Raw genomic sequence first — 56,025 nt, 5'->3', positions numbered from 1 at the left:
ATCAGGTCGGCGAACGCGTCGTCGCCGTGGAATCGCTTGATGGCCTCGTTACGGTTCATCGCCGTCGCCTCCTCATCGGCGCGTTCTCCGCACGGCCTCGTCGTAGCGCTTGGCCTCGACGTCGCTCAGGTCGCGGGCGGAGAGGACGTCCCAGTCGTGGTCGGTGCCGTCGGCCTCGGCGAGCAGGATGGCCAGCCGTCGGCCACGAGCGCCCGCCGCGTAGACGACCGTCAGGTCCTCACCGAGATGCCGGATCACCCGGCGGGTGCTGTGCAGCGCCTCCCAGACTTCCCCGGGGGTGACGTCGTAGACCCGCAGGTTGGCCAACGCCTCGTCGGTGAAGCTGAACCGGCTGCCCACCGCCGGAGCGTACCACGCGCGTAACACGATCCCGGTATGCGCCGATTTTCGCTGATCAAGGTGGTGCGGTGACAGGATGGGGGCAATCCCCTCAGGAGGTCCATGGTGAAGCGTCAGGCGTACCAGCCGATTCTGATCACCGACGCCTCGCGCAGCCAGGACGACCAACTCACCAGCCGACAGAAGCGGTACGTGCTGATGATGGGCATCCGGGTGGCCTGCGTGATCGCCGGAGCGGTCCTGGTCGGTACCAAGGCCCCGCTGCTCTGGCTCTGGCTGCCCCTGGTGGCGCTGGGCATGATCCTCATCCCCTGGCTGGCGGTGCTGCTCGCCAACGACCGGCCGCCCAAGGAGCAACACCGCCTCGCCACCAGGTTCCAGCCCCGCCACCGCGACGAGACCCCGCCGATGAGCCTCACCGCCGAGGAACGCCCGCACCGGATCATCGACGCCGAACCCTGACGGGCCCGGCCGGTGCGGGCGTAGCCGGCCCTGTCACCCGCCGGTCGCCGCCGGCCCGGTGTCACCCGCCGGTCGCCTCCGGCCCGGTGTCACCCGCCGGTCGCCTCCGGTCGGGCCCCCACCATCGAGACCGCCAGGGCACCCAGGTCGGCGGCCCGGGTCAACGCGGCCCTCGGGGTCGCACCGGTGATCCACGCGGTGAGCAGGCCGGCCGCGAAGGCGTCCCCGGCCCCGGTGACGTCCACCACGGCGACCCGCAGCGACGGGGTCACCCCGACGGTGGCCCGCCGGTCCACCCAGATCGCCCCCGCGCCGCCGCGTTTGACCACCACCCGACGGGCCGCCGCCGACAACGCGCGCGCCTGGGCCGCCGGGTCCAGCCCGCCGGCCAGCACCCCCGCCTCGTCCGCGTTGACCAACAGCAGGTCGACGTCGCGTACCCAGGACAGGAAAGCCGCCGCGCCGATCCGCCGCAGCGGCGCGGCGGAGGCGGCGTCGACGCTGGTGGTCAGCCCACGCTCGCGGGCGGCGGCCAACGCGCGCAGCCCGGCCGGTCGCGACCCGGCATCCAGCAGGCAGTACGCGGACAGGTGCAGGTGGGTCGCGTCGGGCACCGCCGCCAGGGCCCGGTCGACGTGCTCGGGGCTCAACCGCAGGTTCGCCCCCCGCTCGGTGACCATGGTCCGCTCGTCGGCGGTGGCCAGCACGATCACCGTCCCGGTGGTGGCCTGCGGATGCACCTCGACCGCGCAGTCCACCCCGGCCCGTTCCAGCTCGGCCACCCGGTCCCGACCGGCGCCGTCGTCGCCGACCGCGCCGACCAGCGTCACCGGTGCGTGCTGGGCGGCGATCCAGGCGGCGGTGTTGGCCGCCTGACCACCCCCGGTGACCTTGATGGTGGCCGGGGTGTCCGAACCGGTGGCCAGGGCTCCGGCCAGCACGGCGACCACGTCGGTGATCAGGTCGCCGACCACCACGATCCGACCGGGAGCGGTCATGCGGCGGGGTGTCCGGCCGCCGCGACCGCGATCCGCGCCGCCAGGTCGGCGTTGCGCAGGATGATCCGGACGTTGACCGCCAGGCTCGCGCCCTCGGTGGCCGAGTGGAAGTGGGCCAGCAGGAACGGGGTGACCGCCTTGCCGGTGACGCCGTCGCGGCCCAGCCGGGCCAGCCCCTCGGTGAGGGTGCGGTCGTGCAGCGCCGGGTCGAGCTGCTCGTCGACCGGGAGCGGGTTGGCGACGATCAGGCCGCCACCGTGCACCCCGTGCTGCTCGCGGGCGACGAGCACCGCGGCGACCTGCTCGGGGGAGTCCACCGACCAGTCCAGGTCGAACCCGGAGTCGGTCAGGTAGAAGCCGGGGAAACGCCGGGTGCGGTAGCCGACCACCCCGACGCCGAGGGTCTCCAACCGCTCCAGGGTGGCCCCGACGTCGAGGATCGACTTGACCCCGGCGCAGACCACCGCGATCGGGGTACGGGCCAGGGTGACCAGGTCGGCCGACTCGTCGAAGGTCTGCGCGGCCTCCCGGTGCACCCCGCCCAGGCCGCCGGTGGCGAAGACCCCGATCCCCGCGGCGGCGGCCACCGCGCTGGTGGCGGCCACGGTGGTGGCGCCGTCCGCGCCGGTGGCCGCGGCCACGGCGAGGTCGCGGACGGAGAGCTTGGCCACACCGTCGACGGTGGCGAGGCGGGTCAGTTGGGCGTCGTCGAGGCCGACGACGAGTTCGCCGCCGACCATACCGATGGTGGCGGGCACGGCACCGGCGGCGCGGACGGTCTGCTCGATCTCCCGGGCGACCCGCAGGTTGTCCGGTCGGGGCAGACCGTGCGAGACGATGGTGCTCTCCAGGGCGACGACGGGACGGCCGTCACGCAGGGCTTCGGCGACCTCGGTTCCGGGTCGGAGGTGAAAAGTGGTCACGTCAGCTACCGTAACTGGCCGCCGACGGGGTGGGCTGCGGTGGACCGGACCCGGTCGACCTGCCAAACTTGTGCAGTTGGAGGTGTGACTGTGAGTACAGAGGTTCTTGAGCGTCCCGAGTTGAAGGACGCCGACACCGGTCCCGAGATGTTCCATTACGTACGCAAGGAGAAGATCGCCGAGAGTGCCGTGATGGGCACCTACGTGGTGGCGCTCTGCGGCGAGACGTTCCCGGTGACCAAGGCCGCCAAGCCCGGCTCGCCGGTCTGCCCCAAGTGCAAGGAGATCTACGACTCGTACCGTGAGTGATCCGGGGCGGTCCGGCGGGCCGCACCCGTACCCTTCGGCGGTGTGACCACCTCCACCGCGCTGCTCCTGGCCGACCTGACCGGGGTGGCCGTCTTCGCCGCCTCCGGCGCCTCCGCGGCGGTGGCCAAGCGGCTCGACCTGTTCGGCGTCGTCTTCGTCGGGTTCGTCGCCGCGCTCGGCGGTGGGATCTTCCGTGACCTGGTCATCGACGAGGTCCCGCCGCTGGCCTTCGCCGACTGGCGCTACGCCGCCACCGCCGCGGTCAGCGCCACCGCCGTGTTCTGGCTGCACCCGCAGTTCGCCCGGCTGCGCACCAGCGTGCTGGTGCTCGACGCCGCCGGTCTGGGCCTGTTCACCGTCACCGGCACACTCAAGGCGCTCGACGCCCGGGTCCCGGCGGTCGGCGCGGTGGTGATCGGCATGCTCACCGCGATCGGCGGAGGGCTGGGCCGGGACCTGCTCACCGCCGAGATCCCGGTGGTGCTGCGTCGGGAGATCTACGCCGTCGCCGCGCTCGCCGGATCGATCATGGTGGTGCTGCTGGCGGCGCTCGGGTACGCCGGGGTGGGCGGGCTGACCGCGGCGGCACTGCTGGTCTTCGTCCTGCGCCTGGTGGCGCTGCGCCGGCGGTGGTCGGCCCCGGTTGCCACCATGCGCCCCCCGCAGACCGGGCCCGGCCACCCCGGCTTCTGATCCACCTCGCCCACCCCGCCCCGTGCCCCACTTCTCGCGACGGCGCTGGTCGGGGCGGCGGGCGTGGTGTCGGCTGGGGTTGCCGGGCCCGGCTGGTTATGCTGGGCCGGCCTTCGCGGCAGGCCCTGCGCGGAGGCGTTTTCATGGGCGGCGGAACCGTGGCCCTCGGCCCGGATCCGCCTCGTGCGGTCGGAGAGGAGCCTCGGGTGGCACCCCGGTTGCCGGCGTTGGAGACGTTCCCACCCCTGCGTGCCTGGCAGCGCAAGGCGATGGTGGAATACCTGCGCCGTCGTACCGACGACTTCACCGCGGTCGCCACCCCCGGCGCCGGCAAGACCACCTTCGCCCTGCGGATCGCCGCCGAGCTGCTGGTCGACGGCACCGTCGAGGCGGTCACCGTGGTCGCCCCGACCGAGCACCTCAAGACCCAGTGGGCGCAGGCCGCCGCCCGGGTCGGCATCCAGCTCGACTCCGCGTTCCGCAACGCCGACCTGCACTCCGCCGCCGACTTCCACGGCGCGGTCGTCACCTACGCCCAGGTCGGGATGGCCCCGCAGGTGCACCGGCGGCGCACCATGACCCGCCGCACCCTGGTCATCCTCGACGAGATCCACCACGCCGGGGACTCCCGCTCCTGGGGCGACGGGGTCAAGAACGCCTTCGAACCCGCCGTACGCCGGCTGATGCTCACCGGTACGCCGTTCCGCTCCGACGACAACCCGATCCCGTTCGTCAGCTACGAGCGCGGCGGTGACGGGCTGCTGCGGTCCCGCGCCGACTCGGTCTACGGCTACGCCGACGCGCTGCGCGACGGCGTCGTACGCCCGGTGCTGTTCCTGGCGTACTCGGGGGAGACCCGGTGGCGCACCAACGCCGGCGACGAGTTGGCGGCGCGGCTCGGTGAGCCGATGACCCAGGACCTGATCGCCCAGGCCTGGCGGACCGCCCTCGACCCGGCCGGGGACTGGATGCCGCAGGTGCTGCGGGCGGCCGACGCCCGGCTGACCGTGCTGCGTAACGCCGGGATGGCCGACGCCGGTGGCCTGATCATCGCCAGCGACCAGCAGACCGCCCGTTCATACGCCAAGCTGATCGAGCAGGTGACCGGGGAGAAGGCCACCGTGGTCCTCTCCGACGACCAGGGGGCGTCCGCGCGGATCGCGTCGTTCGCGGCGTCCACCCAACGGTGGCTGGTGGCGGTCCGGATGGTCTCCGAGGGCGTCGACATCCCCCGGCTGGCCGTCGGGGTGTACGCCACCAGCGCCAGCACCCCGCTCTACTTCGCCCAGGCCATCGGCCGGTTCGTCCGGGCCCGTCGCTCCGGCGAGACGGCCTCGGTGTTCGTGCCGAGCGTGCCGCACCTGCTGGGCCTGGCCAGCGAGATGGAGGTCGAGCGGGACCACGTGCTCGGCAAGCCCAAGGACCGGGAGGGCTTCGACGACGAGCTGCTGGAGCGCGCCCAGCGCGACGACCAGGCCAGCGGCGAACTGGAGAAGCGGTTCACCGCGCTGTCCGCGACCGCCGAACTGGACCAGGTGATCTTCGACGGGGCGTCCTTCGGTACCGCCGCCCAGGCCGGCACCCCCGAGGAGGAGGAATACCTGGGGCTGCCCGGCCTGCTCACCGCCGACCAGGTGTCGCAGCTGCTGACCAAACGCCAGGCCGACCAGCTCGCCGCGCAGCGCCGCCGGGCAGCCACCCGGGCCGCTGAGCCGGCCGCTGCGCCCCCCGCCGCCCCCGTGGTACCCCTGAGTGCCGCCCAGCGCCGCGTGGCGTTACGGCGTCAACTGAACGCCCTGGTGGCCGCCCGGCACCACCGCACCGGCCTGCCCCACGGCAAGATCCACGCGGAACTCCGCCGACTCTGCGGCGGCCCCCCCAGCGCCCAGGCCACCATCGAACAACTCGAAGAACGCATAGCCACCCTCCAAACCCTCTAACCCACCCTCACTGCCCCGCTCCCCCCGTCCCCGGGTCTTCCCGGTGGTCCCGTTCCCCCCGTCCCGTGGTCTCCCCGGTGGTCCCGTCCCGTGGTCTCCCCGGTGATCAAGAGGTTTGGGTCAGGAACGGGCGCTTCGGTGACCGAAACCTCTTGATCACCGGGGGCGGCGGCCGGGTTACGGGGGAGCGGGACTGGTGGCGGGAGGGGGCGGGGTGGGTAGTGGGGTGGGCGGGTAGGGGGGTAGCGAAAAGCTGGGCGGGAGCACCCTGAGGGTGCTCCCGCCCAGCTATGTCGTCGTAGGGGTTACCGGGTCAGTTCGCCATCAGATCGGCGCCTCGCCAGCTGAACTCCGGGTCCGTCGCGAACTTCACCGTGATCTTCACGAGATCCTCGGCGTACTTGTTCGCGTGGTGCCCACAGAACACCAACTCGCTCCCACCCGCCAGAGTGATACGGAGCTTGCCGGCAGCATTGCAGCGGTCGCACCGTTCATCGGCGGCTGGGGGAGCCACCGTTTCGGGCGGCGGCGTGAGGGTCGGGGTCATCGCCTTCCTCCTCTGGTCGTCACCGATGAACACTCTCTTCGGTCGTTGCTCACTCATCGTGCAACACCCTTACCGGGCCCCGCCTTCCCAGTGTGCCCGCGGGGGACCGAGGTCACACCTGACGGGAAGGACAGTGTGCCGTGCTACCAGGGTGCCACGTCAACGATCACAAACGCGTGTTGGACCGGTCACCTTCGCATGTTCTACGCCTGGTGATCAATCCGACACGACGGGTTGACGTGAACGGCTCAGTCCAGGTAGTCCCGGAGCACCTGGGAGCGCGACGGGTGCCGGAGCTTGGACATCGTCTTGGACTCGATCTGCCGGATCCGTTCCCGGGTCACCCCGTAGACCTGGCCGATCTCGTCGAGGGTACGCGGCTGGCCGTCGGTCAGGCCGAAGCGCAGCCGTACCACCCCCGCCTCGCGCTCGGAGAGCGTCTGCAGGACCTGCTGGAGCTGGTCCTGCAACAGCGAGAACGAGACGGCGTCGACGGCGACCACGGCCTCCGAGTCCTCGATGAAGTCACCGAGCTGGCTGTCGCCCTCGTCACCGATGGTCTGGTCGAGCGAGATCGGCTCCCGAGCGTACTGCTGGATCTCCAGCACCTTCTCGGGTGTGATGTCCATCTCCTTGGCCAGCTCCTCCGGGGTGGGCTCGCGACCCAGGTCCTGGAGCAGCTCGCGTTGGATCCGGCCGAGCTTGTTGATCACCTCGACCATGTGCACCGGGATGCGGATGGTGCGGGCCTGGTCGGCCATCGCCCGGGTGATCGCCTGCCGGATCCACCAGGTGGCATACGTGGAGAACTTGTAGCCCTTGGTGTAGTCGAACTTCTCGACCGCGCGGATCAGGCCGAGGTTGCCCTCCTGGATCAGGTCGAGGAAGGCCATCCCCCGCCCGGTGTAGCGCTTGGCCAGCGAGACGACCAGCCGGAGGTTCGCCTCCAGCAGGTGGTTCTTGGCGCGCTCGCCGTCCCGGGAGATCCACAGCAGGTCGCGCTGCATGTCGCGGGTGAGCTTCTCCTCGCCGTCGTCGGCGGCGCGCAGCCGCTCGGCGGCGTAGAGCCCGGCCTCGATCCGCTTGGCCAGCTCGACCTCCTGCTCGGCGTTGAGCAGCGGAACCTTGCCGATCTGCTTGAGGTACGCCCGGACGGAGTCGGCGGAGGCGGTGAGTTCCGCGTCCCGCCGCGCCTGCTTGAGCGCCTCGGACTCCTCGTCGTCCCACTCGAAGTCGTTGTCGGTGGCGGAGGCGGCGGCATCGGTCTCGGCGGCCCGGGTCAGCTCGGCCGGCTCCTCGACCACCACGTCCTCGATCTCGGCGGCCAACTGCTCGGGATCGATCTCACCCTCGGCGCCCTCGCCCTTGGTGGCGACCTTGCCGGCACCGGCGGCGGCCACCGTGGCCTTGGTGGCCCGGGTGGACTTGGTCGCCTTGGCGGCCGGCGCGGCGGCCTTGGCGGCCACCCCCGCCGTGGTGGCCGCCTTGCGGGGGGCCACCTTGCGCGGGGTGGGCGCGGTGGCCTCGTCGGCGGCGGGCGCCTGCTTCGGAGCCGGCGCGACGGCCTTCTTGGTGGTCTTGGCGGTGGTGGCGCGCGAGGCCGGGGTGGCCGACCGGGCGGCGGCCACCCGACGGGGGCGGGTGCTGGCGGAGCCGTCGACCACCACGGTCACGCCCGCCTCGGAGAGCGCCCGCAGGATCTTCTTGGCCTGGGCCGGGGTCACCTCGGCGGACTCGACGGTGCGCGCGAGCTGGGCCGACGTCAGCTGACCACCGGCGCTCTGGGCGTGGGCGATCAGGGTGTCGGTGAGCGAGCGAACGTCGGCGCCGGGCTGGCGGGGTTCTGTCACGAATGACCTTCCGGAGGCGAAGAGCGAGCACGGCCGGGGTCGTCCGGCGCAGCGTGGCGTGCCGTGCCGTGCGATGTCGTTGAGTGACCCCCGTGTCCCGGGCCGGCTGTGCGGCTGCGGTCCGTGGCGCGTGGGCAGGGTGAATTGTAACCCCGGTTGCCGCGATCATCCTGCGGCGCACGGCAACCGGCCGTCTGTACCGCCGGTTCGGCCCGGATGTCGACTTTGTGGCCACCCGCTCGGCCCGGGTCGGACGGGCCGTCGATCGGGGCCCGGACCTGCTGCCACACCGGCGGGGTCCGGGCGTGACGCGGGCTGCCTATGCTGTCCGGAGGAGATCGACGATGCGGGGTGGGGCGCGCGTGTCGCACCGGACGGCAGGCGCGGCGGCCGGTGGGTCCCCGGCCGTGGGGGCCCGGTTGGTACGTCCGGTGCCGCAGGGCGGCGCGAGAGGGGCAGTTTCGATGACCGGTTCGACACCCACACCGCAGGATCTCCTCGAGATCGCGATCCCGGTGGCCCGGGACGCCGCCACGACCGCCGCCCGGATGCGGGTCGAGGGGGTCTCGGTCGCGGCCACCAAGAGCACCGTCACCGACGTGGTCACCGCCGCCGACCGGGCGGTGGAGCAGCAGGTCCGCGACGCCCTGCGCGCGGCCCGGCCGGACGACGCGGTGCTCGGCGAGGAGTACGGCGGGGTGCCGGCCGGTGCGGTCGGGGCGGGTGGGGTGCGCTGGATCGTCGACCCGATCGACGGCACGGTGAACTACCTCTACGGGCTGCCGTACTGCGCGGTGTCGCTCGCCGCCGAGGTGGACGGCGAGGTCGTCGCCGGGGTGGTCCGCAACGTGTCGACCGGCGAGGAGTGGACCGCCACCGCGGGGGGCGGCGCCTGGCGGGACGGCACCCGGCTGCGGTGCTCCACCGAGACCGACCTGGGGCAGGCGCTGGTCGCCACCGGGTTCGGCTACGACGCCGGTCGCCGCCGGCACCAGGCCCGGGTGGTCGCCGCGCTGATCGGGGAGGTCCGGGACATCCGGCGGATGGGGGCGGCGGCACTGGATCTCTGCCTGGCCGCCGAGGGGCGGGTGGACGCCTACTTCGAGAAGGGGCTGGCCGCCTGGGACCTGGCCGCCGGGGGACTGGTCGCCGCAGAGGCCGGGCTGCGGGTGACCGGGCTGAACGGCCGGCCCGCCGGCCCCGACCTCGTCATCGCGGCCCCACCGGCGCTGTTCGCGCCCCTGCACACCCGGTTGGCCGCCCTGGACGCCTCCGGCGGCCCCTGACCCCCGCCGGCCCGGCGGCCGGTCGTCCCCGACCGGGATCGGTTACCTGTTCTCGACCAGTGGTCGGTTACTCGTTCTCGACCGGTGGTCGGTTACTTGTCCCCGACCACCGGTCGGCCCCGACCGCCGGGTGGTCACCTGTCGCTGACCGGTGGTCGGTTACTTGTTCTCGACCGGCATCGGGCAGGAGCCCTCCGGCGCGGTCGGCGCGCCCAGGTCGCCGAGGGACTGGTTGACCTCGGTGGTGGTGGCCAGCTGCTGGAAGCCGTCGCCCAGCACCACGTCGACCGTGTCGTCCTGGCGCTTCGCGTCGTAGTCGCGTTCGGCGTTGTCGAGGAAGAAGGCGCGCAGCAGGTGCGCGGAGCCGACACCCTTGGGGCCGAAGCGCAGCAGCGCGACGCCGTCGAAGTGCGCGGCGTTGCCCTCCTTCTTGACCTGGAACTTCCGGTTCCGGAAGTCGTCGCCCACGCTGCTGGCCAGGCCCGGCTCGCCGGTGCCGTTCAAGATGTTGATCTTGACATCCTGGTAGGTGCGCAGGGACAGGTCGGCCAGCGGCCAGCCCTCGGGGCATCCCCTGGCGTTGGCCCCGCTGCCCTGGGTGTCGCGGACCACGGCGACGACGACGAAGACCAGGGCGACGGCCGCCAGCAGTCCGACGACAACGAGTGCTCGCACTCGCGCAAAACTCATCTGGGCGCTCCCCGGACAGTGAGGTGGTGGTGGCGGCGGACGCCGTCGGCGGGCGGTGTCGTCGGCCGTCGAGTACGCCGCTGAGGTTAACGGTTGTCCGGCAGTCGCGTGGAAACAGTCCGACATGCCGGCGCGCCAACCGGGAACGGGGTACTACTACCCCTATCTTCGTGTCGCCTGAGTCACATTGGGAACATCTTGGGTCCCTGGGGCGTACATCTCTGCCGCGAGGGCGGTATACATGCCTCGCCTGGGAGGGGGTAAGGTACCGCGCTCGTCGGTGCTTGCCCCGGAGACCTCGATCCAGAGGCCGTCGGGTGGGGCGACCGACACACATTGGTGGCCGGCCAGTGGGAACCGAAACAGCGTCGCCCGGCGTTACAACCGGAAGCGACAACATCGATATGGGAGAGTGAAACCGATGGCCACCGACTACGACGCCCCGCGTCGCGACGAGGTCGACCTCGGCGAGGACAGCCTGGAAGAGCTCAAGGCCCGGCGGGTCGACTCACAGTCGGGTGCCGTGGACGTCGACGAGGCCGAGGTGGCCGAGAGCTTTGAGCTGCCCGGCGCCGACCTGGCCGACGAGGAGCTGACCGTGAAGGTCCTCCCGATGCAGCAGGACGAGTTCCGATGTGGGCGCTGCTTCCTGGTGCATCACCGCAGCCAGTTGGCAGTCGAGCGCAACGGCGACCTGATCTGCCGTGAGTGCGTCTGAGTACCCACCCCACCGGCGGCGGCCTCCTCGCGGGGCCGCCGCTGCCCGAGCCGCCGTGCGCACACGGCGGGTTGCTGCTTGACTCGTACCGGCGTCCACCGGAACCGGTGGGACCTCGGGAGGGCAGGCAGATGAACGAGCACGGCGAGCGGCATGGCGAGTCCGACCCGGACGGGTCGCTGTCCGACGCCGGGCCGCCCGTCGCCGTACCCGAGGACCGGACCGCCGGGGCCGACCCGGCTGCCCGGCCCGGCGACGAGTTGGGCGCGACGGTGGCGGCGCTGACCGCCGACGACATCGCGCCCGCCCGCCGCCGGCAACTGCTCACCCGACTGGTCGGGCAGACCCGTGGTCGAGGGCTGGGCGACCTGTTCAAGCCGCGGTCGGCACTGCGTTGGATGGCCGACACGGTCGCCGACGTCGCGCCGCACGTCCCGGTCCGGGACCTGGCCACCCTGCGACGGCACTTCCCCGGTCTGGACGACGAGGCGCTCGCCGACCGGCTCGTCCGCAACGCCGCCCGGGCCACCGCCGGGGTGGGTGCGGCCGGCGGCGGCGTCGCCGCGGTCGAGTGGGCCGTCGCGCCGACCCTGCTCTCCGCGCCGGTGCTGCTCGCCGCCGAGACGGTGGCCGTGGTGTCGATCGAGCTGAAGCTGATCGGCGAGCTGCACGAGATCTACGGGGCGCCGCTGCCCACCGGCACGACCCCCAGGACCGTCGCCCTGCTCCAGTCGTGGGCCAGCCAGCGGGGAATCAACCCGATGGTGCCGGGCGCCGGGGTGGGTGCCGTGCTCGGTACCGCCGCCCGCAAGGAACTACGGGACACCCTGCTCAAGCGTTTCGGCCGCAACCTGACCACGCTGGGCCCGTTCCTCACCGGGGCCGCCGTCGCCAGCTACCTCAACCGTCGGGCCACCCGCTCCCTGGCCGACCAGCTCCGGCGGGACCTGAGCAAGCAGCGCCGGGAGCTGCCCCCCGGCGGGCGCCCCGCCCTGCCTTGACCCGCCCGCTGCGCCCGCTCCGAACTGCCCTGCCCCGGTCGGCCCTGCCCGCGAAGGAGCGGTCGACCCTGACCACGGGCGGGAAGGTCTGCCGGGAGCGGCGCAGTGGCGGGGCCGGCGGGGGCGTTCAGGCCGCGTCGCGGGCGGCCAGCAGGGCGGCGGCCAGCTCGGTCGGCCGGCGGGAACTCACCACCCAGAACGGGGTCGGGTCGGCCGGATCGTCGAGCACCACCTGCACCGCGCCGCCGATCCACGGTCGCTGCACCACGAAGGCCAGCGGGTCCGCACCCACCCCGAGTACCTCGCGCCGGCCCTCGGCGTCGAGCGCGACGGCGTCGGCGACGTACCGCACGGGCAGGTGGGCGTCGTCGACCCACAGCTCACCGCCGTCGACCGCGACCCGGACCCGGCCCAGCCACCACAGCCCGGCCAGGACTGCCGGCAGCAGCAGCACGAACGGCAGCCAGGACCGCACCCCACCGGCACCCATCCACAGCTCGGCGGCGGCGAACCCGGCCAGGGCGAGCCCGGCCAGCCAGCACCACCACGGCAGGCCGAGCCGCTCGGAGTACGTCGGGGCGGCCGCGGCGCGCGGCGTCGACGACGACGGGGAAGGCGACAGGCTCACACTCGAAGGGTACGGAACACGACGGCCGGTCGACCCGGCAGGATGGCAGGGGCACCCCGTGAACGCCGACGGAAGAGGCAGAACGTGACCCACGTCGTACCCGTGCCCGTACGGCAGCTCGACCCGGAGCTGCCGCTGCCCGCGTACGCCCATCCCGGTGACGCCGGCGCCGACCTGGTGGCCGCCGCGGACGTCGAGCTGCCCCCGGGTGGCCGGGCCCTGGTCCCCACCGGCGTGGCGCTGGCCCTGCCGGAGGGCTACGTCGGCCTGGTCCACCCGCGCTCCGGGCTGGCCGCCAGGCTCGGCGTGACGGTGCTCAACGCGCCCGGTACGGTCGACGCCGGCTACCGGGGTGAGATCCTGGTCAACCTGATCAACCACGATCGGGACGCACCGGCGAAGATCTCCCGTGGCGATCGCATCGCGCAACTCGTTGTCCAGCGGGTGGAGCGGGCCGATTTCCAGCCGGTGGCGGTGCTGCCCGGGTCCCGACGGGGGACCGGCGGGCACGGGTCGACCGGCGGCCATGCCGGGCTCGTGCCCCCGCCCGGTGGCCCGGCCGGGCCCGAGGGTGCCGACCGGGCGGGCGAACGGACGGAAGAGGTGGCAGGGTGAGTGCGAACAGCGGAGGGTGGGCGCAGTGATCTTCTCCCGAAAGCGGGCCGACGGTGGGCGGCACGCCCGTGACCAGCGGGCCGACGTCCTCGACTCGTACGAGGCGGCGGGCCCGGCCCGTGGCCCGTACGACCTCGCCGAGGCACCGGACGACGTGCAGCGGCTCGACCTGGGCAGCCTGCACATCCCGGCGGTGCCCGGGGTCGAGGTGCGGGTGCAGGCCGACCCGCAGGGCGTCGTCCAGCAGGTCGTGCTGGTGAACGGCGACAACGCCCTCCAGCTCGGTGTCTTCGCCGCGCCCCGCTCCGAGGGCATCTGGGACGAGGTGCGCGAGGAGATCCGGCAGTCGCTGGCCGGTGACGGCGCCACCGTCCAGGAGACCCGGGGCGAGTACGGCGTCGAGTTGCACGCCCGGGTGCGTACCCCGGACGGGCCGACCGACCTGCGTTTCGTCGGCATCGACGGGCCGCGCTGGATGGTCCGGGGTGTCTACCAGGGCGCGGTCGCCACCGACCCGACCGCGGCCGGCCCGCTCGCCACCTGCCTGGACGGCCTGGTGGTCGACCGGGGGCAGGAGGCGAAGCCGGTCCGTGAGCCGCTGCCGCTGCGGTTGCCCCGGGAGATGGCCGACCAGGCCGCCGAGGCCCCGAGCGAGAGCTGAGCGACCCCGTCCGGGCCGGAGGCCGTCACCCGAGGGTGGCCGCACCCGGCCCGGACCGCTGTCCGTCGTCGGACCGGGCCGTCGTCGACCGGGTGGTCCTCGGTCGGGTGGGGGGCCCGGGGTTCGGGCCGGGACCGGCACACCGCACCGACGCCGTCGGGGCCCGATCGGCGTACGCTGGCGGCACGGTCCCGCCCGGGGTCGGGGCAGCGCCGGTGCCGACCGGTCCACCTGGAGAGGGTGACGCGGAGGTCATGTCGACCGACGAGAGCAGGAAGTCACTGCGGGACATCCTGCGCCGGTTCACCGCCAGCGAGGCCGAGATCGAGGCGCAGGAGCTGCGCCGGGAGAGCGCCGAATCCGGTGGCGTGCTGGCCCGGCAGTGCATGCGGGGGCAGGTGGTCTCGGTCGCCGGGCGGCTCCGCACGGTGGTCTACACGCCGCGTACCAACCTGCCCACCCTGGAGGCGGACCTCTACGACGGCAGTGACGTGGTCACCCTGGTCTGGCTGGGTCGACGGCACATCGCCGGCATCGAGCCGGGCCGGCACCTCACCGCCCGGGGCCGGGTGGCCGTCCGGGACGACCGCAAGGTCATCTACAACCCGTACTACGAGCTGGAGTCGCCGAAGTGACGACAGGACAGCCCCCGGCCACCGAGCCGCAGACCACCCCGGCGGACGACGAACGGCTGCCCAGCCTCGCCGAGCAGATGGCCGACCAGTTGGGCGGCTGGCGCGGGCTGGTCGAGTCCAGCATCCCGGTGGTGGTCTTCGTGCTGGCCAACGTGGTCGGGGAGCTGCGGCCGGCGGTGATCGCCTCGGTCGGGGTGGCGCTGCTGATCGCGGTGGTCCGGCTGGTCCAACGCCGTCCGGTCCGGCACGCCGTCAACGGGCTCTTCGGCGTGGGCATCGGGGCGGCCATCGCCTGGCGTACCGGGGACGAACGGGACTTCTACCTCCCGGGCATCCTCTACGGCATCGGCTACGGCATCGCCCTGCTGCTCTCCGCGGTGATCCGGCAACCCCTGGTGGGGTGGATCTGGTCGGTGCTGGTCGCCAAGGGGCGCTCCGAGTGGCGCGACGACCCCCGGCTGGTGCGTACCTTCACCCAGCTCACCGTGCTCTGGGGAGTGGTGTGGCTGGCCAAGGTCGGGGTGCAGGCCGGGCTCTACCTGGCCCACCAGGACACCGCGCTGGGGGTGGCCCGGCTCGCCCTGGGCTACCCGCCGTACGCGCTGCTGCTGCTGATCACGGTCTGGACGGTGCGCCGGGTGACCCGGGAGAACGCCCCGACGCCGCTGCCGGGCAGCTGACCGGCAGCGCTCAGGTCGCTCCCCGGGTCCGTTCCACGCTGTCCGGGCCGAGGATCACCCCGCGCACGTCGTCCTCCACCTGGGCGGTGCACACGAAGATCAGCTCGTCGCCGGCCTCGATCGGGTCGTCGGGGCTGGGCACCAGCACCCGCTTGCCGCGCAGGATCGCCACCAGCGCGGCGTCCCGGGGGAGCGGCACGGCGTGGATCGGCTGGCCGACGTAGGGCGCGGTCGGCGGCAGGGTGATCTCCACCAGGTTCGCCTCGCCCTGCCGGAACGTCATCAACCGGACCAGGTCGCCGACGGTGACCGCCTCCTCGACCAGCGCTGCCATCACCCGGGGCTTGCTGACCGCCACGTCGACGCCCCACTGCTCGGTGAACAACCACTCGTTCTCGGCCCGGTTGACCCGGGCCACCACCCGGGGCACCGCGAACTCGGTCTTGGCCAGCAGGGACACCACCAGGTTGACCTTGTCGTCACCGGTGGCGGCGACCACCACGTCGCAGCCCGCGACGTTCGCCTCCTCCAGGCTGGCCAGCTCGCAGGCGTCAGCCAGCACCCAGTCGGCGGTGGGCACCCGGTCCGGGCGCAGCATCCGCGGCTGCCGTTCGATCAGCATCACCTGGTGGCCGTTGTCGATCAGCTCCTGGGCGATCGACCGGCCCACGTTGCCGGCGCCCGCGATGGCGATCCGCATGGCTCAGTGCCCTCCTTCGGGCGGCGTCGCGGCCACCGCGGTGACCGAGGCGGCGATGTCGTCGGTGACCAGCACGTAGAGCTGGTCACCCTCCTGTACGACGCTGGAGGCGGTGGGCAGCATGCCGATGCCGAACCGGGTCAGGTACGCCACCCTGGTCCCCGCCGTCTGCTCCAGTTGGCTCAGCGGTCGACCGATCCAGTCCTTGTGCACCGGCACCTCGATGATCGACACGGTGCTGGTCGGGTCCCGGAAGATCTCCACGTTGCCCTCGGGGACCAGGTGGCGCAGCATCCGGTCGGCCGTCCAGCGGACGGTGGCGACGGTGGGGATGCCGAGCCGCTCGTAGACCTGGGCCCGGCGCTGGTCGTAGATCCGGGCCGCGACCCGGGAGACGCCGAACGTCTCGCGGGCCAGCCGGGCCGAGATGATGTTGGAGTTGTCGCCGCTGGAGACGGCGGCGAAGGCGTCCGCCCGCTCGATGCCGGCCTGGCGCAGCACCTCGCCGTCGAAGCCGGCACCGGTGACGGTGATCCCGGCGAAGTCGGGGCCGAGGCGGCGGAACGCGTCGGCGTCGTGGTCGATCACCGCCACCGAGTGCCCCCGGGACTCCAGGCTCTGGGCCAGCGTCGAGCCGACCCGCCCACAGCCCATGATCACGACGTGCACGGTGTCCCTCCCAAGGTGCGCCTGCGTCCGGCGACTGTCGTCTGCGAGCCTGCCACGTCCACCCCGCCGACGGGGGACCGAACCGTACCGCGCCGGGGCGTGGGAGCGGGATCAGGCACCCCCCGGCGACCACCATCCGGTGGTCGTACCCTTAGCGCTTGTGGCCAGTCCCACCTCGCTGCTGAAGCGACTCCTCGTCGGTCGACCGTTCCGGTCCGACCGGCTCCAGCACACCCTGCTGCCCAAGCGCATCGCCCTGCCGGTCTTCGCCTCCGACGCGCTGTCCAGCGTCGCGTACGCCCCCGACGAGATCCTGCTGACCCTCTCCATCGCAGGGGCGTCGGCGTTCCTGTTCTCCCCGTGGATCGCCCTCGCGGTGGTCGTGGTCATGCTGACCGTGGTGGCCAGCTACCGGCAGAACGTGCACGCGTACCCCTCCGGCGGCGGCGACTACGAGGTGGCCACGGTCAACCTGGGTCCCCGGGCCGGGCTGGCGGTGGGCAGCGCGCTGCTTGTCGACTATGTGCTGACCGTCGCCGTGTCGGTCTCCTCCGGGGTGGCCAACCTCGGTTCGGTGGTGCCCTTCGTGGCCACCCACAAGGTGCTGATCGCGGTGACCGCGGTGGTGCTGTTGACCGCGATGAACCTTCGCGGGCTGCGTGAGTCCGGCACCGCGTTCGCCATCCCCACGTACGGCTTCGTGATCGTCATCGGCGGCATGATCCTCACCGGTCTGGTCCGGTACTTCATCCTCGGCGACGACCTGCGCGCCCCCAGCGCCGGGCTGGAGATCCAGGCCGAGCACAGCGTGACCGGCTTCGCGCTGATCTTCCTGCTGCTGCGGACCTTCTCCTCCGGCTGCGCCGCGCTGACCGGGGTCGAGGCGATCTCCAACGGGGTGCCGGCGTTCAAGGCCCCGAAGAGCCGCAACGCGGCCACCACCCTGCTGCTGCTCGGCACGATCTCGGTGTCCATGCTGGTCGGCATCATCTGGCTGGCCCGGCTGACCGGCCTGCAGTTCGTCGAGGACCCGAACACGCAGATCCTCTCCGGCCCCGACGGGTACGTGCAGAAGACCGTCACCACCCAGCTCGGCGAGACCGTCTTCGGCGGCGGGTCGGTGCTGCTCTACGTGGTCGCCGGGATGACCGCGCTGATCCTCTTCCTGGCCGCGAACACCGCGTTCAACGGCTTCCCGGTGCTCGGTTCGATCCTCGCCCAGGACCGCTACCTGCCCCGGCAACTGCACACCCGGGGCGACCGGCTGGCGTTCTCCAACGGCATCGTCTTCCTCGCCGTCTTCGCGATCGTGCTGATCGTCGGTTTCCAGGCCGAGGTGACCCGGCTGATCCAGCTCTACATCGTCGGCGTCTTCGTCTCGTTCACGCTCTCCCAGGCCGGCATGATCCGGCACTGGAACCGGCACCTGCGCACCGAGCGTGACCCGCAGGCCCGCCGCCGGATGTTCCGCTCCCGGGCGATCAACGCGTTCGGCATGGCGATGACCGGCACCGTCCTGGTCATCGTGCTGATCACCAAGTTCCTGCTCGGCGCGTGGATCGCCATCGCGGCGATGGCGGTGATCTACGTGCTGATGCTGGCCATCCGCCGGCACTACGACCGGATCGCCGCCGAGCTGGAACCGACCGAGGTGCGCGGGGTGCTGCCCGCCCGCAACCACGCCATCGTGCTGGTCAGCAAGCTGCACCAGCCGACCCTGCGGGCCATCGCGTACGCCCGTGCCACCCGGCCGGACACGCTGACCGCGGTCACCGTCAACGTGGACGAGAAGGACACCCGGCAGCTCCAGCAGGAGTGGGAGCGGCGGGAAGTGCCGGTGCCGCTGACCGTGGTCGACTCGCCGTACCGGGAGATCACCAGGCCGATCCTGAACTTCGTGGCGAACACCCGCCGGGAGTCGCCCCGCGACGTGGTCACCGTCTTCATCCCCGAGTACGTCGTGGGCCACTGGTGGGAGAACCTGCTGCACAACCAGAGCGCGCTGCGGCTCAAGGGCCGGCTGCTCTTCGAGCCGGGCGTGATGGTGACCAGTGTGCCCTGGCAGTTGGCGTCCACCGCGACCAAGAACCTCGACCGGCTGGACGAGACGTTGAGCCGTACCCCCGCCCGGGGTCCCCGGGTCGCGCCGCGCAGCACCCTGCCGCCGCCCGCCCCGCCGGTGAGCGCCGTCCCGTCGGGCGAGCCCGACCCGTCGACCGGAGACCGCCCGTGACCGCCCGATCCCGCCCCACCCGTTCCACGACCACCGCCCGTTCCGGCCCGGCCCTGCCCGAGGCAGCCGGGTCCGAGGCGGGACGGTCCGACGTGGCCGGGTCCGAGGTGGGTCGGTCGGCGGTCGGGGCCGGTGGGTCCGGGGCGGAGCGGCGGCCCGGGCTGGAGGAGGCCGAGCGGGTCGAGTTGACAGTCGACGCGGTCGCCCCCGGTGGGCACTGCGTGGCCCGGGTCGACGGCCAGGTGGTCTTCGTCCGGCACGCGTTGCCCGGTGAGCGGGTGATCGCCGAGGTGACCGAGCTGCACCGGGGTTTCGCCCGCGCCGACGCCGTCGAGATCGTCGAGGCGTCACCGGACCGGGTCGCCCCGCCCTGCCCGTACGCCCGGCCGGGCGGTTGTGGTGGTTGCGACCTGCAACACGTGGCCCCGGCCGCCCAGCTCGGCTGGAAGACGGCAGTGGTCCGCGAGCAGCTCACCCGGCTGGGTGGGCTCACCGACGCCGAGATCGACGGGCTGCGGGTCACCGTCGAGCCGTTGCCCGGCGGCCCGCTGGGCTGGCGCTCCCGGGTCCGCTACGCGGTCGACGCCGCCGGCCGGGCCGGGCTGCTCAAGCACCGCTCGCACGAGGTGGTGCCGATCGACCGCTGCCTGATCGCCCACCCGGCGATCCAGGAACTGCCGTTGCTCGGTCGGCCCTGGCCGACGGCCGAGTCGGTGGAGGTCGTCGCCTCGACCGGCGGCGACGTCGTGGTCACCGCCCTGACCGACGGGGTGCCCACCCTGGTCGACCTGCCCGGCCCGCCGGCCACGACCGTCGACGTCCCGGATGGGCCGGCGGCCGAGGTCGACGGACCGGCGACGGTACGGGAGGTCGACGGACCGGCGACGGTACTGGAGGTCGCCGCCGGTCGGAACTGGACGCTGCCGGCCGGCGGGTTCTGGCAGGTGCACCCGGCCGCCGCCGACACCCTGGTCGGCGCGGTCCTCGACCTGCTCGCCCCGCAGCCCGGCGAGTCCGCCTGGGACCTGTACGGCGGGGCGGGCCTGTTCGCCGGCGCGCTCGCCGCCCGGGTCGGCCCGGACGCCCGGGTCACCGTGGTCGAGTCCGCCGCCGAGGGGGTCGCCGCCGCCCGGCGCAACCTGGCCGACCTGTCCCGGGTCGAGGTGGTCGCCGCCCGGGTGGAGACCGCGTTGGCCCGCCGCCGGATCACCGGCCCGGTCGACCTGGTGGTGCTCGATCCGCCGCGTACCGGTGCGGGCGCGGCGGTGGTCCGGGACATGATCGCCGCCGATCCCCGGGCGATCGCCTACGTGGCCTGCGACCCGGCCGCCTTCGCCCGGGACGTGCGCACCTTCACCCGGGCCGGCTGGCGGCTCGCCGCCCTGCGTGGCTACGACCTGTTCCCGATGACCCAGCACGTCGAACTGGTCGGCCTGTTCCTGCCGCCGCCCGCTGACTAACCTGGCCCGATGAGGATCGTCGGGCTCATGTCGGGCACCTCGTACGACGGGGTGGACGTGGTCGCCGCCGAGTTCACCGCCGTCGGGCAGACGCTGCGGATGCGGGCGTTGGGGCACCGGGAGCTGGGCTACGACGCGCAACTGCGGGAGCGGATCGGGGCGGTGCTGCCGCCGAACCCGACCACGGTCGAGGCGGTCTGCCGGCTCGACAACGCCCTCGGTGCGGTGTTCGCCGACGCCGCCGCACTCGGCGTCGCGCTGGCCGGCGGGCGGGCCGACGTCGTCGTCTCCCCCGGGCAGACGGTCTTCCACTGGGTCGACGGCGGCACCGTGCACGGCACCCTCCAGCTCGGTGCGCCGGCCCGGGTCGCCGCCCGGGTGGGCGTACCCGTGCTGTCGGACCTGCGGTCGGCGGACGTCGCCGCCGGTGGCCAGGGCGCCCCGCTGGTCCCCGCCTTCGACGCCCTGCTGCTCGCCCCCGACGACCCGGCCGGGGCGCGCGGTGACCTGGGCGGGCGACCCGGCGGCGGGGTGCGGGCGGCGCTCAACCTGGGCGGCATCGCCAACCTCACCGTGGTCGCCCCGGACGCACCCGTGCTCGGGTACGACGTGGGCCCGGCCAACGCCCTGCTCGACGCGGCGGCCCGCCGGTTCCTCGACCGGCCCTGCGACGTCGACGGGGTACGGGCGGCGGCCGGCCGGGTACACCCCGGGCTGCTGGCGCTGCTGCTCGCCGAGCCCTACTACGCGGCACCACCGCCCAAGTCCACCGGCAAGGAGCTGTTCCACCCCGGCTACCTCGACGAACGGCTGGCGGCGCTGGGGGAGCCGGTCGCCCCGGACGACGTGTTCGCCACGCTGACCGAGTTGACCGCCCGGACGGTGGCCGCCGCCTGCGCGCGGCACCGGGTGACCGAGGTGGTGGCGGCCGGTGGCGGGGTGCGCAATCCGACCCTGTGGGGTCGGCTGGCCGCCCTCGGTATCGGCCGCTGGACGCTGCGGACCACCGACGAGCTGGGGGTGCCCGCCCAGGCCCGGGAGGCGTACGCGTTCGCCCTGCTGGGCTGGCTGTCCTGGCACGGCCTGCCGGGGGCGCTGCCCTCGGTGACCGGGGCCCGCCGGGCGGCCGTGCTGGGGTCCTGGACCCCGTCCGGGCCGCCGGCCGGGGTGACCGGGACGCTCCCGCCGCGTCGACTGGTCGTGCTGCGCTGATCCTGGCCCCCACCAGCGATGATCCACGGCCGCACTGCGGAGTGTGCGGCGGCCGATAGACTCTCTCGTCATGAGTGTTGACGAGGACACGGCCCACCACGGCCGGCTGCTGGGCACCGTGCGTGGTCCGCAGGACGTGAAGCGGATGACCGGCGAACAGCTGGACATCCTCGCCGCCGAGATCCGTGACTTCCTGATCGCCAAGGTCTCCCGCACCGGTGGGCACGTCGGCCCCAACCTGGGGGTGGTGGAGCTGACCCTGGCCATGCACCGGGTCTTCGACTCCCCGCGCGACCGGCTCCTGTTCGACACCGGCCACCAGTCGTACGTGCACAAGATCCTCACCGGCCGGCAGGACGGCTTCGACAAGCTCCGCCAGCGCGGTGGCCTGTCCGGCTACCCCAGCCAGGCCGAGAGCGAGCACGACCTGATCGAGAACTCGCACGCCTCCACCGCCCTGTCCTACGCCGACGGGCTGGCCAAGGCGTACGCCCTGCGTGGCGAGCAGCGCAGCGTGGTCGCCGTGGTCGGCGACGGCGCGCTCACCGGCGGCATGTGCTGGGAGGCGCTGAACAACATCGCCACCGCCGGCAACCGGCTGGTCATCGTGGTCAACGACAACGGCCGCTCCTACTCGCCGACCATCGGCGGCCTGGCCGACCACCTGTCGTCGCTGCGGCTCAACCCCGGCTACGAGAAGGTCCTCGACACGGTCAAGGACGCACTCGGCAACACCCCGTTCGTCGGCAAGCCGATGTACGAGGTGCTGCACGCGGTCAAGAAGGGCATCAAGGACGCGGTCGCCCCGCAGGCGATGTTCGAGGACCTCGGCATCAAGTACGTCGGCCCGGTCGACGGGCACGACATCGCCGCCGTCGAGTCGGCGCTGCGCGCGGCCAAGAACTTCGGCGGCCCGGTGATCGTGCACGCGGTGACCCGCAAGGGCTACGGCTACCGCCCGGCCGAGGAGGACGAGGCGGACTGCCTGCACGGTCCGGGCGCGTTCGACGCCGAGACCGGCAAGCTGCTCGCCGCCCCGTCGGTGAAGTGGACCCAGGTCTTCGCCGACGAGCTGGTCGCCATCGCCGACGAACGGCCCGACGTGGTGGGCATCACCGCCGCGATGGCCGAGCCCACCGGCATCGCCACCCTGGCCCGCAAGCACCCCCACCGGGTGTACGACGTGGGCATCGCCGAGCAGCACGCGGCCACCTCCGCCGCCGGCCTGGCGATGGGCGGCCTGCACCCGGTGGTGGCGGTCTACGCGACCTTCCTCAACCGCGCCTTCGACCAGGTCCTGCTGGACGTGGCGATGCACAAGCTGCCGGTGACGTTCGTGCTGGACCGCGCCGGCATCACCGGGCCCGACGGACCGAGCCACTACGGCATCTGGGACATGTCGGTCTTCGGGGTGGTGCCGGGGCTGCGGATCGCCGCCCCCCGCGACTCCGCCAGCCTCCGCGAGGAGCTGCGCGAGGCGATCGCCGTCGACGACGGGCCCACCATCGTCCGGTTCCCCACCGGCACCGTCGCCGCCGACCTGCCGGCCGTCCGCCGGGTCGGCCCGGTCGACGTGCTGGCCGAGTCGGCCCGTACCGACGTGCTGCTGGTGGCGGTCGGCTCGTTCGGGCTGCTCGGGATGGAGGTGGCGTCCCGGCTGGCCGAGCAGGGCTACGGCGTCACCGTGGTCGACCCGCGCTGGGTGCGTCCGGTGCCGGCCGAGCTGGTCGAGCTGGCCGCCGGACACCGCCTCGTGGTCAGCGTCGAGGACGGCGTCCGCATCGGTGGTGTCGGTGACGCGCTGGGCCAGGCGCTGCGCGACGCCGACGTCCGGGTGCCGCTGCGCGACTTGGGCGTACCGGCCGACTGGCACCCGCACGGCACCCGGGCGCAGATCCTGGCCGACCTGCGGTTGACCGCGCAGGACGTGGCCCGCGACGTCACCGGCTGGATCTCCGGCCTGGACGGCGACGCCCCCACGGTGGAAACCGTCCGCCTCCCCGCCCGCGACACCACCCCCAACTAACCCACCCCGACCCCGCAGGGGCGGTCACGGCACCGCCGTGACCGCCCCTGCGTCGTCTCTCTCCCGCGCCCCGCCCCCGCCTGCCTGCCTGCCCGCCCGCTCGCCGCCGACCCCGGTGATCAAGAGGTTTGTGTCACCTGCGGCGGCCACCGTGACGCAAACCTCTTGATCTCCGGGGCGAGCGGGGGAGTCGGGGCGAGCGGGGGAGTCGGGGCGAGCGGGGGGAGGGGGAGGGCGGGCCGGGGTGGGGCGGGGTCAGCGGCCGCCGGCGGAGCGGTAGTAGGTTTTTTCGGCGGTGGCCAGGCTGAAGGTCTGGCGGGCGGCGGGCAGCGGGACGACCACCAGGCCGGGGCGGTCCACCAGGCGGGGGGTGCCGGGCGGCACCGACAGGGACGCGTCCCGGTTACCCCGCCAGGTCAGCACCACCAGCGGCTGCCCCGGCACCGGCAGGACGTACGTCTGGAGCGGGTTGGACCGGTCGGCGGGGGAGACCACCGGTGTGCCGTCGCCGGCCGGGCGGTAGACCACCGCGGTCATCGTCCCCGCGTCGGTCTCCCAGGTCAGCTGCTCCAGGTCACCGGGGTCGGCTCCGCCGCCCAGCATCATCTCGCCGATCGCCCGGACGGCCACCTTCTCCATCGGCCACGACTCGGGCACCGAGCGGGGGGCGTCCCGGTCGCCGATGCGGCGCGGGATGCTCCCGAACGGGCCCTGCTCGTCGGCGAGCATGCAGGTGTCCAACCCGTCGAGGGCCCGCCGGCCGGAGCCGGTGTCGTCGCGGACCAGGGGATACCTCGGGTCGGCGGTGGCGACGCCCAGGTCGAGCAGGCGGTCGGCGGCCCGCCCCCGGGGCAGCGACTCGGTGGCCCGCAGGGTGGCCGTCACCGGCACCGCCCGGCACTCGGGCACCTTGACCGCGCCGGTCAGCCCGTCGGTCAGCAGCAGCGCCCGACCGTCCGGGCCGAGCAGGCGTTCCACCCGGCCGGAGGTCAGGTAACGCCGGCCGTCGGGCAGGTGCAGCGGGAGCACGTCGGCGTAGACCAGGTAACCCGGGTCGGTGTACTCGCTGGCCCGGGTCACCTCGTACCGGCCGTCGCGACCGGTGAGCTGAAGCAGCCAGGAGGCGCTCTCCCCGGGCACGTCGGCCGCGACCAGGGCCAGCGGGACGCCGTCGACCGCACCCGACCACAGGATGCCCGACGACGGCAGGTGGGCGCGGTCGTCGATCGGGGAGCGCCAGGCACGGACCGCCTCGGTCACCGCCGACGTCGCCGTGGCGTCCCCGGCGAGCGACCCGCGGGGCGGCCACACCGCGCGGGTGCCGTCCAGGCTGTCGTAGCCGACCCGCAGCTCGCGGGCCTGACGCTCGGCGACCGGGCCGCACGCCGGGACGGCCAGCAGCAGGCCGAGCAGCACGGCGACAGTCGTGCCACGACGGCGAACCGAAGCCATCCCTACGCCCCCGATCGCGTCGCCGTCGTTGTCGGAAGCCCACATGGTACGCAACGCCCGGTGACGCCCCGCAGCCGTGTCCCCGATGACCACAAGGGACACCAGAGTGAATTTCGGGCTTTTTCCCGGCTCCGGTAGACTCCGCCGACTGTGACGTCTGCCGAGCCCCGTGGCGCCTCCGCACCGGCCCCCGACGACTCCGAGGGCCCTGCCCGCGGCACGACGGCCACCGCGACAGCGCCCCCACCCGTGACCCGTACCACCCCTGCCGACCTGCGTATCACCGGAGTGTCGGCACCCGTGGACCGGACCGTCGAGGCGACGCCGGTCGACGCGCCACCGGTGGAGGCCGCGCCCGTCGGGGCAGCCGACGGGTCGGAAGTCGACGGCGACGGCACGGCGACGGTGGGCGTACCGGAGCGGGGGGCGGCGGACACGGACGGTGACGGCGCGACGCCGGCCGCGTGGTGGCGGCGCTGGCGCTGGACCGCCCGCCGCAAGGACCTGGTGGTGTACGGCATCTTCCTGCTCGTCGCGCTCTGGGTGACCAGCCGGATCTGGGCCGACCCGGCCGGCCGGGTGGCCTCGCTCTACAGCAGCGACCCGGCGCAGGTGCAGTTCTTCCTGGCCCACTCGGTGCGGGTGGTGCTGCACGGGGAGTTCCCGTTCTACACCGACCAGTTCAACTTCCCCGACGGCGTCAACCTGATGGCCAACACGGCGGTGCTGGCGCTGGGCATCCCGATGGTGCCGGTCACCCTGCTGTTCGGGCCGGCGGTGTCCTTCGTGGTGCTGGTCACCCTCGGCCTCGCCGGCACCGCCGCCGCCTGGTACCACGTGCTGTCCCGGCACCTGGTGCGGCGGCGGCTCGCCGCGGCGGTCGGCGGCTGGTTCTGCGGGTTCTCCCCGGCGATGCTCTCGCACGCCAACTGGCACCCCAACATCATCAGCCAGTTCCTGCTGCCGTTCATCGTGTGGCGGGTGATGGTGCTGACCCGTTCCACCCGGCCGCTGCGCGACGGCCTGCTGCTCGCCGTGCTGGTCACCGGGCAGGCGTTCATCAACGAGGAGATCCTGCTCTTCACCGCCCTGGCCTGCGGCATCTTCCTGATCGCCATGGTGGCCCAACGCCCGGCGCTGTGGTCGGCGGCGTGGCGGCCCCTGGCCAAGGGGGTGGCCGCCTGCGCGGTGCTGGCCGGGGCGCTGCTGGCGTACCCGCTCTACATCCAGTTCGCCGGGCCGATGGCCTACCACGGGCTCAGCGACGCGGTGCAGGACTACGGCAACGACATCGCCGCATTCTTCGCCCCCGGCTCACCGACCTTCGGCGGCAACGAACGGGCCAACGTCAACCTGGCCCCGAACTACTCCGAGGAGAACGCCTTCTTCGGCTGGAGCCTGTCGCTGATCGCCGTCGGCATCGTGCTCTGGCTGCGCCGCGAACGCCTCGTCCGGGCGCTCGCCGTCACCGGCGCGTTCTTCGCGCTGCTCTCCCTCGGCGAGCGGATCTCCTGGTGGGGGCGGGACCTGGTCACCGGGCCGTGGGAGCTGCTGGTGCGGTTGCCGCTGCTGGACGCGGTGGTGCCCACCCGGTTCGCGCTGATCACCTCCGTGGTGATCGGCATGCTGCTGGCGCTGGCCGTGCAGCGGGCCTGGACGCTGCGCGGCGCACAGTGGCAGCACGCCAAGACCGTCACGGTGGCCGCCCTGGTGCTGGCGCTGCTGCCGATCGTGCCGATGCCGCTGAAGGTGACCTCCCGCCCGCCGGTGCCGGACTTCATCACCGCCGACCGCTGGCGGGAGTACGTCGGCCCCGGGCAGACCCTGGTGCCGGTGCCCGTGCCCAGCATGGGCAACACCCACGGGATGCGCTGGGCGGCGGCCACCAACCTGGACTTCAAGATCCCGGGGGGTTACTTCCTCGCCCCGCGTAACGGCAACACCGGCGACCCGGGGCGGTTCGGCGGGCGGCCCAGCGGCATCGGGCAGCTCCTCGACGAGGTCGCCACCACCGGGCGTACCACCAAACTGGACGACCGGCAGCGCCGGCGCAGCCTGGACGAGCTGCGGCACTGGAACGCCGCCGTGCTGGTGCTGCCGTTGCGCCAGCACAACGCGGAGCCGTTGCGCCGGACCGTCGAGCAGTTGGTCGGCCCCGCCCGCCGGGAACTCGACGTGTGGGTGTGGGACGTCCGGCCGCTGTCCGCCCGCACCGCCTGACCGTTCCGGTCCGGCCCGGCCGGACCACGGTCCGACCGGGCCGGGCTGCGCGACGGGCCGGGCGGGTCAGCCGACCAGCGGGCGGACGTCCCAGAGCCAGACGTCGTCGACCCGCTGCGCCGGGCCGAGCAGGCCGGTCATCAGGTCCCGCAGCACCGCCTCGCGCGGATGGGCGCCCAGCACCACCACCGAGGCCCGCCAGAACCGCAGGTCCGCCACCGCCTGCCGACGGTTCTCCTCGGTCAGGGCGGGCACCGTGCCGGCGTCCATGGTGGCGTAGACCAGGGTGCTGGTCGGCCGGTTCGGGGCACCGAAGACACCCTGACCCAGCTCGTTGGGGCCGATGAAGTAACCGCCGGGCACCGGGAACTCGTGCCCGGTCAGCGCGCTCCACCGCAGCGTGGGCAGGCCGTGCACGTTGCTCGGGATCGGCACCGGCACCAGGGTGCGCCCGTCCGGCACGTACGGCCGCCAGCCGCCCGCGGTGATGAAGTGCGGGGGCAGGTCGATGTGCTGCGCGGGCAGCGGACGGGGGAACAGCGGCAGCACCGCCAGCGCGATCGCCGCGTACCCGACCGGGCGGACCCAGCGGCGGCGGGCCGGCGGCCCCGACGGGTCGGGCACGGCGGTGGGGGTGGCGTCGTCGGCGGCGGCGCGGGGTGCGGGCACCCGGGGCCGGCGGTGGCCGCCCAGCGCGTCCCAGGCCAGCGCGAGCAGGACACCGACCGCACCGGTCACCACCAGGGTCAGCCGGGTCGGCATCATCATCTCGACCAACGGCAGATCGTCGGAGATGTACGCCCACGGGCCGTCGACGGTGGTCTCCACCCCGTTGAATCGGACCTTGGGGCCGATCGCCGCGACGGTGAAGACGACCACCAGCACCCCGGCGATCCGGGCGGCCAGCGACCGCCGCCAGAGCAGCACCAGGGCGGCCACCGCGACCAGCACCAGCGGCCAGCCGAACCAGGTGTTCTGCTCGGTCAGTCCGATGGTCTTCTCGACCGCCTCGTCCCCGGCCACCGTGTCCCGGGCGAAGGTGACGAAGGCCATCAGGTCCTCGCCCCAGTTGTGGAACACCCCGCCCTGCAACCCCCGGTAGGACTGCGGCCCGTTGAACTGGTACCAGATCGGGTACGCGGTGAGCAGCAGCGCCAGCCCGCCGCCGACCCCGAGCGCGGCCAGGAAGCCACCGGCCCGGGCGCGGGCCTCGCGGGGCCGCTGCACCACGTACGCCACCACCGCCACCAGGCAGGCCAGCGCGGTCAGCAGCAGCATCTCCTCGTTGATGAAGACCTGGTACGCCACCAGCAGCCCCAGCACCAGCCCGTCGCGGCGCCACCGGCCGGGCCGGCCCAGCAGCAGCACCCGGGTCACGATCACCGGCAGCAGGAAGTTGGAGACGAAGTTGGGCTGCCCGTTGGCGTGGTGCACGATGCCCGGGGCGAAACCGAGGAACGCGCCGCCGACGAACGCGCCGGCCCGCGAGCGCACCAGGTGCCGGGAGAGCATCCAGTACGAGGTGGCCGCCGTCGCGGCGAGCGCCCCGCCCAGATAGAGCGCGTACGTCACCTGTGGGCCGAACAGCAGCGTGACCGGGGCCAGCGGGATGGTCATCCCCAGCAGCGAGGTGTTCGCCATCATGTTCACCCCGTCCGGGGCGTTCTGCCGGGCGCTGAACAGCGGGTTCTCCAGGTGCCGCACCGAGTACGCGCCGTGGGTGAACAGCCACTCGAACCAGCTGTGGTCGGTCGGCAGGTGGGACGACACCCGGTGCTGCACGTCCACCCAGTAGTTCAGGCACACCAGAACGCCGATCAGCACATAGGCTCCGATGGCGAGCACGTCGACCCGGCCCGGCCGACGGCGGGGCCGCCGGTGCGGGTCTGTCGCGTCCGGCTCGACGGTGTCGGGCACGGACGTCGGGTTCAACGAGGGATCTACCACCGGCACGGCCACGACGGGCCATCGTACAGGCGACGGTCGGCCGGTCCGGTGACCCGGTGCACGGCGGTCCCCGTCCACCGGCGGGCGGTGCGGTCGACGGGGTGCGACTGTCGAAAGAGGGTGCGCGTGACGGTCATCGATCTGGGTGAACTCCGCGACGCCGGGTCACCGCCGCCCGGTCCCGTGCCCCGGCCCGTCGGCCGACCGCTGCGGCTGGCCGTGGTGCTGGTGTTCGCCCTGCTGGCGTTGGCCGCCGCCGCACCGGTGGCGAAGCGGGCGACGTTCGTGGTGCCCGCCCCGCTCGGCGCGGTGGCGCTGCTGCACGACGGGGAGGTCTTCCTCCTCGAACCGGGGGACGCCTCGACCGCTTCCGGCCGGTTGAGCGCGTGGCGCATCCCCGACTCCCCGAGGGCGCGGCCGGTGCGGCGCTGGCAGGTGCCGGTGTCGGTGGTCAGCGGTTCCGCCGAGCTGCGCTGGCACGCCGACCTGGTGCTGGTCACCGGCTCCTCCGGCCGACCGGACGGGGCGTACCGGACGTTCGCCCACGCGCGGGACACCGGTCGGGTGCGGTGGCAGCGGTCCGGGGAGGGCCTGGCCGCCGGCCCCGACCTGCTCTTCGAAGACGGTGGGGACGGCCCACCGACGGTTCACTCGGTCGACCCGGTGACGGGAAGGGACCGCTGGTCGGCGTCGATGCCGTCGGCGGTCACCCTGTACCGCAACCGGGCCGACGGCGTGGACCGGATCGTGACGGTACGCCCCGACGGCCCGGCCGAGGTCTGGGACGCCCGCCGTGGGGTACGCCTGCATACCGCACCGTTGGTGGCCTCGCCGTCGGGCACCTACGGGGTCGCCGGCGATCTGCTGCTCGCCGTCGAGCCGAACGCCGACCGGCTGACCGGGTACGACGTCGACGGGCTGACGCGCCGGTGGGACGTACCGTGGCGGGTCCCGTCGTTCTTCGTGCCGTGCGGGTCGTTGATTTGCGCGCAGGGTGAGGCCGGTGGGGTGCGGGCGTTGGATCCGGCGACCGGCCGGACGGTGTGGCGCGACAACCGGTGGGAGCTGGCCGGCGCCGAACGCGGCGGCCGGATGCTGGCGAGCAGCCTGGGGCGGGGCGTCTGGCACCCCCTGGTGGTGCTGGACGTCGCCTCCGGGCAGGTCGCCGCCGAGCTGGACGTCTGGAACCTCGCCCCTTCGGACACGCCGGACGGGCCGGTGTTCGGGGTGCGTCCGGCCGGCGGGGACCGGATGCTGGTCGCCGAGTTGGATGTCGCCGCCGCGCGGGTCCACGCGCGCGACGTGCTGCCCGCCGTGTCCGGTGACTGCCGGGCCGACGCGCAGCTCCTGCTGTGCCGCCTGATGGACGGCAGGTACGGGGTGTGGCGGGTGTCCCGGTGGCGGTGATCGATCTGGGTGAGGTGGGTCACCACGACGAGCCGACGCCGCCGCCGGCACGCCGGCCCCGGGCGCGACGGTCGGCCGGCCACCCTGCGTTCGTCGCCCTGACCGTCCTGCTCCTGCTGCTCACCATGGCCGGCGCGGATCCCGGGCCGCCCCGGTTGATCCCGGTGCCCCTGCCGGATATGCCGGAGCCCAGTCACCTGATCGTCGGGGACCTGCTGGTGCTCGCCTACCCGTCGGCGCTGTCACCGGCCGGCAGCCGGCAGCTCACCGCGATCGACCTGACCGACGGGCGGGTGCGCTGGGAGACGTCGCTGTCGCCCCGGCACCAGCTGGTGGTGCTGGAGGGGGTCGACGACGACGTGGTGGTCACCACCGATCCCGGCGGCGAACCCGTCTCCATGGTGCTCGACCACGTCGACGGGCGGACCCGGTGGCGGCGGCCCGGGACGGCGGTGGTGACCGGCGACGGCGGGTTGCTGCTGGAGGATCTCCACGTCGACCGGGTGGCGGTGCGCGGCGTCGACCCGGCGACCGGCGCGGTCCGCTGGACGGCCACGGCCGGACCGGCCACCGTCGGGTACCGGACGGCCCCCCGGGGCGTCGAGGACCTCGTCCTGGTCACCAGCGCCGGTCAGGCCGAGGTGTACGACGTCGCCACCGGCGCGCGTCGGTCCACCTTTCCGGTGCCGCCCGCCCGGGGCGACCACCACCACCTGGCCCAGCCGGTCGGTGGCCTGCTGCTGGTCAGCGAGGACCCGGGCCGGGTCGCCGCGTACGACCTGGGGTCCGGTCGGCGTCGCTGGGACACGACGGATCCGGTCCCCGGCGGCGGGAGCGCCTACGCCTGCGGCGATGCCGTCTGTCTCGGTGGCTCCTCCACCGCCCGGGTGCTCGATCCGGTGACCGGCCGGGAGCGCTGGTCCAGCGACCGGTGGGCCCCGGTCGAGGCGGTCGGCAACCGGATGCTCGGCGTCAGTTTCGGCGACGGGCCGCAGCGGCTGGCCCTGCTCGACTCGGCGACCGGCCGACTGGAGGCCGAGCTGGGCGAATGGAGGACGGTCTACCAGCGGCCGTTCACCGCGCCGATCCTCGCCTTCCGACCGGCGGCGGGCGGCCGGCAGTTGCTCGCCGAACTGGACCCCACCGACGGCACCGCCCGGGTACGCGACGTGCTGTCCGGGCGGTGGGACGTCTGCTGGCACAGTCAGGGTGTGTTGGTCTGCTGGCGGCAGAGCAACAGTCTCGGGGTGTGGCGGATGCCGGCTGACCGTGCCGGGTGACCTGCCTGCGGCCGGTCGTTTGGCCGGCGGCGCTAGGTTGTCGGACAGGTCGGCGAGGAGGTCGGGATGCGGGTGCTGGTGGTCGAGGACGAACGGAACCTCGCCGACGCGATCGTGCGTGGGCTACGCAAGCGGGGGATGGCGGTCGACGTGGCGTACGACGGGGACGCCGGCCACGAGGCCGCCTTCGTCACCCGGTACGACGTGGTGGTCCTCGACCGGGACCTGCCCGGCATGCACGGCGACCAGATCTGCGCCGAGCTGGCCGCCTCCGGCACCCTCACCCGGGTGCTGATGCTGACCGCCAGCGACAGCGTGGCCGACCGGGTGGCGGGGTTGGGCCTCGGCGCGGACGACTACCTGCCCAAGCCGTTCGCCTTCGACGAGTTGGTGGCCCGGGTGCAGGCGTTGGCCCGCCGGGCCACCCCGGCCGCCCCGCCGGTGCTCCAGGTGGGCGACGTGGTGCTCGACCCGGCCCGCCGGGTGGTGACCCGGGCGGGTGCCCCGGTCGACCTGACGAACAAGGAGTTCGGTGTGCTCAGCGAGCTGGTCAAGGCGCGCGGCGCGGTGGTCTCCAGCGAGGAGCTGCTGGAACGGGTCTGGGACGCGAACACCGACCCGTTCACCACCATCGTCCGGGTCACCGTGCGGACCCTGCGCAAGAAGCTCGGCGACCCCCCGTTGATCGAGACGGTGGTCGGCGCCGGCTACCGGACGGTCAGCCCGTGAGCGCGAGGAGTGGGTGGGTCGTGCGGGTCGGGGTGGGTTCGTGACCCGGCGGTTGCGGCCCACCCTGCGGCTGCGGCTGACACTGCTCAACGGGGTACTGCTGGTCGGGGCCGGGGCGATCCTGGTGACGCTGGCCTGGCTGCTGGTGCGCGACGCGCTGCGGCCCACCGACGAGCTGCGGCCGGACACCACCGTGCTGCTGGCCGACGGGCGGTCGCTGGACGCGGCGGTGTGGCAGCGGCAACTGGTCGACGCCGCCTCCGACGAGTTGCTGGTCAAGGGCCTGCTGGCGCTGCTGGCGATCAGCGTGGTCGGGGTGGCCGGGGCGTACTGGGTGGCGGGCCGGACACTGCGCCCGCTGCACCAGGTCACCGCGACCGCGCGTCGGCTCGGCGAGACCACGCTGGACCAGCGGATCGGCTGGTCGGGGCCGGACGACGAGGTGGCGGAGCTGGCCCGGACGTTCGACGCGATGCTGGACCGGATCACCGCCGCCTTCGAGGCGCAGAAACGGTTCGTCGCCAACGCCTCGCACGAGCTACGGACCCCGCTGGCGGTGATGCGTACCGAAATCGACGTGACCCTCAGCGACGACGAGGCGGACGCCGCCGAGTACCGCCGGATGGCCACCGTGGTCCGGGACGCCTCGGAACGCGCCAACGGTCTGGTGGACGCGTTGCTGGTGCTGGCCCGCAGCGAGGCTCAGACCGGCCGCCGGTTGGCCCGGCGGACGGAGTGTGACCTGGCGACGGGGACCGCCAACGCGTTGTCGGCGATGTCCCGGGAGGTGGAGCGGATCGGGCTGCGGGTGCAGTCCTCGCTGCGGCCGGCCCCGGTGACCGGCGACCCGGGCCTGCTGGACCGGCTGGCCGGGAACCTGATCGAGAACGCGGTGCGCTACAACCACCTGCACGGTCGGCTCTGGGTGCGTACCGGCACCGACGGGCGCTCCTCGTGGCTGGTGGTGCGCAACACCGGCTTCGAGGTGGACCAGGCCGACGTGCCGGGGCTGTTCGAACCCTTCCGCCGGGGTGGACGGGAACGGACCGGGGCCCGGGGGTCCGGGCTGGGCCTGTCCATCGTCCGGGCGGTCTGCGACGCCCACGGGGGGACCGTCCAGGTCACCGCGCAGAAGGGCGGCGGGCTGGAGGTGACCGTCACGTTGCCGTCGGTCGACCAGGTGCCGACCGGCTCCGGTCGGGTCGAGCCGCACCGGTAGCACCCGGTCCACCCGGGCGGATCAAACGGATTGCCGGCCGGCCGGGCCGCCTGCGAGGATCATGTGGTCGGCCCGAGCCGGAGAGAGGGGGTGCGGTTGATGTCCACCATGACCTGTCCCGCGCCCCACCCCGCCCACCGCTGACATCGCACGTCGCGGGGCGCGTACCACTGCTTCGGAGGCAGACCCGTGAGCGCACGAATCCACAACCTGAGCATCGACTGTCATGACACCTATGCCCTGTCCGGCTTCTGGGCGCAGGTCTTCGAGTGCCCCCGCCAGCCCGACGACCTCCCCGGCGACCCGGAGGCGATGCTCCTGCCCGAGGGTGGGCCGGAGGTGCTCTTCCTGGCCGTGCCGGAGGGCAAGTCGGTGAAGAACCGCCTGCACCTCGACCTGGAGCCGGTCGACCGGACCCGGGACGAGGAGGTCGAGCGGCTGCTGGCCGTCGGCGCCGTCCACGTCGACGACCAGCGTCGGCCGGACGGCACGGGCTGGGTGGTGCTGGCCGATCCGGAGGGCAACGAGTTCTGCGTCCTGCGCAGCGCCGCCGAGCGGGCCGCCACCGCCGGCTGACGTTCGCGTCCCGTCGTCGACGGCGACAGGCCCCGCCCACCCTGAGGTGGACGGGGCCTGTCGGGCCGACCGGTGGGTCAGCCCTTCTTCTCGATCTGCCCGCGCATCGTGACGAACTCGGACTTCAGGTCGGCGGCCGACTTGTAGTACTGCACGATCAGGCCGACGCTGCCCCGGTCGGCCCAGATGCAGACGCCCAGCGGGACACCCTCGCTCTTGCCGTCGCCGCACTTGGCGTCGCCGCCGAGCGGGCCGGCGTCGACAGCTGCCATGTTGGTGACGTTCAGCTGGGTGGCGATGCCGGTGACGGCGTCGTTCAGCTCCTTCTTCGGGTCGGCCATCACGCCGGACGCGGCGGCGATCATCAGCAGGTCCCGCTTGGCCGGGTCGCCGTAGAAGGCACCTGCGGTGCTCGTCTCGTTCTGCACGGACTTCTTCATCTCGGTGACCAGCCCGTCGGCGACCGCCTTCAGCGCCGGCTCGGTGACCTGCGGGCGGCCGGCCAGGGTGGCCGGGGCGGTGACCGTCGTGTTGACGGCGTCCACGGCCTCCTTGACGTCGTCCTTGAGGGCGAAGGCGGCGATGGCGGCACCACCGAGGCAGAGCACCAGCAGTACGGCCAGCACGATCAGGACGATCTTGACAGGGGACCGCTTCTTGGCCGGTGGCGCGGGCGGCCCGGCGTACGGCGGCGTGCCGACGGTGTCCGGCTGCGGCGGTGGCGGGTAGCCGCCCTGGGGCGTACCGCCGTCCGGCTGGGAGGCGTGCGGACCGGTCGGGGGCTGGGACATGAGGTCGACTCCAGAACGTCGTGGGTAAGGCCGGATGATCTTAGCCAGAGGGTCGGACAACCCTGGCCCCGCTCCACCGGCCCGTTCCGACCCGGCCCGTCGGGCGGTCGGCGCGTTTCGGGACAGGTCGATGCGGGCGGCGGGGTACGGCGCGCGGGGCGGACCCGGGCGCGCGGAGTCACCGGTCCCACGTGGGACCGGTGACCGTGACCGTCGTCGCGCGGATCAGTCCCGCTTCTCGATCTGCCCCCGGATGGAGACGAACTCGGACTTCGCCTTGCTGGCCGAGGAGAAGTACATGACGATCATGCCGACGCTGCCGTGGTCGGCCCAGACACAGACGCCGAGCGCGATGCCGGACGCCTTGCCGTCCCCGCACTTCGCGACCCCACCCAGCGGACCCGGGTCGATGGTCGACATCTTGGTGACCGCAAGCGAGCTGCCCAGTCCCTTGACCGCGTCGTCCAGCTCCTGCTCGGGGAGGATGACCGGGCCCGACGCGCCGGCCATCATCACCATGTTCCTGCTGGCCGCGCTGCCGTAGAACGCGCTCACCGCCCCGGTCTCGTTGCGGACCTCGGACTTCATGTCGCGGACCATCTGGTCGGCGATCCGGCGCAGCTCCGGGTCGGTGCTCTTGGACCGGCCACCGAGGGCCGTCGGGGTCACCAGCCGGATCGGGCCCGGGTCGTCGGCGCTCTCGGTGGGGGTCGGCTCGGGAGTCTCGCTGTCGGTCTCGACGGGGGTGGGGCTCGGGGTGGGCGACGTGACCGCGGTGGGCGTCGGCGACGGGGTCGGCGTCTTCGGGTCGTCGTCGCTGAGGGCGACCCAGGTGAGACCGCCGCCGCCGAGGCAGAGCACCAGTAGGCCGGCGAGCCCGAGCGTGAGCAGCAGCGGCAGCTTCGACCGCTGCGGCGCGGGTCCGTGCGGCAATCCCGGCGGAGCGCTGTACGGCGCACCGCCGAAGCCGGCGTACTGCGGCGCGGCGGGCTCCGGGTAGCCGCCGGGCCGGGGCGCACCCGGGTACCCCGGCTGCGGGCCGGGATAGCCGGGCTGCGGGGTGCCCTGGTAGCCGGGCTGCGGGGCGGCCGGGTAGCCGGACTGCGGCGCACCGGGATAGCCGGCGGGCGGGCCGGACTGCGGCGCACCTGGGTAGCCGGCGGGCGGGCCGGACTGCGGCATGCCGGGGTAGCCGGCGGGCGGGCCGGACTGCGGGGTGGCGGGGTAGCCGGACGAGGGGGCGCCGGGCGGGCCGGAGTGTGGGGGCGTGGGGTAGCCGCCCTGCGCCGGGTCGGGCTGCGACCAGCCGCCGTACTGCGGACCGGGATAGGAGTCGGCCGGGGGAGCTGACTGCGGGTCGGGCCAGCCGCCGGACTGCGGGGTCGCTGCTCCCGGGTACGGCGTGGTGGGCCAGCCGCCACCCGGTGGCGGGGTGTGCGGACCCTCGGGCGGGGCGGGCGGGCCGTCGGACGGAGGCGGGTAGTGACCGGTGGGCGAGCCGTGCTCCGGCTGCCCGGACCAGGGATCGACCGGCGGTGTGGTCATCAGATCAGCTCCAGGCGAGGGTGAGAACGCGTGATCGTAGCCAGACGGAGCCCGGCCCCGCAGCCCCCCGAGTCTGACGAGGGTACGCAAATGACGATCGCGGTGGCCACGATAGCCCGGGGGGAGGACATCGTCGGCCACCGCGATCGCGGGGGAGCGGGGATGGTTCAGGCGCGCAGGCTGGCGACCCCGCGCGGCAGGAAACGCTGCCCGGTGACCCGCTCGGAGGTGCCGGTCCGGTCCAGGTACGGGGTGACCCCGCCCAGGTGGAACGGCCAGCCCGCACCGAGGATCATGCACAGGTCGATGTCCTGCGCCTCGGCGACGACACCCTCGTCGAGCATCAGCCGGATCTCCTGCGCCAGCGCGTCGAGCGCGTTCTGCCGGACCTGCTCGCCGCTGAGCGGCTGGTCGCCGACGACGAGCAGCTTGGCCACCTCGTCGTTGATCCGGTCCTCGACGACGATCGGCTGACCCGACTCGGCGATCCGGCGGAGGTTCTCGCTGACGTCGAACCGGTCCGGGTACGCCGCGTGCAGGGTGCCGCCCACGTGGTACGCCACGGCCGGCCCGACCAGCTGGAGCAGGGCGAGCGGACGCATGGGCAGCCCCAGCGGGTCCAGCGCGCTGTCCGCCACGTCGAGCGGGGTGCCCGCGTCGACGGCGGCGAACACGGTGCCCAGGAAGCGGGTGAGCAGCCGGTTGACCACGAACGCCGGGGCGTCGGAGACCAGCACCGACGACTTCTTCAACTGCTTGCCCACGGCGAACGCGGTGGCCAGGGTGGCGTCGTCGGTCCGCTCGCCCCGGACGATCTCCAGCAGCGGCAGCACCGCGACCGGGTTGAAGAAGTGGAAGCCGACCACCCGCTGCGGGTGCTCCAGCTCGGCCGCCATCGCGGTGATCGACAGCGACGAGGTGTTGGTGGCGAGCACCGCCTCCGGGGAGACGATCTTCTCCAGCTCGGCCCAGACCTGCTTCTTGACGTCCAGGTCCTCGAAGACGGCCTCGATGACGAAGTCGGCGTCGGCGAAGACGGACTTGTCGACCGAGCCGGAGACCAGGCCGTACAGCTTGGCGGCGGTGCCCTTGTCCATCCGGCCCTTGCTGACGGCCTTCTCGATCTGGGTGTGCACGTAGCCGACGCCCTTGTCGACCCGGGACTGGTCCAGGTCGGTCAGCACGACCGGCACCTGGAGGCGGCGGGCGAACAGCAGCGCGAGCTGGCTGGCCATCAGGCCGGCGCCGACGATGCCGACCTTGGTGACCGGCCGGGCCAGGGCCTTGTCCGGTGCGCCGGCCGGCCGCTTGGCCCGCCGCTGCACCAGGTCGAAGGCGTACAGACCGCTGCGCAGTTCCTCGGAGAAGATCAGGTCGGCCAGTGCCTCGTCCTCGGCGGCGGTGCCGGTGGCGAAGTCGGCGTCCTTGGCCGTCTCCAGCAGGTCCAGCGCCTTGTACGCGGCCGGGACCGCGCCGTGCAACCGCTGGTCGAGGGTCTGCCGGGCGAAGTACAGCACACCCGCCCACATGTCCTTGTCGACCTCGGGTCGGGTGACGGTGACCGCGCCCCGGACCACCCCGGCGGCCCATTCCAGCGACCGTTCGAGGAAGTCGGCCGGCTCCAGCAGCACGTCCGCGATGCCCATCTCGGCGGCCTGCTTCGGCTTGAGCATCTTGTTCTGCATCAGCGGGTTCTGCAGGATCACCTGGGTGGCGGCGGGGATGCCGATCAGATTGGGCAGCAGTTGGGTGCCGCCCCAACCGGGGATCAGGCCGAGGGAGACCTCGGGCAGGGCCAACGCCGCCGCGCCGCCGGACAGCGTCCGGTAGTGGCAGTGCAGGGCCAGTTCCAGGCCGCCGCCCATCGCCGCGCCGTTGACGAAGGCGAAGGTCGGCACCGCGCTGTCCTTGAGCCGGGCGAAGACCCGGTGGCCGAGCCGGCCGATCTCCAGCGCCTGCTCCCGGTCCGCCAAGGCCGGCAGGCTGGTGATGTTCGCGCCGACGCAGAAGATGTACGGCTTGCCGGTGACCGCGATGAACGCCGGGTCGGCGGCCAGCGCGGCGCTGATCGCCTCGTCGAGGCTGGCCAGGCCCCCCGGGCCGAAGGTGTTCGGCTTGGTGTGGTCGAGACCGTTGTCCAGGGTGATCAGGGCGGCGGGCCGGTCCAGCCCGGGCACGGTCACCTGACGCAGCAGCGCCCGGGTGACGACCTCGTTCGGTGCGCTGAGGCTCATTTGTCTGCACCCTCCCAGTTCGGGTTCTCCCAGATGACCGTGCCGCCCATGCCGATGCCGATGCACATGGCGGTGAGGCCGTAGCGCACCTCGGGGTGCTCGGCGAACTGCCGGGCGAGCTGCGTCATCAGCCGTACGCCGGAGGAGGCGAGCGGGTGGCCGATGGCGATCGCGCCGCCCCACGGGTTGACCCGGGGGTCGTCGTCGGCGATGCCGAAGTGGTCGAGGAAGGCGAGCACCTGCACGGCGAACGCCTCGTTCAGTTCGAACAGGCCGATGTCGTCGATGCTCAGGCCGGCGATGCGCAGCGCCTTCTCGGTCGACGGGATCGGGCCGACGCCCATCACCTCGGGCTCGACGCCGACGTAGCCGTACGACACCAGCCGCATGGCGACCGGCAGGCCCAGCTCGCGGGCGGTGGCCTCGTCGGCGAGCAGGCTGGCGGTGGCGCCGTCGTTGAGCCCGGCGGCGTTGCCGGCGGTGACCTTGCCGTGCGGGCGGAACGGGGTCTTCAGGGTGGCCAGCTTTTCCAGCGAGGTCTCCCGGGGCGCCTCGTCGACGGTGGCCAGGCCCCAGCCGCCGTCAGCGTCGCGGATCGCGACCGGCACCAGGTCGTCCTGGAGCTTGCCGTCGGCGTACGCCTTGGCGGTCTTGAGCTGCGAGGCGAGCGCGAACGCGTCGGTGCGCTCCTTGGTGACGTGCGGGACCCGGTCGTGCAGGTTCTCGGCGGTGGCCCCCATCACCAGGGCGGACGGGTCGACCAGCTTCTCGGCGATGATCCGCGGGTTGGGGTCGACGCCCTCGCCCATCGGGTGCCGGCCCATGTGCTCGACGCCACCGGCGATGGCGATGTCGTAGGCGCCCATCGCGATGCCACCGGCGACGGCGGTCACGGCGGTCATCGCGCCGGCGCACATCCGGTCGACGGAGAAGCCGGGGACGGTCTTGGGCAGGCCGGACAGCAGGGCGGCGGTGCGGCCGATGGTGAGGCCCTGGTCACCGATCTGGGTGGTGGCGGCGACGGCCACCTCCTCGACCCGCTCCGGGGGCAGCTGCGGGTTGCGGCGCAGCAGTTCGCGGATGCAGCGGATCACCAGGTCGTCGGCGCGGGTGTTGGCGTACATGCCACCCGCCTTGCCGAACGGGGTGCGGACACCGTCGACAAAGACGACATCCCGAACTTCTCGGGGCACTTGGAGCCTCCTCTTCGACCACGATCCGGCGTCGTGCCGCCGGACGGCGGCACGCGCCGAACGAGGGTCGGCCGGCACTGGCGTTTGCCCCGAATGCTACTAGCCAGTAACCATGGGCGTCACCACCCCGGGTGTGGCCCACCCCACACCCCGACCGGTCGGGTCAGGGGGTGGGCAGGAGGGCCTCGGCGAGCGCGGGGAGCAGGAGGTCGAGCTGCCACTGCCGGGCACCGTAACCACGCAGGGTCTCCGTGACGGTGTCCACCGTGATCTCGTCGGGCGGCTGCCAGGCCAGCCGCCGCACCGAGTCGGGGGTGATCAGGTTCTCCGGCGGGAGCCGGTGCTCACCGGCGACGCGTACCACCAGCTCGCGGCAGCGGGCCAGCCGCCCGGCGGCCACCGGGTCCCGCTCCGCCCACCGGTGCGGCGGGGGCGGCCCCTCCACCGTCGGGGTGACCGGCAGCGCGTCCTCCGCCAGTTGCCGGGCCTCGTCGAGGGCGACCAGCCAGGTGCGGGCCAGCCGGCGCACCGACCGCCCCCCGAAACCGGGCAGGGTCAGCAGGGTCTTCTCGTCCTTCGGGTCCAGCTCGGCGGCGGCGATGATCGCCGAGTCGGGCAGCACCCGACCGGGCGCGGCGTCGCGTCGGACGGCGATCTGGTCCCGGGCGTACCACAGGGCCCGGACCCGGGCCTGCGCCCGCGACCCGCGCACCCGGTGGATGCCGGAGGTCCGCCGCCACGGCTCCGCCCGCACCCGGGGCGGCCGGGTGGCCCAGGTGATCAGCGCGGCGAACTCCTCCGCCGCCCACGGCGACTTGCCCTGCGCGTGCAGCTCGGCGTCCAGCGCGTCGCGCAGGTCGACGAGCATCTCGACGTCCAGCGCGGCGTACGTCAGCCACGACTCGGGCAGCGGCCGGGTGGACCAGTCCGCCGCCGAATGGTGCTTCTCCAGCGTGTAGCCGAGCAGCTGCTCGGTCAGCGCGGCCAGGCCGACCCGTTCGAAACCGGCCAGCCGGGCGGCCAGCTCGGTGTCGAACAGCCGGCGCGGACGCAACCCCACCTCGGCCAGGCAGGCGAGGTCCTGGCTGGCGGCGTGCAGCACCCACTCGGTGTCACCGATGGCCTCGTCGAGGGTGGACAGGTCGGGCAGCGGCAGCGGGTCGATCAGCGTGGTGCCGGCACCCTCGCGGCGCAGCTGCACCAGGTAGGCCCGCTGGCTGTAGCGGTAGCCGGAGGCGCGTTCGGCGTCCAGGGCCACCGGGCCGGTGCCCGCCGCGAAGCGGGCCACGACCTCGTCCAGCTCAGCCGGGGTCGCCACCGGTTGGGGGGTGCCGTCGCGGGGTGCGGTCAGCGGAACGGGCCCGCCGGTGGGCTGCTCGGTGCCCGCGTCCGCCGGCTCCGCGACGGCCGGGGGCGGAACGTCTGCCGTGCGGCTTTCGGCGGCCCGACGGCGCAGGGGTGGTTCGTCGGTCACCTGACAACCCTAGTGCGCCCGGCGATGTGGTGTGCGCAGCCGGTCCGGTGTGTGTCGTCCCGGTGTCCGGCAGAGGTCCGGACGGTACGGACACCGACCTCGCGCCGGGGACGTTCCCGGCCGCCCGGGACGTCCCTGTCGTGTCCAGGACATCTACTTGCGGCTCGGGCGTGTCGCGCGGTCCTACGGTCAGGCCGCGCCGGCCGGCCGGCGCTCGGAGAGCGCGGTGACCCCGGGCGGCGGCAACCCCGCGGTGGAGGCGAGCAGGGCGCACCAGGCCGACAGATGCGCGGCGAGGTCCTCACCCAGTGGCGTCCAGGACGCCCGGATCTCGACGTCCCCGGCGGCGGGCGGGCCGGCCAGCTCGCCGAACCGGGTCGAGACGGTCTGGGTGACCGTGCCGCCGGCCGCCCGGTGCCGCGCCTCGTGCGCCTCCAGGGCGTCGGTGAGCCAGGTCCAGCCCACCCCCGGCAGCAGCGGATCGGCGGCCAGGTCCACCTCCAGCTCGGCGGTCACATAGGTGACCAGCCGCAGGGTGCCCTGCCAGGCGTCGTGCCCGGCCGGGTCGTGCAGCAGGATCAACCGGCCGTCGGCCACCTCGTCGTCGTCGCGCAGCACGGTGGCGGAGAGGGCGAACGCGTACGGCGCGAGCCGCTGCGGCGCACCGACCTCCTCCAGGACGATCTCCGCCCGGGGAGTGACCGACCGCAGGCCGGCGACCGCGCGGGCGAACGTCTCCGGGAGCGCGATCGGGGGGGCCATGACCGGAGCTTATGCCGACGCGCCGCCGCCCGCTGGGACGGCACGCCGAAGCAGCCACCGACGGCGGTGTCCCGTCGCCGACCGCGCGTCCGGGGGGTCAGCCGGCACCGTCTGCCGGGGGGCGGACCGGGCCCCGGATCACCGCCGCCGGGCCCGACCGGGGGCGCGGGTCACAAAAGGCGGCGCTGCCCGCCGCGTCCCCACGGGTGCGTGGCACGATTGCCCCGATGACCACCGACACCACGGGCACCGCCGCCCGAGACGGAGAATCCCGCCGCAGCGGGCCGGCCGACTCGCCCTTCGTCCGGGCCTGCCGCCGGGAACCCGTCGGGCACACCCCGGTCTGGTTCATGCGCCAGGCCGGCCGGTCCCTGCCGGAGTACCGGAAGATCCGGGCCAACGTGGGGATGCTCGACTCCTGCCGCCGGCCGGACCTGGTCGCCGAGATCACCCTCCAGCCGGTCCGCCGGCACGGCGTCGACGCGGCCATCCTGTTCAGCGACATCGTCGTCCCGGTCGCCGCGGCCGGCGTGGACCTGGACATCGTCGCCGGCACCGGGCCGGTGGTGGCCGAGCCGGTCCGCACCGCCGCCGACGTCGAGCGGGTCCGCCGCATCGACCGAGCCGACGTGTCCTACGTGGACGAAGCCGTCCGGCTGCTCGTCGCCGAGCTGGGCGACACCCCGCTGATCGGCTTCGCGGGCGCCCCGTTCACCCTGGCCAGCTACCTGGTCGAGGGCGGGCCGTCGCGTACCCACGCCAAAACCAAGGCGATGATGTACGGCCAGCCCGAGCTGTGGCACGCGCTCTGCGCCCGGCTCGCCGAGGTCACCCTGGCGTTCCTGCAGGTGCAGATCGACGCCGGGGTCTCCGCCGTGCAGCTCTTCGACTCCTGGGCCGGCGCGCTGTCGGAGGCCGACTACCGCCGCTTCGTCCTGCCGCACTCCACCACCGTGCTGTCCGGCCTGGCCGACGCGGGGGTCCCCCGGATCCACTTCGGGGTGGGCACCGCCGAACTGCTCGGCGCGATGGGGGAGGCCGGGGCCGACGTGGTCGGCGTCGACTGGCGTACCCCGCTGGACGTGGCGACCCACCGGATCGGGCCGGAGCGCGCCGTGCAGGGCAACCTCGACCCGACCGTGCTGTTCGCCCCCTGGCCGGTGATCGAGGCCGAGGTGCGGCGGATCGTCGAGCAGGGCCGGGCCGCCCCCGGCCACGTGTTCAACCTCGGTCACGGCGTGCTGCCGGAGACCGACCCCGAGGTGCTGACCCGGGTGGTCGCGCTGGTGCACGAGGTGTCCGCGCGCCGGGCCGAGCAGGGCTGACCCGTGGGAGCGCGACCGTGGCGGGTGGCGGTGGTCGGTGGCGGCATCACCGGCCTGGCCGCCGCGCTGCGGCTGCGCGACCGTGCCCCCGCCGACACCGAGATCACCGTGTACGAGCAGTCCGGCGCGCTCGGTGGCAAGCTGCGCACCGGTGAGCTGGCCGGCCGCCCGGTGGAGTTCGGCGCGGAGTCGTTCCTGATGCGGGACCCGGCCGGGGGCGAGTCCGCAGCGGTGGCCCTGGCCCGCCGGCTCGGCCTGGCCGGGCGGATCGTGCACCCCACCGTCGGGCAGGCGGCGCTCGTCGTCGACGGCGGGCTGCGCCCGATCCCCGGCGGCACGCTGGTCGGCGTACCCGGGGACCTGGCGGCGGTGGTGGCGGTGGCCGAGCCCACGGCGGACGCCGACCGCGACGGCGGCCGGCCGCTGCTCGGCGCGGACCAGGACGTCTCGGTCGGCGCGCTGGTCCGGGCCCGGTTCGGTGCGCAGGTGGTGCAGCGGCTGGTCGACCCGATGCTCGGCGGCGTCTACGCCGGTCGGGCCGACGACCTGTCGCTGGTCACCACCATGCCGGCGCTGGCCCGCGCGGCGCGGGTGGAACACACCCTGGTCGGGGCGGTCCGGGCCGCGCAGGCCGCCGCGCCCCGCGCCCCTGGCGCACCGGTCTTCGGCACCCTAGCCGGCGGGCTCAGCACCCTGGTCGAGGCGGCGGCCACGGCCAGCGGGGCGACGATCCGCCGGCACGCGGCGGTCCGCGAGCTGACCCCGGTCGGCGACGGCTGGCGGCTCACCGTCGGCCCGACCCGCGACCCGGAACTGGTCGAGGCGGACGCGGTGCTGCTCACCGTCCCGGCCCGGCCGGCCGCCCGGCTGCTCGCCGGGTTCGCCGAGGCGCAGGCGGCGACCGTCGGCGGGCTGAACTACGCCAGCGTCGCGCTGGTCACCCTGGCCCTGCCCCGGCCGGGGCTGCCCCCGCTCTCCGGCTTCCTGGTGCCGGCCACCGAGGGGCTGCTGATCAAGGCGTCGACCTTCTTCACCACCAAATGGGGGCACCTGGCCGCGCCGGACGGGTTGGCCCTGGTCCGCGCCTCCGTCGGCCGGTACGGCGAGGAGACCTCCCTCCAGCTCACCGACGACGACCTGCTCGCCACCGTGCACCGGGAGTTGACCCGGGTGCTCGGGGTGGCGTTGCCCGTGCCGGTCGCCGGTCACGTGCAGCGCTGGGGTGGCGCGCTGCCCCAGTACCCGCCCGGCCACACCGGGCGGGTGGCCGCCGTCCGGGCGGCGCTGCGCGCGTCGCACCCCACCCTGGCGGTGGCCGGGGCGGGTTTCGACGGGGTCGGCATCCCGGTCTGCGTGCGCTCCGGCGAGGACGCGGCCGGGGAGATCATCGAAGCACTGGAAGGATCGGGGCCATGACCGAGCAGACGACCGAGCAGACCAACGCGGCCCGACTCAAGGAACTCAACGCCACCGTCCGTTACACCATGTGGTCGGTCTACCGGGCCACCGGCACCCTGCCGGCGCTGCGGGAGAACGTCACCGGCGAGGTGGAGTCCCTCTTCGAGGAGCTGGCCGGCAAGGACGTGGTGGTCCGGGGCATGTACGACGTGGCCGGGCTGCGCGCCGACGCGGACGTGATGATCTGGTGGCACTCGTCGTCCAGCGACGCCCTCCAGGACGCCTACCTGCGGTTGCGTCGGACCACTCTGGGGCGGGCGTTGACCCCGGTGTGGTCGCAGTTGGCGCTGCACCGGCCGGCGGAGTTCAACAAGAGCCACATCCCGGCGTTCCTCGCCGACGAGGCACCCCGCCCCTACCTGTGCGTCTACCCGTTCGTCCGGTCCTACGAGTGGTACCTGCTGCCGGACGCCGAGCGGCGGGAGCTGCTGGCCGAGCACGGCAAGATGGCGCGCGGCTACCCGGACGTACGGGCCAACACGGTGGCGTCGTTCGCCCTGGGCGACTACGAGTGGATGCTGGCCTTCGAGGCCGACGAGCTGCACCGGATCGTCGACCTGATGCGGGACCTGCGGGCCTCCGGGGCCCGTCGGCACGTCCGCGAGGAGGTCCCGTTCTACACCGGCCGCCGTCGCTCCGTCGCCGACATCGTCAACTGCCTGGTCTGACACCGCCCTGCCCCGCCCGGTCGGGTCGCGGTGCCCCGGCGGTCAAGATCGTGCCCGATCATGGAAATAGTGGCCTCCCGCCGCGCGGGAGGCCACTATTTCCATGTTGTTGCGTGTGCTGTGCTGTGCCGACCGGTCAGACGGTCGCGGTGCAGACCGGGGTGGGGCTGGCGCCGCTGCCGGAGGCGAGGAAGCCGAAGGTGGTCTTCCCCCCGGCGGCCAACGCGCCGTTGTAGTTGACGTTGCGGGCCGTCACCGTCGAACCGCTGCTGGCCAACGTGGCGTTCCACGCCTGGCTGACCTGCTGGCCCCCGGAGTACGTCCAGTTCACCGTCCAACCCTTGATCGCCGAGGACCCGGCGGTCACGTCCACCTCACCCTGGAACCCGCCGTTCCAGGTGGAGGTCACCCGGTAGGTGGCGGTGCAGCCACCGGTCGCCGGCGGCGGGGTGGTCGGCGGGGCCGTGGTGGGCGGCGGCGTGGTCGGCGGGGCCGTGGTGGGCGGCGGGGTGGTCGGCGGCGCGGTGGTGGGCGGCGGGGTGGTCGGGTTGTTGCCGCCACCGAAGTCGACGTCACTGCACAGGTAGTACGACTGGTCCAGGTGGCTGGCCTGCCACACGGTGTAGACGATGTGCCGGCCGGTACGGCCGGCCGCGTTCACCGGGACTTGGATCGACACGCCACCGGTGTCCTTGTCCCACTGGGAGGCCGGCGTGTTGCCGATCTGCCCGGCCAGCTCCAGGTTGCTCCAGCCCAGTGGGGTGGTCAACGCGTTGAAGCCCTGCTTGGTCACGTAGACCCGGATGTAGTCGGCCCCGTGGCTGGCCTGGTCGAAGAACTTCAGCCGGAAGCTGTTCGCCACCGACGTGGTCTTCCAGGCGCCGAGGGTGTCCAGGGCGTTGTAGCGGCCGTTCTGGGTGCGGCCGCCGCTGCACAGCTGGCCGTTCGGGATGGCGCCCTGGTGGTTGCCGGCGACACCCTCCCGGAACAGGCCGTTCCAGTTCCACATGGCCTGCGGGTCGGCCTGCCAGGCCTGCCAGCACATCGGGTCCTCGGTGGCCATGCGCGGGTTCTGGAACTCGGCACCCCAGCGCTCCCAGCAGCTGTAGGCGCGGAACCCGGGGTTCACCACCGCGCCGTGCGCGGAGGCCGAGTTGGCCAGGGCGGTGGTGAGCAACAGCGCGATGATCGCGCCGATGGTGAGCAGCGACCCCGCGAGCGCGGTGGGTCGTCTGCGTAGGACGGTGGACATGGAGCCTCCGAGGTGAAGGGGTCGGTCGAACGACGCCCGGACGGCCGGGAGTTGCCCCTCCCATGCCTGCTGTGCGGCTCCCACGACGGCTCTATCCCGCAGGCTTGCACAGGAAAGCGGTATCCGTCAATGTTTCGGACGGCTCGACCAGGCGGCACCCCGGGTGGGCCGGTCAGCTCTCCCGGCGCATCGGCAGGTGCGGGATGCCGTCCTCGACGTACTGCGGTCCGGTCACCGTGAAACCGTGCCCGGCGTAGAACCCCGCCAGGTGGGCCTGCGCCTCCAGCACGCACGGCCGGTCACCGACCAGCCGCAGGGCCTCGGTCATCAGCCGGCCGGCGAGCCCGCCGCCCCGGGCCGCCGGGTCCACCACCACCCGACCGATCCGCGTCACGTCACCCGGGTCGACCAGCATCCGCAGATACGCCAGGACGACGCCGTCGTGGGCCAGCCAGAGGTGCCGGGTGCCGGGTTCGACGTCGCGACCGTCCAGCTCCGGGTACGGGCAGCGCTGCTCCACCACGAACACGTCGACGCGCAGCCGCAGCAGGTCGTGGAAGGTGCGCGCGTCCAACTCGGCGAACGTGGCGACGTGGACGTCGACGGTCTGAGGTGCCATCCCGCGATGCTAGGCGGCCCCGCCCGACACCGCTCTGCTGCCCTGCCCGCGACGCTGACGCCCTGTGGCCGGCTGCTCTGCTGCCCTGCCCGCGACGCTGAGGCCCCGTGGCCGGCTGCTCTGCTGCCCTCCCCGCGACGCGGCTGCCCCTGTGGCCGGTTGTTCTACCGCCGGTTGGTGCGCCGTGCCTCGTCGCCCGGTCGGTTCGCGTCGGACGCCGGGTCGCGTCGGACGCCGGATCGCGATGGGTCAGGCCGGGCGGGCACCGACCGCGTCGCGGATCTCGGCACCCAGGGCCTCCACCGCGCGGGCGCAGTGCGCGCAGCAGAAGAACCGGCCGCCGACCTCCACGCCGTGCCCGATGATCTTCACCTGGCAGTGTTCGCAGATCGGCGCGAGCTTGTGTGCCGCGCACTCGAAGCTGTCGAAGGTGTGCACGTCACCGCTGACCGTACGCACCTCGAACGCCATCCAGTAGTCGTTGCCGCAGACCTCGCAGGTAGCCATCTGTCGTACCCCCCGAATCGGACATCTGCCCCAAGCGTGCCTTGTGGGAACGCCTGAAGGGGGCAAATGCCCTGAATTCGGTCGGGTTGGACGGCGTGTCGGGGTCAGCTCTGCGTCGGCTCCAGTCGGATCGAGACCGAGTTCACGCAGTGCCGGGTGTCCTTCGGGGTGAAACCCTCGCCATGGAAGACGTGCCCCAGGTGGCTGTCGCAGCGGGCACAGCGGATCTCGGTGCGGACCATGCCGAGGCTGCGGTCCTGGATCTCCTTGACCCGGCCCGGGATGGCGTCGTCGAAGCTCGGCCAGCCGCAGTGCGAATCGAACTTGGTGTCACTGGAGAACAACTCCAGCCCGCAGGCCCGGCAGTGGTAGACGCCTGCGGTCTTGGTGTCGACGTACTCGCCCGTGAAGGGGCGCTCGGTGCCGGCCTCGCGCAACACCCGGAACTCCTCCGGGGTCAACCGGACCCGCCACTCGTCCTCGGTGCGGGGCAGCTCTTTCTCGTCAGGACTCACCGGTCAACCGTACGTCGGATGTCGGGGGCATCGCATATGGTCGCGCCATGGCGGGCAGCGCGAAGGCGACCGAGGTCGAGGTGGCCGGGCACACCGTCCGGCTGAGCAGTCCGGATCGGGTGATCTTCCCGGGGCGTGGGTTCACCAAGGCCGACGTCTTCCACTACTACGTCGCGGTGGGCGACGGCATCATGCGCGCCCTGCGGGACCGGCCGACCACCCTGCAACGCTTCCCCGACGGGGTCGAGGGGGAGGCGTTCTACTCCAAGCGGGTGCCCACCCGTGGGGTGCCGCCGTGGGTGCAGACCGTCGGGATCACCTTTCCCAGCGGGCGCGGGGCCGACGAGTTGCGCCCCACCGACCTCGCCCACGTCGCCTGGGCCGCGCAGATGGGCACCGTGGTGTTCCACCCCTGGCCGGTCCGGGCCGCCGCCGTCGACCACCCCGACGAGCTGCGGGTGGATCTCGACCCGCAGCCCGGCACCGACTTCGCCGACGCGGCCACCGCCGCCGCCGAGCTGCGCGGCATCCTCGCCGAGCTGGGCATCACCGGCTGGCCGAAGACCTCCGGCGGTCGGGGGCTGCACGTCTACCTGCGCATCGCCCCGCGTTGGACGTTCACCGAGGTCCGCCGGGCCACCATCGCGCTGGCCCGGGAGCTGGAACGACGTCGTCCCGACCTCGTCACCACCGCCTGGTGGAAGGAGGAGCGCGGGCAGCGGGTCTTCGTCGACTACAACCAGATGGCCCGGGACCGCACCATCGCCTGCGCGTACTCGCTGCGGGCCAACGCGCGGGCCACCGTTTCGACCCCGGTCACCTGGGACGAGTTGCCCGACGTCGACCCGGACGACTTCGACCTGAAAACGGTGCCGGTCCGGCTGGCCGAGCGGGGCGACCCGCACGGGGGCATCGACGACGACGCGGTCGACATCACGCCCCTGCTCGACTGGGCCGAGCGGGACGCCGGGCACGGCCTGGGCGACCTGCCCTACCCGCCCGACCATCCGAAGATGCCCGGCGAACCGAAACGGGTGCAGCCGAGCCGGGCGAAGCGCCCGGCCGACGACACCGCCGAGTGAAAGCCGCCGACCCACCGACGGAAATCGGAATGCCGGCGGCGACGGTGGTACGGGCTGTCCGCCGGTAATCCGAAATCAGTTGCGCGGCATGCCACTCCCACGCGTGAAAATGGCATTCCTCCAGACTCTTTCCGGTACTGATGATTGCGCTCGGCTGGTCGTCGCGCCTACGGTCGAATATGAAAGGTAGGATGCGCGGAAGTCGGCTGCACTCATGTGACCAGGGAATATGCCCTCGCTGTGGAGTGTCCGGTCGGCTGCTGCCCGGCGGCGACATTCGATTCGCCGGTCAGCGGCTCCGATTCATCCGACCGGACGCGGGCACCGGACAGGGGAATCACCATGGCGGCCACGACGAGAAGAACGCAGCGGATCGGTGGGACGCCGCGCCGGCATTCCGTGATCCTCGAATACCTCAAGATCCTGCCAGCCGTACTCACCGGGGTGGCGGCGGTCCTCGTCGCCCTCACCGGACTACTGACCCTGCTCGTCAGATAGTTTCCGGCAGGCGGTCGGCCGGGCGGTCCGTAGCCGGTTCCGGTTCCGGGATCGCGGCCCCGGCTCGACGCCCGTCGCCCGGCCGGGACGTGTTCGCGGCCCGGGTTGACGGTCGGGCCGTCCAGGCGAGGAAACGGTCGAACAGTTCCGCCGGGGACGGGGCCGGGTGCGGATTGAGTCGCACCAGATCGGCGGTGGCCTCGAACAACTGGCTGGCCATGTAGATCGACAGTGCCACCCGGTCCCGTCGGTACTCCCTGGTCAGGAGCAGTCGGGCGGGCTGGCACGGCCAGGGCGCGGCGCACGTGCGGCACCGCCACAGCGGGCGCATCGGCGGATGCCCGCCCACGGGCCGCCGCTGCCGATCATGAACAGGCGAAACGTTCTTTGGCATACCCGATACAGTGACCGGGCTCTTGACCCGAGTCAAGAGTCCGGGGCAACTGTTTAGCGTCCGCCGTATGGAGCTGGTGGGTGCGCACGAGATCCGCGTGATGCTGGGCGGCATCAGCAAGCAGCGGGTCTACGTGATCACCAGTCACCGGAACTTCCCTGATCCGGTGGCCGACCTGATGCAGGGCAAGGTGTGGCGGAAGGTCGACGTCGAGGCGTGGATCCGCGAGCACCGGCCGGAGCTGACCAAGGACTGACTAGGCTCGGGCCGATGACCAGCCACATCCGCCGGGCCACCGCCCTCGACCTGCCCCGCGCGGCACGTACGCTCGCCGCCGCCTTCCACGACTACCCGTGGACGCGATGGTCGATCCCGGCCGACGACCACCCGCGTCGACTCGAAGAGCTGCAGGCCCTCTACCTGGGGCACGCCCTCGCGCACGGCGTGGTCCTCGTCACCGACGACGCTCAGGCGGTCGCCGCGTTCCTGCCGGGCGACGCGCCCGCGCCGGGGGAGGACCTCCAGGCGCGGATCGCGGAGCTGCACGGTGACCGGCTGGCGGCGCTCATGGCCGTCGAGCTGCCGGCGCGGCCACCCGGCGCGTGGGAACTCGCGACGTTGGGCGTCCACCCGGAGCGGCGCGGCGTCGGTCTCGGCTCCGCCGTCGCCGCCGCGGGGGTGACCCTCATCGACGAGTCCGGCGACCCGAACGGCATCGCGCTGGAAACCTCCGACGAGCGCAACGTCCGCCTCTACGAACGCCTCGGCTTCACGGTCACGGCACGCACCACGATCGAGGGCGGCCCCCTGGTCTGCTCCATGTACCGCCCGGCCCGGCGGACGCCGGTCCAGGGCTGACCCTGGCCGGGTCGGGCGGCGTCCCGGCCGGACCCGGTCGGCTCAGCGTCCGGCGGCGATCGCCTCGACCGCCTCCTTGGCGGTGCGCAGGTCCGTCCCGGTCGCCTCCCGGTAAGCCTTGATCGCCTTGATCTTCTCGCCCCGGGCCAGGTGCTCCCGCACCCCGGGCAGAGCCGGGCCCCGGTCCACGATGCCCAGGTGCTCCATGATCAGTCGCTGGCGACGCTCGATCTCCACCAGCCGAAACGAGCCGTCGCCCCGGCCGTCCCGGCGGGGGAGCTGCAACAGCAGCGCCAGCACGAGGGCGGTGCTCGACAGGATGAGGGCGATTTCCATGCCGCCGATCCCACCAGATCGACGCCGAACGGCCAACCCCGGCCCGGCCGGGCGGTGACCGGAGTAACGATCAAGTAACGGGTGCGAACCTTTACCGCCGGGTCGCCACTCTTGCTCTCCGTCGGCCCGACCCCGGGCCCCGGGGAGGCAACGGATGAAGCTGGTGTGGAGGCGGGCCCGCGAAGCGCGCGGGCTGCTGCTCGCGGCGGTGGCCGCCGCGCTGGTCGCGATCGCACTGGTCACCGGGCTGGCCGACTACAACCGGCGGGCCGTCGACGCCGGTCAACGCGCGCTGATCGCCGCCGCCCCCGTCGAGGAACGCAGCCTGCTGGTCAGCGGCTCCGGCGGGCGCGACCACACCGAGTTCACCAGCCGAGACCGGGCCGTGCGGGACGGCTTCCGGACCGCCCTCGGGAACGTCCCGGTGCGGGTCGCCGCCGCCCGCTACGGCACGGGGCGGGAACTCACCGGCGACCTCGGGCCGGGCACCCGTACCGGCAAGGAACCGGTCTTCGCCAGCCTGGCCACCCTGGACGTCCTGGTCGGCCACGCCGACCTCGTCGACGGCGACTGGCCCACCCCCGGAGCCGGCCCGCTCCAGGCCACCCTGCCGGAGAAGGTCGCCGGTGCGCTGGGACTGCGGACCGGCGACCGGGTGCCGATGCGCGACCGCAGCGCCGACCGGCGTACCGAGGTGGTGCTCTCCGGGACCTGGCGACCGCGCGACCCGGCCGACCCGTACTGGCGGCTCGCCCCCGGGCTCGGCGTCGCCCCGGACGCCGACGCCACGCACGGGCCGTTCGTGCTGGACCCGGCCGACTTCGACGCCACCTTCCCGGGCTCGGTCTCCGCATCCTGGGTGGTCGCGCCCGACCTGGCGGCCGTCGGGGCGGACCGGTTGCCGGCGCTGCGTCGGGCCGTCGCCACCGCCGCGACGGAGGTGCCCGAGGCGGCCGGGCTCGGCTCGTCGGCACAGGCGGTCACCACCCTCGACCGGCTGATCGACCGGATCAGCCGGGCCGACCTGGCCGGTCGCTCCGCGCTGGCCACCCCCCTGCTGCTGATCGTGGTCCTCGGCGGGTACGCGCTGGTGCTGATCGCCGCCCTGCTGAACGAGGACCGCCGGGCGCAGACCGCCCTGCTACGGGCCCGGGGTGCGGCCCGCCGGCAGCTCGCCGGCCTGGCCGCCCGGGAGGCGACCCTGGTGGTCGTCCCGGCGGCCCTGCTCGGGCCGCTGCTCGCCGGTGGGGTGCTGCGCCGGGTCGCCGCCGACGGCCCGGTCGACCTGGGCGGCGCCGTCGGCGGCGGCCGGTGGGTGTGGGTGGCGGCCGTCGCCACCGCCGTCGGTTGTCTCGTCGCCATGGTCGCCCCCACCCTGCGCGGCGCGGGCACCTACGTGGCCGACCTGGCCGCCCGGTCCCGCCCCGACCGGGTCGCCACGGTCAGCCGGGCCGGGCTCGACCTGGCCCTGGTGGCCTTCGCCGTGCTCGCCTGGGTGCAGCTGCGCCGCTACTCCTCGCCGCTGGCCGGGGCCGGCAACGACCTCGGCGTCGACCCGCTGCTGGTGGCCGCGCCGACCCTGGGGGTGCTGGCCGGGGCGGTGGTGGCGTTGCGGCTGCTCCCACCGGCCACCCGGTTCGCCGAACGATTCGTCGACCGGCGGCTGTGGACCGCGACCATCCTCGGCATGTGGCAGGCCGGCCGGCGTCCGCACGCCGGACCGGTGCTGCTGCTCGCCCTCGCCGTCGGCGGCAGCACCCTGGCCTGGTCGCTGGTCGCCACCGGGGAACGGTCCCAGGTCGACCAGGCCGACCACACCGTCGGCGCGGACCTGCGGCTGGTCGAGCGGAGCGGGATCGCCCCCGTCGACCGGGTCGCGACGCTCGCCGCCCTGCCCGGGGTCGACCGGGCGTTGCCGGTCTGGCGCGACGACATCCGGGTCGGCCGCGACGACCGGCAGGCCACCGTGCTGGGCCTGGACACCGCACACGCCGCCGAGGTGGGCAAGTTCAGCGACCGACTCGCCGACCGGCCCGCGCGGGAGCTGTTCGCACCGCTGACCGCCGCCCGGGGACCGGCCCTCGGGGTGCCGCTGCCGGCCGACGCCCGCAGCCTCACCGGGACCGTCCAGACCCCCGTCGACCAAGCCGTCGTTCCGCACCGGATCGCCGTGTCGGTGCTGCTCACCCGGGCCGACGGGGTGGCGTACCGGCTGCCGGTGGCGCGCACCGGCAGCGACGGGCGGGCCGTCGGGTTCCGCGTCACCCTGCCGGCCGTCGACGGGCTACGACTGGCCGGATTCGAGGCCGACGGCGGGGACGTGGCCGGCACCGGATACGCGCTCCAGGTGCGTGACCTGCGTACCGTCGGCCCGGACGCCCGGTCGACCGCCCTCGCCCTCACCGGCCGGTGGCGGGTCGTCGCCGCCGAGTCCACCGGGAACAGCACCGCCACCGCCGACGCCGCCGGACTGACCGCCACCCACCCGGTCGGGTTCCTCGACGGCGGCCGGTACGCCTACCAGCCGTCGTCCCGCTTCGCGGTGGTGCCGGACGGCCCGGACACCCCCGCACCGGCGCTGATGACCCCCGCCGTGCGGGCCGCGCTCAACGTCCGGCCCGGGGAGACCGTGGTGCTGGCCCTGTCCGGGGTCTCCCTGCCGGTGCGCCTGGTCGGGGAGGTGACCGCGCTGCCCGCCACCGCCGGTGACGGGGTGCTGCTCGACCTGCCGGCGGCCACCGACTGGCTGATCCGCAACTCCGGGACCGTCCGGACGGTGCCCGAGTGGTGGTTACGGGTCGACCCCGCCGCGCACGCCGAGGCGACCCAGGCCGCCGCCGCCCTGCCCGGGACGACGCTGCTGGACCGCCGGCAGGCCGCCGCCGTGGCCGCCGACGACCCGTACTGGCAGGGTGCCCGGACGGGGTTGCTGGCCGCCGCCCTCGGTTCGGTGCTGCTCGCCCTCGTCGGTCTGGTGGTGGACGTCTGGGCCACCGCCCGACACCGGACCGGTGAGTTCTCGGTCCTGCACACCCTCGGCGGGTCGCCCCGGCTGCTGGCCCGGGCGCTGCTCGCCGAGCAGACCTTCCTGGCCGGGATCGGCGTCGGTGTCGGGCTGCTGCTCGGCGCGGTGGTCGGGGCCACCATGGCGCCGCTGGTGGTGCTCACCCCGGCCGCCGGGCGTCCGGTGCCCGCACCGGTGTTCGCCCTGGCCTGGACCCCGATCGGGTGGACCGTGGCGGGGTTGCTGCTGGCCGCGCTGGCCGGCAGCGCGGCGATGGCCGCCGGGCTGCGGCGGCGGGTCGCCATCGCCCGGCTGCACACCGGGGGAGACCGGTGAGGGCGTCGACGACCCGACCGTCGCACCAGGGGGAGGACCAGCGATGAACATCGGTGCCGTGATCCGTCGGGTGCGCGCCCACAGCGGGCAGTTCCTGCTGCTGGCCGCGCTGACCCTGGTGATCGCCCTGCTCGTCGGCGGGGTGCCCCGGGTGGTCAACCGGCTGGCCGACCAGGGCCTGCGGGAACACCTCGCCGCTGAGCCCGCCGCCCGCCGCGACCTGACGTACGCCACCCGCCCCGGCGTCGACGCCCCGTCGGTGAGCAGCCAGGCGGCCGAGCTGGACACGCTCCAGCAGCGGATGCCCGCCGACGTACGGGCCGCCGTGGCGCAACGGTGGTACGCCGCGCAGACCCCCGAGGATCGGGTCACCGGCCCCGACCTGGCCCGGGGCAACTACCTGGTGCACCTCGGCCTGCGGGCCATGCCCGGGGTCGAGACGGCGGGCACCCTGGTCGAGGGACGCTGGCCGGACGGGACGGCCGCCGCCGACGCCCCGGTGCAGGTGGCCCTGGCCGCCGACATCGCCGGCCGGTTCGGGCTACGGGTCGGCAGCCGGCTCACCCTCGCCCCGCCCGACGAGGAACACCCGCCGACCCCGCTGACCGTGGTCGGGTTGTTCCGGCCCGTCGACCCCGCCGACGGCAACTGGGACACCCTGCCCTCGGTGCTGGAAGTGGCCGAGCCGGAGGGGGACGGCCAACCGTTCATCCTGGTCGGGCTGGTCTCCGTCGCCGCGCTGGACCGGCTGGCCGTCGAGGACCACCCGGTGTCGTTCACCTGGCGGTACCGGCTCGGCGCGGACGGCATGGACGTCCGGCGCATCGACCAACTCGTCGACGGGGTGCAGCGGCTGGTGCGGGCCAGCACCGGCACCGGCACGGAGCTGACCCAGGGGGTCGACGTCCCGCTGCGCGAGTTCGGGCGGGCGGTCACCTCGGCCCGTACCCTGCTCGCCGTCATCGCCGCCGGGGTGTTGGCGACACTCGCCGGGCTGGTGGTGCTGGCCGCCGCGTCGACCGTGCGCCGACGCCGCACCGAGTTCGCG

54 protein-coding genes (2 of these 54 running past the window's edge) are annotated in these 56,025 nt (G+C 73.6%); 30 read left to right on the top strand and 24 right to left on the bottom strand.

Annotated features, from left to right (window positions below; genetic code table 11):
• On the bottom strand, positions 1 to 59 hold the 5' portion of the coding sequence (locus AB0B63_RS22965; protein ID WP_208569545.1) for a hypothetical protein. Its footprint begins 250 nt before the window's first position; only the first 59 of its 309 coding nucleotides appear in the window; the start codon lies at positions 57 to 59; its stop codon lies beyond the left edge, outside the window.
• Positions 60 to 72: 13 nt separating this feature from the next.
• Positions 73 to 360 (bottom strand): hypothetical protein, encoded by a 288-nt coding sequence (locus tag AB0B63_RS22960; protein WP_308291061.1) that lies wholly within the window; start codon positions 358 to 360, stop codon positions 73 to 75.
• A gap of 102 nt (positions 361 to 462) precedes the next feature.
• Between AB0B63_RS22960 and AB0B63_RS22955 the strand changes: the two genes are divergently transcribed.
• Positions 463 to 822, top strand: coding sequence for a DUF3099 domain-containing protein (locus AB0B63_RS22955; protein ID WP_204923972.1), 360 nt, complete (start codon positions 463 to 465; stop codon positions 820 to 822).
• 89 nt (positions 823 to 911) lie between these two features.
• Here the strand turns inward: AB0B63_RS22955 and AB0B63_RS22950 are convergent, their stop codons facing one another.
• Together AB0B63_RS22950 and AB0B63_RS22945 are read right to left on the bottom strand one after the other, a co-directional pair.
• Positions 912 to 1,820 (bottom strand): PfkB family carbohydrate kinase, encoded by a 909-nt coding sequence (locus tag AB0B63_RS22950; protein ID WP_208569543.1) that lies wholly within the window; start codon positions 1,818 to 1,820, stop codon positions 912 to 914.
• Entirely contained in the window at positions 1,817 to 2,743 is a 927-nt protein-coding gene (locus tag AB0B63_RS22945; RefSeq protein ID WP_357021922.1) for a pseudouridine-5'-phosphate glycosidase, read from the bottom strand. The genes AB0B63_RS22950 and AB0B63_RS22945 overlap by 4 nt, the downstream gene beginning before the upstream one ends.
• Positions 2,744 to 2,827: 84 nt before the next feature.
• Between AB0B63_RS22945 and AB0B63_RS22940 the strand changes: the two genes are divergently transcribed.
• The 3 genes from AB0B63_RS22940 to AB0B63_RS22930 all read left to right on the top strand — a co-directional run bounded on the left by AB0B63_RS22940 (position 2,828) and on the right by AB0B63_RS22930 (position 5,685).
• Positions 2,828 to 3,052 (top strand): DUF3039 domain-containing protein, encoded by a 225-nt coding sequence (locus tag AB0B63_RS22940; protein ID WP_176739083.1) that lies wholly within the window; start codon positions 2,828 to 2,830, stop codon positions 3,050 to 3,052.
• A 42-nt stretch (positions 3,053 to 3,094) separates the two neighbouring features.
• A complete protein-coding gene (locus AB0B63_RS22935; protein ID WP_208569541.1) occupies positions 3,095 to 3,745 on the top strand; it encodes a trimeric intracellular cation channel family protein in 651 nt (216 codons plus the stop codon).
• A gap of 206 nt (positions 3,746 to 3,951) precedes the next feature.
• Complete coding sequence (locus tag AB0B63_RS22930; RefSeq protein WP_208569540.1) at positions 3,952 to 5,685, top strand: DEAD/DEAH box helicase; 1,734 nt, start codon at positions 3,952 to 3,954, stop codon at positions 5,683 to 5,685.
• A gap of 313 nt (positions 5,686 to 5,998) precedes the next feature.
• Here AB0B63_RS22930 and AB0B63_RS22925 read toward each other — a convergent pair whose 3' ends face one another.
• Together AB0B63_RS22925 and AB0B63_RS22920 are read right to left on the bottom strand one after the other, a co-directional pair.
• The gene (locus AB0B63_RS22925; RefSeq protein ID WP_088646450.1) at positions 5,999 to 6,232 is read right to left on the bottom strand and encodes a hypothetical protein; all 234 of its coding nucleotides are present in this window, start codon (positions 6,230 to 6,232) and stop codon (positions 5,999 to 6,001) included.
• Positions 6,233 to 6,480: 248 nt separating this feature from the next.
• Positions 6,481 to 8,082, bottom strand: a complete 1,602-nt coding sequence (locus AB0B63_RS22920; protein WP_219468671.1) for an RNA polymerase sigma factor — start codon at positions 8,080 to 8,082, stop codon at positions 6,481 to 6,483.
• A gap of 464 nt (positions 8,083 to 8,546) precedes the next feature.
• On the opposite strand from AB0B63_RS22920, the gene AB0B63_RS22915 reads away from it, so the two are divergent.
• Positions 8,547 to 9,368 carry an inositol monophosphatase family protein gene (locus AB0B63_RS22915; protein WP_357021918.1) on the top strand — a complete coding sequence of 274 codons (822 nt, stop codon included), beginning with the start codon at positions 8,547 to 8,549 and terminating at the stop codon, positions 9,366 to 9,368.
• A gap of 159 nt (positions 9,369 to 9,527) precedes the next feature.
• On the opposite strand, the gene AB0B63_RS22910 is transcribed toward AB0B63_RS22915, so the two are convergent.
• The gene (locus AB0B63_RS22910; RefSeq protein ID WP_208569585.1) at positions 9,528 to 10,043 is read right to left on the bottom strand and encodes a LytR C-terminal domain-containing protein; all 516 of its coding nucleotides are present in this window, start codon (positions 10,041 to 10,043) and stop codon (positions 9,528 to 9,530) included.
• A 436-nt stretch (positions 10,044 to 10,479) separates the two neighbouring features.
• Here AB0B63_RS22910 and AB0B63_RS22905 point away from each other — a divergent pair, with 436 nt between their 5' ends.
• Complete coding sequence (locus tag AB0B63_RS22905) at positions 10,480 to 10,776, top strand: DUF4193 domain-containing protein (RefSeq protein WP_067315205.1); 297 nt, start codon at positions 10,480 to 10,482, stop codon at positions 10,774 to 10,776.
• Positions 10,777 to 10,907: 131 nt separating this feature from the next.
• Positions 10,908 to 11,777, top strand: a complete 870-nt coding sequence (locus AB0B63_RS22900; RefSeq protein WP_357021914.1) for a hypothetical protein — start codon at positions 10,908 to 10,910, stop codon at positions 11,775 to 11,777.
• A gap of 127 nt (positions 11,778 to 11,904) precedes the next feature.
• Here the strand turns inward: AB0B63_RS22900 and AB0B63_RS22895 are convergent, their stop codons facing one another.
• A complete protein-coding gene (locus tag AB0B63_RS22895; RefSeq protein WP_208569583.1) occupies positions 11,905 to 12,399 on the bottom strand; it encodes a DUF3093 domain-containing protein in 495 nt (164 codons plus the stop codon).
• A gap of 90 nt (positions 12,400 to 12,489) precedes the next feature.
• On the opposite strand from AB0B63_RS22895, the gene dut reads away from it, so the two are divergent.
• The 4 genes from dut (at position 12,490) to AB0B63_RS22875 (ending at position 14,996) form a co-directional block, all read left to right on the top strand.
• Positions 12,490 to 13,020, top strand: a complete 531-nt coding sequence (gene dut, locus AB0B63_RS22890) for a dUTP diphosphatase (RefSeq protein ID WP_219470795.1) — start codon at positions 12,490 to 12,492, stop codon at positions 13,018 to 13,020.
• Between the two features lie 25 nt (positions 13,021 to 13,045).
• Entirely contained in the window at positions 13,046 to 13,681 is a 636-nt protein-coding gene (locus AB0B63_RS22885; protein WP_357021910.1) for a DUF3710 domain-containing protein, read from the top strand.
• Between the two features lie 254 nt (positions 13,682 to 13,935).
• Positions 13,936 to 14,316, top strand: a complete 381-nt coding sequence (locus AB0B63_RS22880; RefSeq protein ID WP_208569535.1) for an OB-fold nucleic acid binding domain-containing protein — start codon at positions 13,936 to 13,938, stop codon at positions 14,314 to 14,316.
• Positions 14,313 to 14,996, top strand: a complete 684-nt coding sequence (locus AB0B63_RS22875; protein ID WP_208569534.1) for a DUF3159 domain-containing protein — start codon at positions 14,313 to 14,315, stop codon at positions 14,994 to 14,996. The genes AB0B63_RS22880 and AB0B63_RS22875 overlap by 4 nt, the downstream gene beginning before the upstream one ends.
• A gap of 10 nt (positions 14,997 to 15,006) precedes the next feature.
• Here AB0B63_RS22875 and AB0B63_RS22870 read toward each other — a convergent pair whose 3' ends face one another.
• Positions 15,007 to 15,696, bottom strand: a complete 690-nt coding sequence (locus AB0B63_RS22870; protein WP_208569533.1) for a TrkA family potassium uptake protein — start codon at positions 15,694 to 15,696, stop codon at positions 15,007 to 15,009.
• Between the two features lie 3 nt (positions 15,697 to 15,699).
• Positions 15,700 to 16,365, bottom strand: a complete 666-nt coding sequence (locus AB0B63_RS22865; RefSeq protein WP_208569532.1) for a TrkA family potassium uptake protein — start codon at positions 16,363 to 16,365, stop codon at positions 15,700 to 15,702.
• Between the two features lie 160 nt (positions 16,366 to 16,525).
• On the opposite strand from AB0B63_RS22865, the gene AB0B63_RS22860 reads away from it, so the two are divergent.
• The 4 genes from AB0B63_RS22860 (at position 16,526) to dxs (ending at position 23,296) form a co-directional block, all read left to right on the top strand.
• On the top strand, positions 16,526 to 18,598 hold the full coding sequence (locus tag AB0B63_RS22860; RefSeq protein ID WP_208569531.1) for an APC family permease: 2,073 nt from the start codon (positions 16,526 to 16,528) through the stop codon (positions 18,596 to 18,598).
• 161 nt (positions 18,599 to 18,759) lie between these two features.
• A complete protein-coding gene (locus AB0B63_RS22855; RefSeq protein ID WP_357021966.1) occupies positions 18,760 to 20,058 on the top strand; it encodes a TRAM domain-containing protein in 1,299 nt (432 codons plus the stop codon).
• A 9-nt stretch (positions 20,059 to 20,067) separates the two neighbouring features.
• Positions 20,068 to 21,270: an anhydro-N-acetylmuramic acid kinase gene (locus tag AB0B63_RS22850; RefSeq protein ID WP_357021905.1), complete on the top strand. Its 1,203-nt coding sequence runs from the start codon at positions 20,068 to 20,070 to the stop codon at positions 21,268 to 21,270.
• A 70-nt stretch (positions 21,271 to 21,340) separates the two neighbouring features.
• Positions 21,341 to 23,296, top strand: coding sequence for a 1-deoxy-D-xylulose-5-phosphate synthase (gene dxs / locus AB0B63_RS22845; RefSeq protein WP_357021902.1), 1,956 nt, complete (start codon positions 21,341 to 21,343; stop codon positions 23,294 to 23,296).
• A 255-nt stretch (positions 23,297 to 23,551) separates the two neighbouring features.
• On the opposite strand, the gene AB0B63_RS22840 is transcribed toward dxs, so the two are convergent.
• Positions 23,552 to 24,748 (bottom strand): hypothetical protein, encoded by a 1,197-nt coding sequence (locus AB0B63_RS22840; protein WP_208569528.1) that lies wholly within the window; start codon positions 24,746 to 24,748, stop codon positions 23,552 to 23,554.
• A gap of 249 nt (positions 24,749 to 24,997) precedes the next feature.
• Here AB0B63_RS22840 and AB0B63_RS22835 point away from each other — a divergent pair, with 249 nt between their 5' ends.
• Positions 24,998 to 26,968, top strand: coding sequence for a hypothetical protein (locus tag AB0B63_RS22835; protein WP_357021899.1), 1,971 nt, complete (start codon positions 24,998 to 25,000; stop codon positions 26,966 to 26,968).
• 66 nt (positions 26,969 to 27,034) lie between these two features.
• Here the strand turns inward: AB0B63_RS22835 and AB0B63_RS22830 are convergent, their stop codons facing one another.
• The gene (locus AB0B63_RS22830) at positions 27,035 to 28,885 is read right to left on the bottom strand and encodes a hypothetical protein (protein WP_357021963.1); all 1,851 of its coding nucleotides are present in this window, start codon (positions 28,883 to 28,885) and stop codon (positions 27,035 to 27,037) included.
• Positions 28,886 to 29,041: 156 nt separating this feature from the next.
• Here AB0B63_RS22830 and AB0B63_RS22825 point away from each other — a divergent pair, with 156 nt between their 5' ends.
• The 5 genes from AB0B63_RS22825 (at position 29,042) to AB0B63_RS22805 (ending at position 34,126) form a co-directional block, all read left to right on the top strand.
• Entirely contained in the window at positions 29,042 to 30,322 is a 1,281-nt protein-coding gene (locus AB0B63_RS22825) for a hypothetical protein (RefSeq protein WP_357021896.1), read from the top strand.
• Complete coding sequence (locus AB0B63_RS22820) at positions 30,313 to 31,602, top strand: PQQ-binding-like beta-propeller repeat protein (RefSeq protein WP_357021893.1); 1,290 nt, start codon at positions 30,313 to 30,315, stop codon at positions 31,600 to 31,602. The genes AB0B63_RS22825 and AB0B63_RS22820 overlap by 10 nt, the downstream gene beginning before the upstream one ends.
• A 66-nt stretch (positions 31,603 to 31,668) precedes the next feature.
• The gene (locus AB0B63_RS22815; RefSeq protein ID WP_208569525.1) at positions 31,669 to 32,331 is read left to right on the top strand and encodes a response regulator transcription factor; all 663 of its coding nucleotides are present in this window, start codon (positions 31,669 to 31,671) and stop codon (positions 32,329 to 32,331) included.
• A 40-nt stretch (positions 32,332 to 32,371) separates the two neighbouring features.
• Entirely contained in the window at positions 32,372 to 33,550 is a 1,179-nt protein-coding gene (locus AB0B63_RS22810; RefSeq protein WP_357021889.1) for a HAMP domain-containing sensor histidine kinase, read from the top strand.
• Positions 33,551 to 33,739: 189 nt separating this feature from the next.
• Positions 33,740 to 34,126, top strand: a complete 387-nt coding sequence (locus tag AB0B63_RS22805) for a VOC family protein (protein ID WP_208569523.1) — start codon at positions 33,740 to 33,742, stop codon at positions 34,124 to 34,126.
• Positions 34,127 to 34,203: 77 nt separating this feature from the next.
• Here the strand turns inward: AB0B63_RS22805 and AB0B63_RS22800 are convergent, their stop codons facing one another.
• The 6 genes from AB0B63_RS22800 to AB0B63_RS22775 all read right to left on the bottom strand — a co-directional run bounded on the left by AB0B63_RS22800 (position 34,204) and on the right by AB0B63_RS22775 (position 42,125).
• Positions 34,204 to 34,917, bottom strand: coding sequence for a hypothetical protein (locus AB0B63_RS22800; RefSeq protein ID WP_219468702.1), 714 nt, complete (start codon positions 34,915 to 34,917; stop codon positions 34,204 to 34,206).
• Positions 34,918 to 35,142: 225 nt separating this feature from the next.
• The gene (locus AB0B63_RS22795) at positions 35,143 to 36,462 is read right to left on the bottom strand and encodes a hypothetical protein (protein WP_357021884.1); all 1,320 of its coding nucleotides are present in this window, start codon (positions 36,460 to 36,462) and stop codon (positions 35,143 to 35,145) included.
• Between the two features lie 167 nt (positions 36,463 to 36,629).
• Positions 36,630 to 38,696 carry a 3-hydroxyacyl-CoA dehydrogenase NAD-binding domain-containing protein gene (locus AB0B63_RS22790; protein ID WP_357021880.1) on the bottom strand — a complete coding sequence of 689 codons (2,067 nt, stop codon included), beginning with the start codon at positions 38,694 to 38,696 and terminating at the stop codon, positions 36,630 to 36,632.
• Positions 38,693 to 39,889, bottom strand: coding sequence for a thiolase family protein (locus AB0B63_RS22785; protein ID WP_357021877.1), 1,197 nt, complete (start codon positions 39,887 to 39,889; stop codon positions 38,693 to 38,695). Before AB0B63_RS22785 ends, AB0B63_RS22790 begins: the two co-directional genes overlap by 4 nt.
• Before the next feature lie 163 nt (positions 39,890 to 40,052).
• Positions 40,053 to 41,363 (bottom strand): ribonuclease D, encoded by a 1,311-nt coding sequence (locus AB0B63_RS22780; RefSeq protein WP_357021874.1) that lies wholly within the window; start codon positions 41,361 to 41,363, stop codon positions 40,053 to 40,055.
• A 189-nt stretch (positions 41,364 to 41,552) separates the two neighbouring features.
• Positions 41,553 to 42,125: a DUF3000 domain-containing protein gene (locus AB0B63_RS22775; protein WP_208569517.1), complete on the bottom strand. Its 573-nt coding sequence runs from the start codon at positions 42,123 to 42,125 to the stop codon at positions 41,553 to 41,555.
• 227 nt (positions 42,126 to 42,352) lie between these two features.
• On the opposite strand from AB0B63_RS22775, the gene hemE reads away from it, so the two are divergent.
• The 3 genes from hemE to hemQ are packed head-to-tail and all read left to right on the top strand — an operon-like array spanning position 42,353 to position 45,576.
• Positions 42,353 to 43,450 (top strand): uroporphyrinogen decarboxylase, encoded by a 1,098-nt coding sequence (gene hemE, locus AB0B63_RS22770; RefSeq protein WP_357021871.1) that lies wholly within the window; start codon positions 42,353 to 42,355, stop codon positions 43,448 to 43,450.
• A 3-nt stretch (positions 43,451 to 43,453) separates the two neighbouring features.
• Positions 43,454 to 44,866 (top strand): protoporphyrinogen oxidase, encoded by a 1,413-nt coding sequence (hemG, locus tag AB0B63_RS22765; RefSeq protein ID WP_357021868.1) that lies wholly within the window; start codon positions 43,454 to 43,456, stop codon positions 44,864 to 44,866.
• Positions 44,863 to 45,576 carry a hydrogen peroxide-dependent heme synthase gene (hemQ, locus tag AB0B63_RS22760; RefSeq protein ID WP_208569514.1) on the top strand — a complete coding sequence of 238 codons (714 nt, stop codon included), beginning with the start codon at positions 44,863 to 44,865 and terminating at the stop codon, positions 45,574 to 45,576. Before hemG ends, hemQ begins: the two co-directional genes overlap by 4 nt.
• A gap of 136 nt (positions 45,577 to 45,712) precedes the next feature.
• Here hemQ and AB0B63_RS22755 read toward each other — a convergent pair whose 3' ends face one another.
• From AB0B63_RS22755 to msrB, 4 genes are all read right to left on the bottom strand, one after another.
• Positions 45,713 to 46,828 carry a lytic polysaccharide monooxygenase gene (locus tag AB0B63_RS22755; RefSeq protein ID WP_208569513.1) on the bottom strand — a complete coding sequence of 372 codons (1,116 nt, stop codon included), beginning with the start codon at positions 46,826 to 46,828 and terminating at the stop codon, positions 45,713 to 45,715.
• Between the two features lie 172 nt (positions 46,829 to 47,000).
• The gene (locus tag AB0B63_RS22750; protein ID WP_357021863.1) at positions 47,001 to 47,447 is read right to left on the bottom strand and encodes a GNAT family N-acetyltransferase; all 447 of its coding nucleotides are present in this window, start codon (positions 47,445 to 47,447) and stop codon (positions 47,001 to 47,003) included.
• 249 nt (positions 47,448 to 47,696) lie between these two features.
• Positions 47,697 to 47,954, bottom strand: a complete 258-nt coding sequence (locus AB0B63_RS22745; RefSeq protein WP_088645482.1) for a Prokaryotic metallothionein — start codon at positions 47,952 to 47,954, stop codon at positions 47,697 to 47,699.
• 104 nt (positions 47,955 to 48,058) lie between these two features.
• Positions 48,059 to 48,469: a peptide-methionine (R)-S-oxide reductase MsrB gene (gene msrB, locus AB0B63_RS22740; protein ID WP_219468733.1), complete on the bottom strand. Its 411-nt coding sequence runs from the start codon at positions 48,467 to 48,469 to the stop codon at positions 48,059 to 48,061.
• Between the two features lie 47 nt (positions 48,470 to 48,516).
• On the opposite strand from msrB, the gene ligD reads away from it, so the two are divergent.
• Complete coding sequence (gene ligD / locus AB0B63_RS22735) at positions 48,517 to 49,551, top strand: non-homologous end-joining DNA ligase (protein ID WP_357021859.1); 1,035 nt, start codon at positions 48,517 to 48,519, stop codon at positions 49,549 to 49,551.
• Positions 49,552 to 49,893: 342 nt separating this feature from the next.
• On the top strand, positions 49,894 to 50,049 hold the full coding sequence (locus AB0B63_RS22730) for a hypothetical protein (protein WP_208569509.1): 156 nt from the start codon (positions 49,894 to 49,896) through the stop codon (positions 50,047 to 50,049).
• Here the strand turns inward: AB0B63_RS22730 and AB0B63_RS22725 are convergent.
• Positions 50,042 to 50,287 carry a hypothetical protein gene (locus AB0B63_RS22725; protein WP_357021855.1) on the bottom strand — a complete coding sequence of 82 codons (246 nt, stop codon included), beginning with the start codon at positions 50,285 to 50,287 and terminating at the stop codon, positions 50,042 to 50,044. The genes AB0B63_RS22730 and AB0B63_RS22725 overlap by 8 nt on opposite strands.
• A gap of 223 nt (positions 50,288 to 50,510) precedes the next feature.
• Here AB0B63_RS22725 and AB0B63_RS22720 point away from each other — a divergent pair, with 223 nt between their 5' ends.
• Both AB0B63_RS22720 and AB0B63_RS22715 read left to right on the top strand, forming a co-directional pair.
• The gene (locus AB0B63_RS22720) at positions 50,511 to 50,699 is read left to right on the top strand and encodes a hypothetical protein (RefSeq protein ID WP_357021853.1); all 189 of its coding nucleotides are present in this window, start codon (positions 50,511 to 50,513) and stop codon (positions 50,697 to 50,699) included.
• A 14-nt stretch (positions 50,700 to 50,713) separates the two neighbouring features.
• Positions 50,714 to 51,301 (top strand): GNAT family N-acetyltransferase, encoded by a 588-nt coding sequence (locus AB0B63_RS22715; RefSeq protein WP_357021850.1) that lies wholly within the window; start codon positions 50,714 to 50,716, stop codon positions 51,299 to 51,301.
• Between the two features lie 42 nt (positions 51,302 to 51,343).
• On the opposite strand, the gene AB0B63_RS22710 is transcribed toward AB0B63_RS22715, so the two are convergent.
• A complete protein-coding gene (locus AB0B63_RS22710; protein WP_208569506.1) occupies positions 51,344 to 51,637 on the bottom strand; it encodes a hypothetical protein in 294 nt (97 codons plus the stop codon).
• Between the two features lie 154 nt (positions 51,638 to 51,791).
• On the opposite strand from AB0B63_RS22710, the gene AB0B63_RS22705 reads away from it, so the two are divergent.
• Together AB0B63_RS22705 and AB0B63_RS22700 are read left to right on the top strand one after the other, a co-directional pair.
• Complete coding sequence (locus tag AB0B63_RS22705; protein ID WP_357021847.1) at positions 51,792 to 54,977, top strand: FtsX-like permease family protein; 3,186 nt, start codon at positions 51,792 to 51,794, stop codon at positions 54,975 to 54,977.
• 43 nt (positions 54,978 to 55,020) lie between these two features.
• Positions 55,021 to 56,025, top strand: partial view of an FtsX-like permease family protein gene (locus AB0B63_RS22700; RefSeq protein ID WP_357021844.1) — the start only. Its footprint extends 1,686 nt past the window's final position; the window shows 1,005 of its 2,691 coding nt (coding positions 1–1,005); it begins with the start codon at positions 55,021 to 55,023; the stop codon falls past the right edge of the window.

This window comes from Micromonospora sp. NPDC049081 (genome assembly GCF_040648835.1).
GTDB classification, from domain to species: Bacteria; Actinomycetota; Actinomycetes; order Mycobacteriales; family Micromonosporaceae; genus Micromonospora; species Micromonospora antibiotica.
Note: the sequence above shows the minus strand (reverse complement) of the source record. Positions and strands in the feature narration are given on the sequence as shown.

Excerpts from the sequence above, each read along its gene's own strand:
- AB0B63_RS22795 (WP_357021884.1), bottom strand. The coding sequence starts at position 36,462 with ATGACCACACCGCCGGTCGATCCCTGGTCCGGGCAGCCGGAGCACGGC.
- AB0B63_RS22815 (WP_208569525.1), top strand. The coding sequence starts at position 31,669 with ATGCGGGTGCTGGTGGTCGAGGACGAACGGAACCTCGCCGACGCGATC.
- ligD (WP_357021859.1), top strand. The coding sequence starts at position 48,517 with ATGGCGGGCAGCGCGAAGGCGACCGAGGTCGAGGTGGCCGGGCACACC.
- AB0B63_RS22915 (WP_357021918.1), top strand. The coding sequence starts at position 8,547 with ATGACCGGTTCGACACCCACACCGCAGGATCTCCTCGAGATCGCGATC.
- AB0B63_RS22870 (WP_208569533.1), bottom strand. The coding sequence starts at position 15,696 with ATGCGGATCGCCATCGCGGGCGCCGGCAACGTGGGCCGGTCGATCGCC.
- AB0B63_RS22840 (WP_208569528.1), bottom strand. The coding sequence starts at position 24,748 with ATGGCTTCGGTTCGCCGTCGTGGCACGACTGTCGCCGTGCTGCTCGGC.
- AB0B63_RS22950 (WP_208569543.1), bottom strand. The coding sequence starts at position 1,820 with ATGACCGCTCCCGGTCGGATCGTGGTGGTCGGCGACCTGATCACCGAC.
- hemQ (WP_208569514.1), top strand. The coding sequence starts at position 44,863 with ATGACCGAGCAGACGACCGAGCAGACCAACGCGGCCCGACTCAAGGAA.
- AB0B63_RS22880 (WP_208569535.1), top strand. The coding sequence starts at position 13,936 with ATGTCGACCGACGAGAGCAGGAAGTCACTGCGGGACATCCTGCGCCGG.
- AB0B63_RS22790 (WP_357021880.1), bottom strand. The coding sequence starts at position 38,696 with ATGAGCCTCAGCGCACCGAACGAGGTCGTCACCCGGGCGCTGCTGCGT.
- AB0B63_RS22755 (WP_208569513.1), bottom strand. The coding sequence starts at position 46,828 with ATGTCCACCGTCCTACGCAGACGACCCACCGCGCTCGCGGGGTCGCTG.
- AB0B63_RS22900 (WP_357021914.1), top strand. The coding sequence starts at position 10,908 with ATGAACGAGCACGGCGAGCGGCATGGCGAGTCCGACCCGGACGGGTCG.
- hemE (WP_357021871.1), top strand. The coding sequence starts at position 42,353 with ATGACCACCGACACCACGGGCACCGCCGCCCGAGACGGAGAATCCCGC.
- AB0B63_RS22730 (WP_208569509.1), top strand. The coding sequence starts at position 49,894 with ATGGCGGCCACGACGAGAAGAACGCAGCGGATCGGTGGGACGCCGCGC.
- AB0B63_RS22705 (WP_357021847.1), top strand. The coding sequence starts at position 51,792 with ATGAAGCTGGTGTGGAGGCGGGCCCGCGAAGCGCGCGGGCTGCTGCTC.
- AB0B63_RS22925 (WP_088646450.1), bottom strand. The coding sequence starts at position 6,232 with ATGACCCCGACCCTCACGCCGCCGCCCGAAACGGTGGCTCCCCCAGCC.
- AB0B63_RS22775 (WP_208569517.1), bottom strand. The coding sequence starts at position 42,125 with ATGGCCCCCCCGATCGCGCTCCCGGAGACGTTCGCCCGCGCGGTCGCC.
- dxs (WP_357021902.1), top strand. The coding sequence starts at position 21,341 with ATGAGTGTTGACGAGGACACGGCCCACCACGGCCGGCTGCTGGGCACC.
- AB0B63_RS22710 (WP_208569506.1), bottom strand. The coding sequence starts at position 51,637 with ATGGAAATCGCCCTCATCCTGTCGAGCACCGCCCTCGTGCTGGCGCTG.
- AB0B63_RS22750 (WP_357021863.1), bottom strand. The coding sequence starts at position 47,447 with ATGGCACCTCAGACCGTCGACGTCCACGTCGCCACGTTCGCCGAGTTG.
- AB0B63_RS22955 (WP_204923972.1), top strand. The coding sequence starts at position 463 with ATGGTGAAGCGTCAGGCGTACCAGCCGATTCTGATCACCGACGCCTCG.
- AB0B63_RS22720 (WP_357021853.1), top strand. The coding sequence starts at position 50,511 with ATGGAGCTGGTGGGTGCGCACGAGATCCGCGTGATGCTGGGCGGCATC.
- AB0B63_RS22905 (WP_067315205.1), top strand. The coding sequence starts at position 10,480 with ATGGCCACCGACTACGACGCCCCGCGTCGCGACGAGGTCGACCTCGGC.
- AB0B63_RS22745 (WP_088645482.1), bottom strand. The coding sequence starts at position 47,954 with ATGGCTACCTGCGAGGTCTGCGGCAACGACTACTGGATGGCGTTCGAG.
- AB0B63_RS22800 (WP_219468702.1), bottom strand. The coding sequence starts at position 34,917 with ATGTCCCAGCCCCCGACCGGTCCGCACGCCTCCCAGCCGGACGGCGGT.
- AB0B63_RS22850 (WP_357021905.1), top strand. The coding sequence starts at position 20,068 with ATGAGGATCGTCGGGCTCATGTCGGGCACCTCGTACGACGGGGTGGAC.
- AB0B63_RS22715 (WP_357021850.1), top strand. The coding sequence starts at position 50,714 with ATGACCAGCCACATCCGCCGGGCCACCGCCCTCGACCTGCCCCGCGCG.